General features: G+C 63.0%; 41 protein-coding genes, 1 tRNA gene and 1 riboswitch. Of the genes, 25 read left to right on the top strand and 17 right to left on the bottom strand.

What is annotated here, in order from left to right; translation table 11 throughout:
• The first annotated feature begins 108 nt into the window (after window positions 1-108).
• From FFS18_RS13665 to FFS18_RS13635, 7 genes are all read left to right on the top strand, one after another.
• On the top strand, window positions 109-1500 hold the full coding sequence (locus FFS18_RS13665; protein ID WP_137871254.1) for a sugar transferase: 1392 nt from the start codon (window positions 109-111) through the stop codon (window positions 1498-1500).
• Between the two features lie 158 nt (window positions 1501-1658).
• A complete protein-coding gene (locus tag FFS18_RS13660) occupies window positions 1659-3122 on the top strand; it encodes a protein adenylyltransferase SelO (protein ID WP_137871253.1) in 1464 nt (487 codons plus the stop codon).
• A gap of 91 nt (window positions 3123-3213) precedes the next feature.
• On the top strand, window positions 3214-4398 hold the full coding sequence (locus tag FFS18_RS13655; protein WP_283214415.1) for a nucleotide sugar dehydrogenase: 1185 nt from the start codon (window positions 3214-3216) through the stop codon (window positions 4396-4398).
• Between the two features lie 218 nt (window positions 4399-4616).
• A complete protein-coding gene (locus FFS18_RS13650) occupies window positions 4617-6875 on the top strand; it encodes an autotransporter assembly complex protein TamA (protein WP_249340406.1) in 2259 nt (752 codons plus the stop codon).
• A gap of 35 nt (window positions 6876-6910) precedes the next feature.
• Complete coding sequence (locus FFS18_RS13645; protein WP_249340405.1) at window positions 6911-11104, top strand: translocation/assembly module TamB domain-containing protein; 4194 nt, start codon at window positions 6911-6913, stop codon at window positions 11102-11104.
• The gene (locus FFS18_RS13640; protein ID WP_137871249.1) at window positions 11104-11325 is read left to right on the top strand and encodes a hypothetical protein; all 222 of its coding nucleotides are present in this window, start codon (window positions 11104-11106) and stop codon (window positions 11323-11325) included. Before FFS18_RS13645 ends, FFS18_RS13640 begins: the two co-directional genes overlap by 1 nt.
• Window positions 11304-11483, top strand: a riboswitch (yybP-ykoY riboswitch). Its footprint overlaps the gene before it by 22 nt.
• Window positions 11484-11501: 18 nt before the next feature.
• On the top strand, window positions 11502-12074 hold the full coding sequence (locus FFS18_RS13635; protein WP_137871248.1) for a TMEM165/GDT1 family protein: 573 nt from the start codon (window positions 11502-11504) through the stop codon (window positions 12072-12074).
• On the opposite strand, the gene galE is transcribed toward FFS18_RS13635, so the two are convergent.
• Together galE and FFS18_RS13625 are read right to left on the bottom strand one after the other, a co-directional pair.
• Entirely contained in the window at window positions 12071-13087 is a 1017-nt protein-coding gene (galE, locus tag FFS18_RS13630; protein WP_137871247.1) for a UDP-glucose 4-epimerase GalE, read from the bottom strand. The two genes, FFS18_RS13635 and galE, sit on opposite strands and share 4 nt — an antisense overlap.
• Window positions 13088-13202: 115 nt before the next feature.
• Entirely contained in the window at window positions 13203-14207 is a 1005-nt protein-coding gene (locus FFS18_RS13625) for an NAD-dependent epimerase/dehydratase family protein (RefSeq protein ID WP_137871246.1), read from the bottom strand.
• Window positions 14208-14661: 454 nt separating this feature from the next.
• Here FFS18_RS13625 and FFS18_RS13620 point away from each other — a divergent pair, with 454 nt between their 5' ends.
• A complete protein-coding gene (locus FFS18_RS13620) occupies window positions 14662-15864 on the top strand; it encodes a tyrosine-type recombinase/integrase (protein WP_137871245.1) in 1203 nt (400 codons plus the stop codon).
• A 178-nt stretch (window positions 15865-16042) separates the two neighbouring features.
• Here the strand turns inward: FFS18_RS13620 and FFS18_RS13615 are convergent.
• Both FFS18_RS13615 and folK read right to left on the bottom strand, forming a co-directional pair.
• Window positions 16043-16118 (bottom strand) — tRNA-Lys (locus FFS18_RS13615).
• A 42-nt stretch (window positions 16119-16160) separates the two neighbouring features.
• Window positions 16161-16682, bottom strand: a complete 522-nt coding sequence (gene folK / locus FFS18_RS13610) for a 2-amino-4-hydroxy-6-hydroxymethyldihydropteridine diphosphokinase (RefSeq protein WP_137871244.1) — start codon at window positions 16680-16682, stop codon at window positions 16161-16163.
• 23 nt (window positions 16683-16705) lie between these two features.
• On the opposite strand from folK, the gene FFS18_RS13605 reads away from it, so the two are divergent.
• Window positions 16706-17395 carry a uracil-DNA glycosylase gene (locus FFS18_RS13605; protein WP_137871243.1) on the top strand — a complete coding sequence of 230 codons (690 nt, stop codon included), beginning with the start codon at window positions 16706-16708 and terminating at the stop codon, window positions 17393-17395.
• Here the strand turns inward: FFS18_RS13605 and FFS18_RS13600 are convergent.
• Together FFS18_RS13600 and FFS18_RS13595 are read right to left on the bottom strand one after the other, a co-directional pair.
• Entirely contained in the window at window positions 17356-17832 is a 477-nt protein-coding gene (locus FFS18_RS13600) for an RNA pyrophosphohydrolase (protein ID WP_137871242.1), read from the bottom strand. The two genes, FFS18_RS13605 and FFS18_RS13600, sit on opposite strands and share 40 nt — an antisense overlap.
• Window positions 17829-18776, bottom strand: a complete 948-nt coding sequence (locus FFS18_RS13595) for an alpha/beta hydrolase (protein WP_137871241.1) — start codon at window positions 18774-18776, stop codon at window positions 17829-17831. Before FFS18_RS13595 ends, FFS18_RS13600 begins: the two co-directional genes overlap by 4 nt.
• Before the next feature lie 197 nt (window positions 18777-18973).
• On the opposite strand from FFS18_RS13595, the gene FFS18_RS13590 reads away from it, so the two are divergent.
• The 6 genes from FFS18_RS13590 to FFS18_RS13565 all read left to right on the top strand — a co-directional run bounded on the left by FFS18_RS13590 (window position 18974) and on the right by FFS18_RS13565 (window position 26813).
• On the top strand, window positions 18974-20836 hold the full coding sequence (locus FFS18_RS13590; RefSeq protein ID WP_137871240.1) for a 2-oxoacid:acceptor oxidoreductase subunit alpha: 1863 nt from the start codon (window positions 18974-18976) through the stop codon (window positions 20834-20836).
• Window positions 20833-21870 carry a 2-oxoacid:ferredoxin oxidoreductase subunit beta gene (locus FFS18_RS13585; RefSeq protein ID WP_137871239.1) on the top strand — a complete coding sequence of 346 codons (1038 nt, stop codon included), beginning with the start codon at window positions 20833-20835 and terminating at the stop codon, window positions 21868-21870. The genes FFS18_RS13590 and FFS18_RS13585 overlap by 4 nt, the downstream gene beginning before the upstream one ends.
• Before the next feature lie 89 nt (window positions 21871-21959).
• On the top strand, window positions 21960-22919 hold the full coding sequence (locus tag FFS18_RS13580) for a metal-dependent hydrolase (protein WP_137871238.1): 960 nt from the start codon (window positions 21960-21962) through the stop codon (window positions 22917-22919).
• The gene (locus tag FFS18_RS13575) at window positions 22916-24304 is read left to right on the top strand and encodes a cryptochrome/photolyase family protein (RefSeq protein WP_137871237.1); all 1389 of its coding nucleotides are present in this window, start codon (window positions 22916-22918) and stop codon (window positions 24302-24304) included. The genes FFS18_RS13580 and FFS18_RS13575 overlap by 4 nt, the downstream gene beginning before the upstream one ends.
• Before the next feature lie 35 nt (window positions 24305-24339).
• A complete protein-coding gene (locus FFS18_RS13570) occupies window positions 24340-25620 on the top strand; it encodes an SAM-dependent methyltransferase (RefSeq protein WP_137871236.1) in 1281 nt (426 codons plus the stop codon).
• Between the two features lie 20 nt (window positions 25621-25640).
• On the top strand, window positions 25641-26813 hold the full coding sequence (locus FFS18_RS13565; protein ID WP_137871235.1) for a serine hydrolase domain-containing protein: 1173 nt from the start codon (window positions 25641-25643) through the stop codon (window positions 26811-26813).
• A gap of 38 nt (window positions 26814-26851) precedes the next feature.
• Here FFS18_RS13565 and FFS18_RS13560 read toward each other — a convergent pair whose 3' ends face one another.
• From FFS18_RS13560 to purF, 3 genes are all read right to left on the bottom strand, one after another.
• The gene (locus FFS18_RS13560; protein WP_120216358.1) at window positions 26852-27238 is read right to left on the bottom strand and encodes a hypothetical protein; all 387 of its coding nucleotides are present in this window, start codon (window positions 27236-27238) and stop codon (window positions 26852-26854) included.
• 61 nt (window positions 27239-27299) lie between these two features.
• Window positions 27300-28034, bottom strand: a complete 735-nt coding sequence (locus FFS18_RS13555) for an SDR family NAD(P)-dependent oxidoreductase (RefSeq protein ID WP_120216357.1) — start codon at window positions 28032-28034, stop codon at window positions 27300-27302.
• Window positions 28035-28038: 4 nt separating this feature from the next.
• Window positions 28039-29496 carry an amidophosphoribosyltransferase gene (purF, locus tag FFS18_RS13550; protein WP_120216356.1) on the bottom strand — a complete coding sequence of 486 codons (1458 nt, stop codon included), beginning with the start codon at window positions 29494-29496 and terminating at the stop codon, window positions 28039-28041.
• Between the two features lie 142 nt (window positions 29497-29638).
• Here purF and hisI point away from each other — a divergent pair, with 142 nt between their 5' ends.
• The 5 genes from hisI to FFS18_RS13525 all read left to right on the top strand — a co-directional run bounded on the left by hisI (window position 29639) and on the right by FFS18_RS13525 (window position 34465).
• Complete coding sequence (hisI, locus tag FFS18_RS13545) at window positions 29639-30019, top strand: phosphoribosyl-AMP cyclohydrolase (protein WP_137871234.1); 381 nt, start codon at window positions 29639-29641, stop codon at window positions 30017-30019.
• Entirely contained in the window at window positions 30003-30545 is a 543-nt protein-coding gene (locus FFS18_RS13540; RefSeq protein WP_249340404.1) for a hypothetical protein, read from the top strand. Before hisI ends, FFS18_RS13540 begins: the two co-directional genes overlap by 17 nt.
• 66 nt (window positions 30546-30611) lie before the next feature.
• Window positions 30612-31043, top strand: a complete 432-nt coding sequence (locus FFS18_RS13535; RefSeq protein WP_120216354.1) for a MerR family transcriptional regulator — start codon at window positions 30612-30614, stop codon at window positions 31041-31043.
• 53 nt (window positions 31044-31096) lie between these two features.
• A complete protein-coding gene (locus FFS18_RS13530) occupies window positions 31097-32899 on the top strand; it encodes an acyl-CoA dehydrogenase C-terminal domain-containing protein (protein WP_137871233.1) in 1803 nt (600 codons plus the stop codon).
• Window positions 32900-32944: 45 nt separating this feature from the next.
• A complete protein-coding gene (locus FFS18_RS13525; protein ID WP_137871232.1) occupies window positions 32945-34465 on the top strand; it encodes a phospholipase D-like domain-containing protein in 1521 nt (506 codons plus the stop codon).
• Window positions 34466-34546: 81 nt separating this feature from the next.
• Here FFS18_RS13525 and FFS18_RS13520 read toward each other — a convergent pair whose 3' ends face one another.
• The 8 genes from FFS18_RS13520 to FFS18_RS13485 all read right to left on the bottom strand — a co-directional run bounded on the left by FFS18_RS13520 (window position 34547) and on the right by FFS18_RS13485 (window position 41834).
• Window positions 34547-35398 carry an HpcH/HpaI aldolase/citrate lyase family protein gene (locus FFS18_RS13520; protein ID WP_137871231.1) on the bottom strand — a complete coding sequence of 284 codons (852 nt, stop codon included), beginning with the start codon at window positions 35396-35398 and terminating at the stop codon, window positions 34547-34549.
• A gap of 87 nt (window positions 35399-35485) precedes the next feature.
• The gene (locus FFS18_RS13515; RefSeq protein ID WP_137871230.1) at window positions 35486-35938 is read right to left on the bottom strand and encodes a MaoC family dehydratase; all 453 of its coding nucleotides are present in this window, start codon (window positions 35936-35938) and stop codon (window positions 35486-35488) included.
• A 130-nt stretch (window positions 35939-36068) separates the two neighbouring features.
• The gene (locus FFS18_RS13510; RefSeq protein ID WP_137871229.1) at window positions 36069-37910 is read right to left on the bottom strand and encodes an acetyl/propionyl/methylcrotonyl-CoA carboxylase subunit alpha; all 1842 of its coding nucleotides are present in this window, start codon (window positions 37908-37910) and stop codon (window positions 36069-36071) included.
• On the bottom strand, window positions 37907-38353 hold the full coding sequence (locus tag FFS18_RS13505; protein ID WP_137871228.1) for an endonuclease domain-containing protein: 447 nt from the start codon (window positions 38351-38353) through the stop codon (window positions 37907-37909). The genes FFS18_RS13510 and FFS18_RS13505 overlap by 4 nt, the downstream gene beginning before the upstream one ends.
• Before the next feature lie 79 nt (window positions 38354-38432).
• Window positions 38433-40031 carry a carboxyl transferase domain-containing protein gene (locus FFS18_RS13500; RefSeq protein WP_137871227.1) on the bottom strand — a complete coding sequence of 533 codons (1599 nt, stop codon included), beginning with the start codon at window positions 40029-40031 and terminating at the stop codon, window positions 38433-38435.
• Entirely contained in the window at window positions 40028-40321 is a 294-nt protein-coding gene (locus FFS18_RS13495; RefSeq protein WP_137871226.1) for a hypothetical protein, read from the bottom strand. Before FFS18_RS13495 ends, FFS18_RS13500 begins: the two co-directional genes overlap by 4 nt.
• Window positions 40318-40668 (bottom strand): hypothetical protein, encoded by a 351-nt coding sequence (locus FFS18_RS13490; protein WP_137871225.1) that lies wholly within the window; start codon window positions 40666-40668, stop codon window positions 40318-40320. Before FFS18_RS13490 ends, FFS18_RS13495 begins: the two co-directional genes overlap by 4 nt.
• Window positions 40665-41834, bottom strand: coding sequence for an isovaleryl-CoA dehydrogenase (locus FFS18_RS13485; RefSeq protein WP_137871224.1), 1170 nt, complete (start codon window positions 41832-41834; stop codon window positions 40665-40667). Before FFS18_RS13485 ends, FFS18_RS13490 begins: the two co-directional genes overlap by 4 nt.
• A gap of 98 nt (window positions 41835-41932) precedes the next feature.
• Here FFS18_RS13485 and FFS18_RS13480 point away from each other — a divergent pair, with 98 nt between their 5' ends.
• The 5 genes from FFS18_RS13480 to FFS18_RS13460 all read left to right on the top strand — a co-directional run bounded on the left by FFS18_RS13480 (window position 41933) and on the right by FFS18_RS13460 (window position 47857).
• Window positions 41933-42835: a LysR family transcriptional regulator gene (locus tag FFS18_RS13480; RefSeq protein ID WP_137871223.1), complete on the top strand. Its 903-nt coding sequence runs from the start codon at window positions 41933-41935 to the stop codon at window positions 42833-42835.
• An 81-nt stretch (window positions 42836-42916) separates the two neighbouring features.
• Entirely contained in the window at window positions 42917-43822 is a 906-nt protein-coding gene (gene cysD, locus FFS18_RS13475; RefSeq protein ID WP_137871222.1) for a sulfate adenylyltransferase subunit CysD, read from the top strand.
• Window positions 43822-45723 carry a sulfate adenylyltransferase subunit CysN gene (gene cysN, locus FFS18_RS13470; RefSeq protein ID WP_137871221.1) on the top strand — a complete coding sequence of 634 codons (1902 nt, stop codon included), beginning with the start codon at window positions 43822-43824 and terminating at the stop codon, window positions 45721-45723. Before cysD ends, cysN begins: the two co-directional genes overlap by 1 nt.
• Window positions 45724-45868: 145 nt before the next feature.
• Complete coding sequence (locus FFS18_RS13465; protein ID WP_137871220.1) at window positions 45869-46612, top strand: 3'(2'),5'-bisphosphate nucleotidase CysQ; 744 nt, start codon at window positions 45869-45871, stop codon at window positions 46610-46612.
• Window positions 46613-46717: 105 nt separating this feature from the next.
• Window positions 46718-47857, top strand: coding sequence for a zinc-binding dehydrogenase (locus FFS18_RS13460; protein ID WP_137871219.1), 1140 nt, complete (start codon window positions 46718-46720; stop codon window positions 47855-47857).
• The last annotated feature ends 38 nt before the right edge of the window (window positions 47858-47895 follow it).

The following is a 47895-nucleotide window of genomic DNA, read 5'->3' as shown; positions in this document are numbered from 1 at the left end:
CTAGGCTAACTCTCGAAAAAATGGTCTTTGGCAGTTTCTGTGCTTCAATCAGCGAAATCAGCTTAAGCCCATGCAATTTTTGAATTTCGCAATGCGAAGGTGGCAGTAATGAACAATGTTACGCTGGATTTGGCGGCGACGGATGTCGCGGCCAGCCCTGGCGGCGTGGTGAATCGCCAGGGCTTGCGGATCATGTGCTACCTGTTGTTGATGGCCATGGATCTGACGGCTTTGGCGCTGGCATTTTTGGTCCCGCACCTGCTGTATATCGGGCCGATATGGTCCGGCCATGGCGTCGTCATGACAATCACCGTGATCCCCCTGTTCATTGGTGTTTCGCTCAGTCATCACGCCTATCGTTTCGACGTTTTGATTGACACGCGGACGGGCATTGCTCGGGTGCTCCGTTCATTCCTGTTTGCGGCTGTCGCAACGATATTGATTGCTTATGCGATGAAAGCGGGCGCCAGTTTTTCGCGGTTCGTATTCCTCAGCGGCGTCGGCGGCGCACTGTTCACTCTTCCCATTTTCCGGTGGGCGTCGGCCAAGTTCATTCGCCGTATTCTTGCGGGCATGCCCTATTCGGTCTTGGTCGTCGTCGATGATATGCCCTATACCCCGGAACCGGGAGATTTCCTGTTATTTCCCGAGAAATTCGGGTTCGACCCAGCGAGCTTTGGACCGTATGAGCTGGACGCGTTTGCGGCGCATATGCGATCTGCGGACCGGGCGCTTGTCGCATGCTCACCGGACCGTTACGCGCTGTGGGCGTCGATCCTCAAGGGTTTGGCGATACAGGGCGAAATTGTCACGGACGCGAACAAGGGACTGGGCATTATCGGCCTCCATTGGCACGGGAAGATGCAAACGATTCAGGTCAGCGCGCGACCGATGCAATTGACCGACCGTTTGCTGAAGCGTCTCTTGGACCTTGTTGTCGCGAGTATCGCTATCGTGCTGCTTTCTCCGGTGCTCCTGGCTGCGGCAATTGCGATCCGATTGGAATCGAGAGGCCCGATTTTGTTCATCCAGGCCCGCGTTGGTCGCGACAACAGACTTTTCAAAATGTACAAGTTTCGCAGCATGTACACCGAAAAATGCGATGTCGATGCTGGCCAGCTGACCCTGCGCAACGATGTCCGCGTAACGCGCGTGGGACAGCTTATTCGCCGGGTGAGCATTGACGAACTGCCGCAGCTTTTTAATGTCGTCAAAGGTGACATGAGCATGGTTGGCCCTCGGCCGCATGCTCTGTCCGCGAAGGCGGCCGACAAATTATATTGGGACGTTGATCCACGCTATCGCCATCGCCATTCGATCAAACCCGGGATCACTGGCCTGGCGCAGGTCCGCGGACACCGCGGCAATACCGAGCGGACCGAGGATTTGACCAACCGCCTGCAGGCGGACCTTGAGTATCTCGCCAACTGGTCCATCTGGCGCGATATCGCGATCATCTTCCAGACGCTTGGCGTTCTTCGGCATGACAACGCGTTTTGATGGAGCTTGACCAGGTGGCGCATTCCTCTCGGTCTCAAGGCTCCACGAGCGTCTGACAACCGCTCGATCAACGTCATCGCACCGAGCGACTGCGGCGTTCATCATAAGACGATTATCAGGTGCTTGCTTTATCGCGGCGACCGCTGAAATAGGGGGCGATGGTTTTCGCTTTTGATCACAGCTTTTACGAAAGCATGGAGGGCTTTTATGCCCCCGCCACCACGGCAATGCCGGAAGCGCCCAAGCTTTTGGCGTTCAACGGCCCGCTTGCCGACAGTCTGGGGGTAGCGATCGGCGAGCTTGGTGCGGACGAGCTTGCCGGCATGTTATCGGGTCAGAAACTGCCCGATGGAGCCAATCCGATCGCTTTTGCTTACGCCGGTCACCAGTTTGGCCATTTCTCGCCCCAACTCGGCGACGGTCGGGCGCTGCTTCTTGGCGAAATCCTTGCGCCCGACGGTGCCCGCTTTGACATTCAGCTCAAAGGATCCGGCCCCACCGCCTTTTCGCGCAATGGCGATGGCAAAGCGGCGATCGGGCCGGTTCTGCGCGAGTATCTGGTGTCTGAGGCGATGGCGGCGATGGGCGTGCCGACGACGCGGTCACTGGCGGCGGTCGCAACCGGCGACCGGGTGCAGCGCGAACGGACGCACCCGGGCGCGGTGCTGACGCGCGTTGCGAGCAGTCATATCCGGGTCGGGACGTTTCAGTTCTTCGCTGCGCATTTCGGCGCCGACCACGTCATTCAGCTGTCCGATTACAGTATCCGCCGTCATTTTTCCGAGCTCGTCGAGTCGACCAATCCGCATCTTGCGCTGCTCGATCGGGTCATCGGTCTCCAATGCTCGCTCGTCGCGCGTTGGATGGGCGTTGGTTTCATCCATGGCGTGATGAACACCGACAATGTTGCGATCAGCGGCGAGACGATCGACTATGGCCCGTGCGCCTTTATGGGCCGTTTCGCCGTGAACACCGTGTTCAGTTCGATCGATGCGAACGGGCGCTACGCCTATGGCCGCCAGCCCCAGATCACGCACTGGAACATGGCGCGCTTCGCCGAAGCCCTGCTGCCCGCGATCCATGCGATCGATCCTGCCGACGTGGACAAAGCCAAAGCGTTGGTCGACGCGATCCCAGCCCGATTCCGGGTGATTTGGCTTGCTGAAATGCGAACGAAACTGGGGTTGGGGCAGCCCCATAAGGCCGATGAGCAACTGATCGATGCGCTGTTTGGCGAGCTTGAGCAACATGCGGTCGATTTCACATCCTTCTTTCGCGCGCTGGCGCAGCTGCTGCGCGGCGATGGCGCCATGCTGCAAGCGCTGCTGCCTGATGCGGAGGCAATGGCGCCGTGGATCGCGGATTGGTGGGCGCAATTGGAGCGCGAAGCGATCGCGCCGCTGGAGCGTGCCGACGCGATGGATGCCGTGAACCCCCTTTATATCCCGCGCAATCACCAGGTCGAACACGCGTTGGAGGCGGCCGAAGTCGGCGACTTGGCGCCGTGGCAAGCGCTGTTGGAGGTCGTCCAAAATCCCTATGTCGTGCGCTCCGAATGGGATGCCTATGCCCATCCCGCGCCGGCGGAAGCGGCACCCCACGTTACCTTTTGCGGTACCTGAGCGCGCAAGACCAGAATCGCGGGACCGCTTCGGTTGAACGAACGAACCGCGGCTGATAGAGCGCCCACAGCATCACAGGAGAATAACACCCGTGCCGAACGATCCGGTCAAAATCACAGTCGTCGGCACCGGTTATGTCGGGATTTCGAACGCGGTGTTGCTCGCCCAGCGGAATCAGGTGGTGGCGCTCGATATCGACAACCGTAAAGTGGCAGACATCGGTGCACGGCGGTCGCCAATCGCTGATCCCGAGATCGAAGACTATCTGGCCAATCGGGCGCTGGATCTGACCGCGACGACCGACAAAATAACGGCTTATGATGGCGCCGATTTTGTGATCATCGCAACACCCACAGATTATGATCCCGACACCAATTATTTCAACACAAGCTCGGTCGAATCGGTGATCAACGATGCATTGGAACTGGCGCCGGACGCCTTGATCATCGTCAAATCGACCGTCCCGGTGGGCTTCACCGACCGGATGCGCGCCAAGCATGCCACGGATGCGATCGTGTTTTCGCCCGAATTTCTGCGCGAGGGCCGCGCGCTGTTTGACAATCTTCACCCATCGCGGATCATCGTCGGCAACACGCATCCACGCGCAGCGGAATTTGCCCAGCTCTTGCTTTCCGCCTCGTTGAAACCTGACGCGACGGTTTTGCAGACCGGCAATACCGAAGCCGAAGCGATCAAGCTGTTCGCCAACACCTATCTCGCGATGCGCGTCGCTTTCTTCAACGAGCTCGACACCTATGCCGCGATGCATGGCGCCGATTCACGGCAGATCATCGAGGGCGTTTGCCTCGATCCGCGGATCGGCAGTTTTTATAACAATCCGTCCTTTGGCTATGGCGGCTATTGCCTGCCCAAGGACACCAAGCAAATGCTCGCCAATTATCGCGAGGTGCCGCAGAACCTGATCCAGGCGATCGTGGCGTCGAACACGACGCGCAAGGATTTTGTCGCCTCCGAAATCCTCAAGCGCCGTCCGCGTGTCGTGGGCATCCACCGTTTGGCGATGAAGGCGGGTTCGGACAATTTCCGCGCGAGCAGCATTCTGGGGGTGATGAAGCGGATAAAGGCCAAAGGGGTGGAGGTAATCGTCTATGAACCGTTGCTCGACGACGAGCGGTTGTTCAACTCGCGCGTAGTGCGCGATCTTGCCGCCTTCAAAGCCGAGGCCGACGTGATCATCGCCAACCGCGTCACCGGCGAATTGGCCGATGTCGAAGACAAGGTTTACAGCCGCGACCTGTTCGGCGTCGACAGCTGACGCGCGGAACCCGATCACCATAGACCCGTTCATCGTATGCAGCTGATACGGCGACAGGGAATGCGACGAAATGAGCATGATTCGGGGGTTTGGCCGCATAGCAACGGGTTGCGCCGCCGCTGTGTGCCAGCCAGAGATGCCGTATCGACGGCTGACAGATGCAAAACCCAGAAACTTCCCGTGATTATCACCTGATGCGACTGGTGCGGACGCGATCCTTGTTGATTGCGCCGGCGTCAGCGTTTTGCCTGACCTGGACGACCGCGGCGATCGGCCAGCCGGTCGAACCGCCGCAGGTCGTGCCGACCGTTGAACCAGCTTCCGAAGCGGCAATTGCTGCCCCGACCCCACCGCCGCCCGATTTTGCGTTCCCCGAGGTCGCGCCGATCATCAGCGACGAGGAGTTCGAGAAGGCGATCCCGCAGATATTTGCGGAGGATGATCCCGAGCTCAATCGGCCGCTCGAATCGATTGCCGATTTTGAAAAGCGGCAAGCCGAGGAAGCCGCGAACTTGGGTGGTACCGCTTCGGACACTCCGACGCCCGCGGTCGATGGCGTTCCGATCCCGACGCTGGCCGATGGCGATGCGGTGGAGATCATCGGCGATGCGCCGATTACCGACAGCGAGCTTGCGGCGCCGTTGCCACCGCTCGAAAGTTTCGACGTCGAACCGGTCGAATTCGCCGAGGCCGAAGACGACCGGGAGAATGTCAGCGTGTCCTACACGGTGCAGGTCAATGGGCTCGTCCCGGCCGATGACAGCACCGACGTCGACCTCGCCGACCTGTTTGGCGATTTGTCGGCGCTTTATGACGGCGATGGCAAGGCCGACAATGCTGCGATGATCCGCGCCCGCCTGACCGCCGACGGCGAGTTGATGCAGCGCATTCTGGCGTCCGAAGGCTATTATGACGCGGTGGTGGATACGCGGATCGATCGCGGCGAACGCGAAGAAGGCCAACCGCGCCAGCGCCGCCCGATCACGGCGGTCATCGATGTCAAGCCGGGGCAGCGCTACACCTTGGCGGATATCATTATCAATGCGGCGCCGACGGTCCCGCCGAACTTGATCGCAGACAATTTTGCGCTCGCGGTTGGCGAACCGATTGTCGCGCAGCGCGTGCAGGGCGCAGAGGCCGCGATCGCGCTGAAATTGCCCGAAGAGGGATATCCCTTTGCCGAGGTTGGGCAGCGCGACATTTTGCTCGATGGGGCGACCGGGGACGGCGTTTACACGCTACCCGTCGATATCGGCAAACGATCGCGGTTTGGCGGCATCGAGACGACCGGCGATCTGGCATTCGATGCCGAACATGTCGCGGTGCTGGCGCGCTTTAAGCGGGGCGAGCTTTACGACAGCCGCAAGGTCGACGACCTTCGGCAAGCGCTGGTCGCTACTGGTCTGTTCGCCACCGTTGCGGCCGAGCCACAGCCGACGGGCGAAAGCGCCGGGGACGATACCGAATATGTGACGATGCTGGTCACCCAGCAGGCGGGGCCGCCGCGGACGTTGGCCGCGAGCGCCGGCTATGGCACCGGTGAGGGGATCCGGCTGGAAGGCAGCTGGACGCACCGCAACCTGCTGCCGCCCGAAGGCGCGCTGATCTTTCGTGGTGTAGTGGGAACCCAGGAACAAGGACTCGGCGCGACGCTGCGCCGGTCGAACGCCGGACGCCGCGATCGCACCTTTGAGCTGGTCGCCGAAGCGACACGCAGCAATTACAACGCATTCGAGGCGATCACCGGTCGTGTCGCGGCGCGGGTCAGCTATGATTCGACCCCGATCTGGCAAAAAAAATTCACTTATGCCTTGGGCGCCGAACTGATCGCGACGAGCGAGGATGACTATGATTTCACGCGCGGCGCGCGCGAGCGGGATTTCTATACCATTTTTGGGGTGACGGGGCAGGTCGGGATGGATCGGACCGACAGCCTGCTCGATCCGACCAAGGGGCTTCGGGTTACCGCGCTGATCCAGCCCGAAGGGTCGCTGGCGGGGCAATTTTCACCCTACGCCCGAACGCGCCTGGACGTCAGCGGCTATTATCCGGTCACCGACAACATCGTCTTGGCGGGCCGTGTGCGGGTCGGGTCGATCCTGGGCGCCGCCCGCGAACGACTGGCGCCATCGCGGCGCTTCTATGCCGGTGGTGGCGGGTCGGTGCGCGGTTTTGGCTATCAGGAACTCGGTCCGAAAGACCCCAATCTGGACCCAATCGGCGGCCGCAGCGTTGCCGAGGCGGCGTTCGAGGGTCGCTATCGCTTCGGCAATTTCGGCGTCGTCGGTTTTGTCGATGCGGGGCAGGTGTATCGTGGCTCGACCCCGACCTTCTCCGACCTGCGTTTTGGCGCGGGCATTGGTGCGCGCTATTACACCAACTTCGGTCCGATGCGGCTCGACGTCGCCACCCCGATCGGACGCAAGCCGGGTGAGGCGCTGGTCAGCGTCTATGTGTCGATCGGGCAGGCCTTCTGATGGCTGATGACGCGCCTGTGGCCGCCGATGCTGTGATGAGCGTTCAGCCGCGCATCTGGCCGATGACGATCCTGCGCTGGATCGGTCTGTCGCTGCTGGGGCTGGTCCTGTTGTTCGCGCTGTTCCTCATCGGGCTCAACAGCGATGCCGGGCGGCGCTTCGTCGTCACCCAGGTCGAGAAATATGAATTCGAAAACGGGATGAAGATCGGCATCGGTCGGCTCGACGGGTCGCTCTATGGCCGGATGGTCATCCGCAACTTCACCCTGTCCGATCCCACCGGTGTTTTCCTGGAGTCGCCCGAGGTTCGAGTCGATTGGCGCCCCATCCGCTATTTCGCCAACCATGTAGATGTGCGTTCGGCAACCGCCGCGACGATGACGATGCGCAAGATGCCGGCGTTCAAGGTCGTGCCTGACACCGGCGAGCCGCTGCTGCCCGATCTCGATATCGATGTCGGCGCGCTGCGCGTTGATCGTTTCATCTTTGACCCCGCCGTCGCTGGTGAGCGGCAGGAAGCGCGGTTGGCTGGAAAGATCGCGATTGCCGATCGGCGCGCCCAGATCACCGCCAATGCTACAACGATCGGCGCCAATGCCAAGGGCGACACGCTGGCGCTGCTGCTCGATGCCGTTCCGGAAGCGAATCGGTTTGACGTGACCATGAACGTGACAGCGCCGCAGGGCGGGGTGCTCGCGGCGATGGGCGGGTTCGACGAGACGCTGACCGCCAAGCTGGCGGGACGCGGTGACTGGAAAGTCTGGAATGGCAATCTCATAGCCGATCTTGGTGCCGCGCCTCTCGCACGATTGGCGCTGACCGGCCGTAACGGTACCTTTGCAGTCAAGGGGAGCGCGCAGGCTTCGCGGCTGTTCACGGGTGCAACGGCAGCGCTGCTGGGGCCAGAAACGGCGGTCGACCTGACGGCGCGGCTTGAAGAGCGCAAGGCCGATCTCGATGGTCGCTTTTCGTCCGATGCCTTCCGCTTGGGGGTGAGCGGCGGGCTCGATCTGGGCAACAGCCGGTACGAAGCCTTGCAACTGGCGTTCGTTCTGCTTCGCCCGAGCGCCATTGCGCCGTCGGTTCGCGCCGATGGTGTGCGGGCGATGGCGACGTTGGACGGGGCGTTCGACCTACCGACCGTCGCCTATCAGGCGAATGCGAAGGCGCTCGCGCTCAACGACATTATTATCGACACATTGACCCTGTCGGGCAACGCGCGCGTCGATGCCGATCAGATCATCATTCCGGTCTCGGGGCGCGCGGCGCGGATCCGCGGACTCGATACGGTGGCGGGTGGCACGCTCGTCGAGGTTCGCCTCGACGGCGATCTCGCTTACAGCAACGGACGGATCCTTAGCGACAATTTGCGCCTGCGGTCGCCGCGCATCGATGCGAAGGCGATCGTCATCGCCGACCTCAATCGCGGCTTTTATACCGGGGCGATCGATGGGCGGATCAACGACTATCGCGTCGAGAGTGTTGGCATCTTCGATATCGACACCGATGCCGACGTGAAGACCGCGCCGCGCGGCGGCCTTGAGATCGTCGGGCGGGTGCGCGCGCGTTCGACCCGGTTGTTCAACTCGGGCGTGCGCGATTTCCTGGGCGGCAATGCGACGGCGTCGAGCGACGTGCGCTACGGCACCGACGGCGTGGTGCGCTTTACCAATCTGCGGCTGGCGGCGCCGCGGCTGCGCGTCACCGGCGGGCAGGGGAGCTATGCGCCGAACGGCCAGATCCAGATCAGCGCGCGGGCCAATTCGACCGATTATGGTCCCGTCGGGGTCCAGCTGGCGGGGACGATCAGCGACCCGCGCGCCGTCGTGACCGCGGAACGACCGGGATTGGGCATCGGGCTCGCCAATCTTGTCGCGCGGATCAACGGTGCGCCGAACGGTTATCGCCTCGCGGCAACCGGCGACACCGATTATGGGCCGCTGTCCGCCGATGTGGTGCTGCTGACGGCAACTGGTCCGCTGACGATCGACGTCGAGCGCGGAGACCTTTCGGGGATCGGGTTCAACGGGCGGTTGGTGCGGAGCGACGCCGGGCCGTTCGTGGGCCAGCTCAATGCATCGGGGCAGGGGCTGGGCGGCCTCGTTCGGCTGAGCGCTGCTGGCCAGTATCAGGCGGCGGCGATCAACGTCCGCGCCAATGACGTCGTGCTGCCCGGACCCGCCAAACTGGCGGTCGGATCGGCGATCGTCGATGCCGATGTCACGCTCTATGATACCCCGCATGTCGTTGCTGACATACAGATCGCGCAGACGCGCATTCGCGAATATGACATCGCGGTCGGGCGGGTGAAGATCGATTATCGTGATGGGCGCGGCAAAGCGCAGGCGCTGGTCGAAGGCACCAGCGGCGTGCCGTTCCGCATCGCCGCCAACGCTGATCTGACGCCCGAGCTGTGGCGCGCGTCGGTGCAGGGCCGCGCGACGGGGATCAACTTCCGCACCACCTCACCCGCGCGGATCATCCCCGGTCCCGATGGCTATGAACTGCTGCCGACAACGGTCAATCTGGGCCGCGGTAGCAGCGCGCGCGTTGCCGGGCGGTTTGGGGACGGGATCATGATCCAGAGCCGGCTTGAGCGCGTCAACATGGCGATCCTCAACGCCGTCTATCCCGACATGGGGCTCGGCGGACGCGCAACCGGCAGCCTCGATTTCGAACAGGCGAGTTCGGAAAGCTTCCCGCGCGCCGATGCGCGGCTAACGATCACGGGCTTTACCCGCACCACCGCGGCGTCTGTCAGTCAGCCGGTAGACGTCAATTTCGCCGGCAAGCTGCTCAGCGACGGCGGCGAAGCGCGCGCGGTGATGCGCAAGCGCGGCAGCGTGATCGGGCGGATGCAGGCGTCGCTCCGCCCGCTCGGTCCGGGAGCGGGCGACTGGACAACGCGTCTGCGCGCGGCGCCATTGGGCGGCGGCATCCGCTACAACGGCCCGTCGGACACGCTCTATTCTTTCTTCGGTCCCGCCGACCAAGGGGTGTCGGGTCCGATCGCCGTTGCCGCTGACTTCAGTTGCAGCGTCGCCGACCCCTGCCTGTCGGGCGTCGTCCGCGGCAAGGACATGGTTTACGAAAACCAGACCTATGGCACGCGTCTGACCAACATGGTCGTCAACGGTCGCTTCACCGGCAACCGGCTGGAAATCGATCAGCTGACCGCGACCGCAGGCGACGGCAAGGTCGAAGCGAAGGGCTATATCAGCCTGGCGCAAGCCGATGGTTATCCGATGAACATCGCGATGACGCTCGACAATGCGCGGCTGGCGCGCAGCGAGAATATTGCGGCGCGGGCAACGGGCAACCTGGTGCTCGAAAAGGTCGCCGGGCAAGCGGCGCTGCTGTCGGGCAGCCTGCGCCTTCCCGAAACGCGTTATCGTATCGTGCGCGAAGGCGCGGCGCAGGTGCCGGTGCTGACCGGCATCAGGCGCAAACCCGCGGCGGGGCGGCCACGGATCAGCGGCGACGGGCTGGCGGCGGTCGGCGGCAGCCTGTTCGACCTTATCCGCTTGGACATTGCGCTCAAGGCGCCGGACGAAATCTATGTCACGGGGATGGGGCTCGAATCCGAGTGGATGGCCAATATCGTCCTGCGCGGAACCACGCTGGCACCGCGCGTGACGGGCGAAATCGAGCTGGTACGCGGGACATTGGGCTTTGCGGGACGTTCGTTTGAATTGCAGGAAGGGCGGGTGACCTTCCCCACTGGCGACGCTTACGACCCCGCGATCCGCCTGCTCGCGAGCGATACGATCGAGACGGTGACCGTGAATGTCGCGGTGTCGGGCCGCGCCAGCAACCCGCAAATCGCCTTCTCGAGCGTCCCCGGGCTGCCGCAGGACGAGATCGTGTCGCGCATCCTGTTCGGGGATTCGATCACGACGCTTTCGCCGCTCCAGGCGGTGCAGCTGGCTTCATCGCTCAATACGCTGAGCAGTGGGGGTGGGGGATTGAGTCCGCTCGGCGCGCTGCAGTCGGCAACCGGCATCGACCGCCTGCGCGTGCTTGGCCCCGACGACACCGTCGGGCGCGGTACCGCGCTCGCTGCCGGGCAATATATCACCAAGGACATCTATCTGGAGGTCATCACCGACGCGCGCGGTTACACCGCGACGCAGCTCGAGATCAGCCTGACCCGCGCTCTGTCGCTGCTGAGTCAGGCGGGCGGTTCGGGTCAGTCGAACCTCAGTATTCGCTACCGCAAGGATTATTGATGCGCGGCATGATGATCCTGTTGCCGCTGCTGCTGCTCGCGGGTTGCAAGGACGAGCCCGATTTCGAGGCGCGTTATGACAAGGCGGCTGAAGAAATCGAGGCGCGCGCCAAAGCCATGGACGCCGATATCGCCGAATCGGAAGAAGCCGTCGCAGCCGCATCGAGGGACTTGCCTCGCGCCGACAACCCGACTAACCCGCCCCCGTCATCTGGGGAGTAGCCAGCCGTCCGAAGGGACGGGCCACCGTGTCAACATACTCGGCCGAGAGGTCGTGGTGCGGTGGAAGCGGGAGACCGCTTGGGCGAGACCAATGGCATCGCATTCTTCGTCCGGGCCGGGCGGCGGGTGTCGATGTCGATTGGAATCGCAACGCTGCCCGGCCCCGGAGTTTATTCATGGAAGCCATGCTCACCTCGACCGCGGTCGTCGCGCTCGCCGAAATCGGCGACAAAACGCAGCTGCTCGCGATCCTGCTCGCAACGCGGTTCAACCGGCCGTTGCCGATCATCCTCGGCATTTTGGTCGCGACGCTGGCCAATCATGCGCTCGCGGCGCTGCTCGGTGCGTCGGCGGCCAGTTTTCTCGATAGCGCGATCTTCCGCTATGCGATCGGCCTGTCGTTTATCGCGATGGCGGCGTGGACGCTGATCCCGGACAAGTTCGAAGACGAGGATGCCCCCAAGCCGCGCTTCGGCGCCTTCCTGACGACGCTGGTCGCCTTCTTTCTCGTCGAAATGGGCGACAAGACGCAAATCGCGACGATTGCGCTCGGCGCGCAATATCATGATGTGGTCGCGGTCACTGCGGGAACGACGCTCGGCATGATGATCGCCAACGTGCCGGCGATCTTCCTGGGGCATGAACTGCTCAAGCGCGTCGATCTCGCGAAGGTGCGGATGATCGCGGCGGGGCTCTTCCTATTGATCGGCCTGTGGGTGCTCGCCCAGACCGCGGGCTGGTTCGGCTAGCCCGAATTGCGCATTGCGAGCGTGCGCTCGAAGCTCCAGCTCGACGCACACATGGCGTCGAGATCGCGCTGCGCGGTCCAGCCAAGCTCTTGCGCGGCGCGTTCGGGGCTCGCGTAGCAACTCGCCACATCGCCGTCGCGGCGCGGTGCGAGCCGATACGGGATGCTGACGCCGTTCACTCGTTCGAACGCATGAACCATTTCGAGGACCGAATAGCCTTGTCCGGTGCCGAGGTTCCAGGTCGATAGGCCGGGCTCAGAGTTAGCTATCGTGTCGAGCGCTGCGACGTGGCCGTCGGCGAGGTCGACAACATGGATATAGTCGCGCACCCCGGTGCCGTCTGGGGTGTCATAGTCGTTGCCGAACACCGACAACTCAGCGAGCCGACCGGCAGCAACGCGGCTGATGAAGGGCATCAAATTATTGGGAATACCGTTCGGATTCTCGCCGATCAGCCCGCTATCATGCGCTCCAACCGGATTGAAATAGCGCAGCGTCGCGATGCGCCATTGGGGATCGGACGCCGCGATATCGGCCAGCATCTCTTCGATCATCAGCTTGGTACGGCCATAGGGATTGGTGGCCGACGTCGGATGATTTTCGTCGAGCGGCAGATAACGCGGCTGGCCATAGACCGTCGCGCTCGACGAAAAGACCATCGTTTTGACGCCGCAATCGGCCATCGCTTCGACTAGCGACAGTGTCCCACGGACATTGTTGTCGTAATATTTGATCGGCTCGGCGACCGATTCGCCGACGGCTTTCAGGCCTGCGAAATGGATGACGGCTTCGATGCCATGCTCGGTCAGGGCACGGCGCAAAGCATCGCCGTCCCGGATGTCGCCAACGACCAAGGGGATAGCCGTGCCGGTGATCGCTTCGAGCCGGTCGATCACTGCCGCATCGCTGTTGGCGAGGTTGTCGAAACAGACGACCTGATGGCCGGACGCTATCAACGCCGCTGCAACGTGGCTGCCGATATAGCCGGTGCCGCCGGTCAATAGGATCTTCATCGGGTTTTTGCCTCTATGCGGATGCTTATCGTTTGATGGTTGCCCTATTCTATCCGGGGCTTGCAACCAAGCCAACGCGCATGTTCGGTTGCGGCAAAAAGCGCGTCACGCGACGTTACGGGCGCTTCAACCAGTCTTCCCGATACCAATCGACGAACGCTGGAATTCCGACCGCCATCGGGGTGGTCGGAGCAAAACCGAGGTCGCGACTGATATCGTGGATATCGGCGAAGGTTTGATACACGTCTCCATCCTGCATCGGCAGCAGATTGATCTCGGCTTTGCGATCGCACGCGGCCTCGATTGCGCGAATCAAGTCGGTCAACTGCTCGGGTAGGTTGTTGCCGATGTTGTACAACCGGTGCGGCGTGGTGAAGCCGCCCGGTTTCTCGCGCTTGTCATCTTCTGGCGGATGATCGAGCGCCAGAACCACGCCGTTGACGATATCATCGATAAAGGTGAAGTCGCGCAGCATGTCGCCCTGATTGTAAACGTCGATTGGACGGCCTTGCAGCACCGCTTCGGTGAATTTCCAGACCGCCATATCGGGGCGACCCCAAGGGCCATAGACGGTGAAAAAGCGCAGCCCGGTCTGTGGGATGCGGAAGAGATGGGCATAGGTTTCGCTCATCAACTCGTCGGCGCGCTTCGTCGCGGCGTAGAGCGAGATGGGCGTATCGGCGCGATCGGCGACCCGAAACGGCGTATCGGCCCGCATGCCATAGACCGACGACGAAGACGCATATACGAGGTGCGAAATCGTCCGATGACGCGCCAATTCGAGAATATTCACATGTCCGGAGATGTTCGAGTGGATGTAGGCTGCCGGGTTTTCGAGCGAATAGCGTACCCCCGGCTGCGCCCCGAGATGCACGATCCGATCGATCGTGACATCGGCCAGGACCTGAGCGAGCGCATTCGCGTCACCGAAATCGACATCCTTGAACGCAAACTGGTCACCATAACGTGCAGCAAGATTCGCGATGCGGGCGCGTTTGAGATCGAGCGAATAATAGGGCGTGAAGTTGTCGATCCCAACAACGTGGTCACCGCGTTTGAGCAATTCATCCGCGACGTGCATTCCGATAAAGCCCGCCGCACCGGTGATGAGAGTCTTCAATTTTCGTCCTTACGGTTCAATATTGCCGCTAGCAGTGTCTAATCATGCCTGCCGCCGGAACGGCCAGATGGGTCTTAAATTCCGTCTGTAGCAAGCGAATCGTAAATTTGCAGGCAACACGTGAAAGTTTATGGTGAGCGTGTATCGTCATTCATGCTCGGCTGACGTGAAACAGCGGTACGATTTGATGAAACATCGCAACAGCCATCTCAAATCTCTCTCATGCACATCCGTTTCATTTGGTGATCGGCGGCGCTCGGTATTCGTAATCAGTTAATCGATTCAGTATCGGGGAAAGTAGGGCGTACAGTTCTCCTTAATGAAAGCAAAACTCGTAAAATATGGGATTTTCTAGGTCGACTTCGATCGGCAACGCGCCCACGTGGTCACCTATATCGAAAACATGCCACGATTTTTAGATTATTAGCCATGCTTATTATATAAGGGAGATATAATGTTACTTACCGAATCAAATATATCTAACATTAAGGTGCCGGTAGTAGGCCAGATTGAAATTGGTGATCACAAGGTGCCCGGCCTTCGCGTTCGGATTGGTGCGAATGGAAACAAGTCGTTTGTTGTCCGCAAGCGGGTGGGCGAAAAAATCAAGGTGGTTACTCTCGGCAGATACGGACCCCGATTGGGGTTGGGCGAAGCGCGCAAGCTCGCTCGTAGCGTCTTGAACGACATTGAATCTGGAAGCGATGTAACCTCAGTTCAGCATGGCGTGCTCACAGTGCGAAAGCTTTGGCCCGCATATGAAAGAACGAAAATCGACCATAAGTCATTGCCTGAAATTCGGCGCATTTTCAAAAAGTACATTCTGCCAAATTTAGGCGATAGATTTGCCGACGCGGTAACCCGTGGAGAGATTACGCGGTTCATTGACGCCATTCCCGCTCCCGTAATGGCTAGAGCTATTCATGCGCAGCTGAGCGCGTTCTATTCGTGGGCTTTGCCACGGCTCGACCGGTTGCAAGCAAACCCGTGTAAGGGTGCGGGCCGTCCGGCTAAGCCGAGGCCGCGCGAGCGTGTCCTGTCTGATGCCGAGCTGGCGGCGTTGTGGCGCGCGGCGGAATTGGAGAGGGATCCTTGGAGTTCGGCCATCAAGCTCCTAATCCTCACTGGCCAGCGGAGGTCCGAGATCTTCGGCGCGATGCGTTCGGAATTCGATTTAGAAACAGGGTACTGGATCATTCCCGCAGGGCGGACAAAGAACATCGCGCAAAACCGAATCCCTTTGTCTCCACGAGCCTCGTCGGTGTTCACGAATGTTGCGGCTGTTCACGGTAGCCCACGGCTTTTTCCGGCAGTCGGTAATACTGCAAATAGTGCCAGCGGAATATCGAAAGTCGTTTACCGCCTGCGGGAAGCAGTATCCAAGGATCTCGAAGTCGACGTGCCCCATTGGTCACTTCACGATATTCGTAGGACGGTGGCGACAGGACTTCAAAGGCTTGGTGTCCGATTTGAAGTTACGGAAGCCATCCTGAACCACGTCAGCGGGAGCAAGGGCGGCGTCGCCGGGATTTATCAACGGTACAACTGGGGTCCAGAAAAGGAACAAGCATTAAATGCCTGGGCGGAGTATGTTGCTGGATGTGTGGACCGCCACGCGAAGTTAGGTAGCAACCTGCCGGAGGTGGCATCCTCCTAAAGTCGCCGCTTATATAAAGGCTAGGAGAGCGGTGATCGATTTAACCGACGCCGGCGAAATGTCAGCGTGACTCGGATGCTGGATCAATCAGATGACCGCTATACTTCCCGCCAGATGTTACCTCGGGTGTTACCTACGAGATCGACGTTAAAATTGCAGCGACCAAGTCATTGAAAAGTGGTGAGCCCTGCTGGGTTCGAACCAGCGACCTACTGATTAAAAGTCAGTTGCTCTACCGACTGAGCTAAGGGCCCATCGCGGCGCCGCAAAGGCGGTGCGCGAAGTGAGCCGTCGCCCTAGTGCGCTGCTGCGCCCCGGTCAACCGGCTTTGGACGTCCGAGGCGCGCGGCGAGCTGGCGGACGCTGTGGCGGTGGAGCGGATGCTGCCAATTGGGAACGATCGCGCGGAGCGGGCCGAGGACGAAGGCGCGCTGGTCGATCGCGGGATGCGGAATAGTGAGCGCGCCGTCCGACCAGACCCCGCCTGACCAGAGGAGAATATCGAGGTCCAGCGTCCGCGCGCTCCAGCGCTGCCCGACGCGGCGGCCAAAGGCGGCTTCGATCGCGTGAAGTCTCGCGAGCATCTGCGGCGGGGTCAGCGTCGATGCCACCAGCGCGACTGCATTCGCATAGCGGCGGCGCGACGGGCCGATCGGATCGCTCGCGATGATCGGGCTGGCATCGACCGCTTCGATATCGTCGCTTTCGAGCGCGGCGAGCGCCGCCATCAGCACCGCCCGCGGATCGCCGAAGCGCCCATGGCGGCGATTTGAACCGAGACCGATCGCATAGAGGGGAAGCGGCGTTGCGTTGCTCATGCTCTCGCGCCTATCGCAGTTGCGTGGAGATTGACAGCCCATTGCCCGGTACCGAACCGCCGCACGATTGCCCGCGCTGTCCGCGATTGGCCACCTTGCGGCGCGAATGTCAGGCCGAATATCCGGACTGGTGGAACGCGCCCGTCCATGCATTCGGCGACCCCGACGCCTGGCTGGCACTTGTGGGGCTGGCGCCGGGCAAGCATGGTGCGAACCGGACCGGACGGCCGTTCACGGGCGATTATGCGGGCGACCTGCTGTTCGCGACGCTGGCCAAATTTGGACTGAGTAGAGGTCGCTATGACGGGCGGATCGACGACGGATTGACCCTCGAAGGCGCGATCATCGTCAACAGCGTCAAATGCCTGCCGCCACAGAACAAGCCGACGCCCGCCGAGATTGCGAATTGTCGCCCGTATTTCGAACAGCAACTGGCGGCCTTGCCCCGCGTCCGCGTGATCGTCGCGCTGGGACGGATCGCGCATGACGCGGTGCTAAGAGCAGCGGGCGCGCGGCTGGCGGCGCATCCGTTCGGTCATGGCGCGGTTCACCGGCTGGCAGAGGGGCGGTACCTTGTCGATAGCTATCATTGCTCGCGTTACAACACGAACACCGGGCGCCTGACCCCTGAAATGTTCGCCAATGTCTTTCGCGTAGCGCTGGCGCTGCGCGATCAGACGAGCGGGCCGAATTCCTCGATCAATCCGCGGTAAAGCACACGCTTGAACGGCACGATGAGCTTTTCGATCTCGTGTAGCTCGGCCCACCTCCAGGCGCGAAATTCCGGGTGTTTGGTGGCGATGTTGATGTCGCTATCCTCGCCCATGAAGCGCATCAGGAACCAGTGCTGGCGCTGGCCGCGATATTTGCCGCCCCACATCTTGCCGATCAGATGGTCGGGCAGGTCGTAGAAATATTCCTCGCGGCTGCGCGCAATGATTTCGACCAGCCCGCCATGGACGCCAGTTTCCTCGCCAAGCTCGCGGATTGCCGCCTCCTCGGCGTCTTCGCCATCGTCGATCCCGCCCTGCGGCATCTGCCAGGCTTCACTCGAGGTATCGAGTCGCTGGCCGACGAACACCTTGCCGTCGCGATTGGCGAGCATGACGCCGGCACAGGGCCGATAGGGAAGGGCGTTGTGATCGATCATGCCGCTCCGCTAGCTTCGGCGACGATCGCTTTCAAGACCATCAAGGCGCCGCGGATGTCCTCCTTGGCGCTCGGGATGCCTTGCGCCAGATTGATATAGCCATGAATGCTGCCCGTCGCTTCGCGGTACGTCGTCGGGACACCTGCCTCGATCAGCTTGGCGGCATAGGCACGGCCCTGATCGCGCAGCGGGTCGAGGCCAGCGGTGGTAAGCAGCGTCGGCGGCAGGCCGGCTGCCGGAAAATCAAGCGGCGCCGCGCGATAGTCGGCGGGATCTGGCGCATAATGGTTGCCGAAATACGTCATGCTGCCGGTGGTCAGCAGATGGCCTTCGCCAAAATCGCGATAGCTTTGCCAGTCATCGTGCGTCGTAACGGCAGGATAGATGGGGTGCATTGCAATCACCGGCTTTGACGCGGGCTTGTCGCGAAGGGTGAGTGCTGTCGCAATGGTCAGGTTGCCGCCCGCGCTTTCCCCCGACAGGACCAGCCCAGTGCACGCGAAATTGTCGGCAACCCAGCGCGCCGCCGCCTCGCAATCCTCAGGCGCGGCGGGGAAGGGGTGTTCGGGCGCGAGGCGATAGTCGATTGCAATCACCGGAATATCGAGCAGGCGTGCGGCTTCGGCGCAATAGCCGTCGTGAGTATCGAGGTCGCCAATGACCCAGCCGCCGCCATGGAAGAAAACCATCACCGGGCCGGGTTCGCGACCCGGACGATTGTCATAGATTCGGACGGGAATCTCGCCAGCAGGGCCGGGGATGGTCCGGTCCTCGACCTGCGCAATCTCGCCGCGGGGCGCGTCGGCCATCTGGGCCATAACGCGGAACATCTCGCGCGCGCCCTCGGGCGGCATCTCTTCCATCTTCGGACCTTCCTGGGCGTTCAGAAACGCCAGGAAAGTCGCCACGTCAGGGCGCGTGAAATGCGTGGTGCCGTCGGTCATCCTCTAATCCCCTCGTTCCGCTTGTGCGGCCTGTTGTTTGCGCAGCTATTCGGCATCACCGCGGATAATTCAATCGCAATTCGCAACCCATTCGGACGTTTGAAGTTTGCAGCGCACAATTTTTTCTGAATTGCGGCATCGCGCCCACAGGCCTAGGCCAGCGTCACAGGTTCGCAAGATTCAAGGCAGAAGAAAAAATGGCGACAGCGGTAGTGGACGAAGCCGACAAGCGGCAGTCCCCCCTTTCGGATGCGGTGGTAGTCAGATTTGCAGGCGATAGCGGCGACGGGATGCAGCTGACCGGTGGTCAGTTCACTTTGTCGTCGGCGCTCGCGGGCAACGACTTTGCGACCTTCCCCGATTTCCCCGCCGAGATCCGCGCCCCGCAGGGGACGCTTTTCGGCGTGTCGGCCTTCCAGATCAACTTCGGTTCGTCGGCGATCGACACCGCGGGCGATGCGCCCGACGTGCTCGTCGCGATGAACCCCGCGGCGCTCAAGACCAATGTGCCGTCGCTCAAACCCGGCGGACTGATCATTGCCGACGAGGGCGAGTTCAACGATCGCAACCTTGCCAAGGCGAAATATGACGCCAACCCGCTCGATGACGGCAGCCTGGCCAAGTGGCAGCTGCTGAAGCTCAACATCAGCCAACTCACCATGGACGCGGTCAAACCATTCGGGCTTGGCAACAAGGAGGCGCTGCGCTGCAAGAATATGTGGACGCTGGGGCTGGCGCTCTGGATGTTCGATCGTGATCGCCAGCCGCTGATCGACTGGCTGAACGGCAAGTTTGCGAAGGCGCCCGATCTTGCCGCGGCCAACATCGCGGCGCTCAACGCGGGCCATGCTTATGGTGAGACCGCCGAGCTCGCCGGGCCGCTGAAGCAGCATCATGTCGACCCGGCGCCCGTTGCACCGGGCCTCTATCGTACGCTGACCGGCGCCGAGGGTATCGCGCTCGGGCTCGTTGCGGGCGCGCAGCTCGCCAAGCTGCCGATGTTCTTCGGCGGCTATCCGATCACCCCCGCCTCGGCGATCTTGCATCACCTGTCGCGGCTCAAGGAATATGACGTCACGACCTTTCAGGCCGAGGACGAAATCGCCGCCATTTGCTCGGCAATCGGTGCGAGCTATGGCGGTGCGCTCGGTGTGACGTCATCGTCGGGACCCGGTATCGCGCTGAAGGGCGAGGCGATGGGCCTGGCGATCATGACCGAGCTGCCGCTCGTCATCGTCAATTCGCAGCGCGGCGGTCCCTCGACCGGCCTGCCGACGAAAACCGAACAGTCCGACCTTTACCAGGCGGTTTATGGCCGCAACGGCGACGCCCCGATGCCCGTCATTTCGGCGCGCTCGCCCGGTGACGCGTTCGATTGCGCGATCGAGGCGGTGCGCATCGCGGTGCAATATATGACCCCGGTGATGCTGCTCACCGACGGCTATATCGCCAACGCCGCCGAGCCCTGGGCGGTGCCCGATCTGACGACGTACGAGGCTTTTCCGGTCGAGTTTCTGACCGAAGTGCCCGAGGGCGGCTTCAAGCCTTATGGCCGTGACGACAAGCTCGCGCGTCCGTGGGTCAAGCCCGGTACGCCGGGTCTGCTCCACCGCATCGGCGGGATCGAGAAGGAAGTCGATACCGGCCACATCAATTATGCGCCGGGCAATCATCAGGCGATGACCGACATTCGCAAGGACAAGATCGACGGCATCAAGGTGCCCGACCAGATCGTCGAGCTGGGCGCCGAGGGCGGCAAGCTTGCGGTTGTCGGCTGGGGCTCGACCTTCGGCCCGATCCACCAGGCGGTGCGTCGCAAGCGTGCCGAGGGTCTTGACGTCAGCCATGTTCACATCCGTCATATCTGGCCGCTGCCCGCCAACCTTGGCGAATTGCTCAAGAGTTTTGACAGGGTGATCGTGCCCGAGATGAACACGGGGCAGCTCAAGACCGTGCTGCGCGACCAATATCTGGTCGATGCGAAGCCGGTGAACAAGGTGTCGGGTCAGCCCTTCACCATCGCCGAAATCGAAGCCGCCATTGAGGAGGCATTGAAGTGAACCAGGTTACTCCGATCACCCGCGCCACCACGCTGAAAGATTGGGAAACCGATCAGGAAGTTCGCTGGTGCCCCGGCTGCGGCGACTATGCGATCCTGAAAGCGGTGCAGCGCACGATGCCCGAAATCGGCACCGCGCCCGAAAATACGGTGTTCATCAGCGGCATCGGCTGCTCGTCGCGCTTTCCCTACTATATGGAAACCTATGGCTTCCACACGATCCACGGCCGCGCGCCCGCGTTTGCGACGGGGTTGAAGCTTGCCAACCCGAACCTCGATATCTGGATCGTCACCGGCGACGGCGACGGACTGTCGATCGGCGGCAACCACACGATGCACCTCATTCGCCGCAATCTCGATTGCCAGATCATGCTGTTCAACAACGAGATTTACGGGCTGACCAAGGGGCAATATTCGCCGACCAGCCGGGTCGGCACGACGAGCCCGTCGACGCCCTATGGCTCGGTCGATCGTCCGGCGCAGCCCGCCGCCTTCGCGCTCGGCGCGGGCGCGCGCTTTGTCGCGCGCGGTTTCGACGTGTCGAAGGAACTGCCGAACGTGCTGAAGGCAGCGCATGCTCACAAGGGTGCAGCCTTTATCGAGATTTTCCAGAACTGTATCGTCTATAATAAAGACGTGTTCGAGGATTTCGCGGCGCCGAAGGGCGCCGAGGATCGCCAACTGTGGCTCAAGCATGGTGAGCCGATGCTCTATGCCAAGGGCACCAAAGGCATCGCGCTCGATGCCGACGAACTGCACCTCAAGACCGTCGATGTCGTCGATGGCGACTGGGAAGCCGCGGGCGTGATCGTCCATGACGTCACCAACCGCAGCGTCGCGCACATGCTCGTCGAGATGCGCTTCGGCGAATTTCCGATGGCACTCGGCGTGCTTTACGACGATCCGCGCCCGACGTTCGAAGCCGATGTCTGGCGGCAGAATGCCGCTGCGCGCGAAGGCAAGACCGCCGATCTCCAAGGTCTGCTGAAAAAGGGCCAGACGTGGACGGTGACCGAGGGCGGGCCGGAGCTGTAATCGCGGCGTAGGTGGTTCGCATCAGCGGGCGGGTGAACCGGTCCGCATAACGCATTGCAATGCTGCCCGATCCGCGCCACCAAGCGGCGATGGATAATCTGACGCACAGCCTTGTCGGCGCGCTTCTCGGCCAGATGGGGCTCAAGAAAAGGACGGGGCTGGCGATCCCGACACTGATCCTGGCGGCGAACCTGCCCGACGTCGATGCCGCGTGTCTGGCGTGGCTCGACGGGGTTCAGCATCTGGGGTTTCGGCGCGGGATTACGCATGGCCCGATCGCGCTGCTCATTCTGCCGATATTGCTGTGGGCGGCGATGCTGGCATTCGATCGCTGGCAGACGAAGCGCGGCAAACGCCCGGCGGCACGGTTGCCGGTCGACAAGGGCTGGTTGCTGGCGCTCGCCTATATCGGCTGCTTGAGCCACCCTGCGCTCGACTGGCTCAACAATTACGGCATCCGCTTGCTCGAACCCTTTTCGTCGCAATGGTTTTACGGCGATACGATCTTCATCATCGATCTGTGGATATGGATTGCGCTGGGTCTGTCGATCTGGCTGTCGCTGCGCCGCGAACGGGGCGGGGCGCCGAATTGGCAGCGGCCCGCGTGGGTCGGCTTCACCGCGGTCTGCACCTACATCTTTGCCAACGGCCTGATCACCGGCGCCGCCGAACGGACAACGGCGAGCGCGCTGGCCGCGGGCGGACACCCCGACGCGCTGGTCGTAGCGAGTCCGCCGCCGCTCGCCTTCTGGCAACGCGACATCTTTTGGCGCACCGCGGACCGATATGGGAGCGGGAGCTTTACCCCCGGGGTGGGCGGCAATCTGGACATCGCCGGTCAGCCGACCGGAATGGATGATCCCCGGCTGAAAACCTGGCTGATGGGCGATCCCGGTGCCCGCGCTTTCCTGTTCTGGGCGCGGATGCCGGTTGCGCAGGCGGACGGCGACGCGATTCTGCTGCGTGACCAGCGGTTTATGCATCCTCTGGCGCAGGATCGTTTTCAGGTCCGGCTGACCGCACCCGACACGGCTACGCGCGACGAATGACCGCACCGATCATAATCTGGTTTCGCCGCGATCTGCGCCTTTCCGATCAGGCGGCGGTCATCGCGGCCGCAGCGGCTGGGCCGGTGATCCCGGTGTATATCCTCGACGATGAAACGCCCAAGCATCGCCGCATGGGCGCGGCCTCGCGCTGGTGGTTGAACCATAGCCTTGCCAGCCTCGACGCCAGCTTGGGCGAAAAGGGATCGCGATTGGTGTTGCGGCGCGGGCGCTGTGACGAGCAACTCGTGATGATTGCCGAAGAAACCGGCGCAAGGTCGGTCCATTGCCTGCGCCACTATGAGCCCTGGTGGCGCAACGCCGAAAAAGCCGTCGCGAAGCGGCTCGACCTCGTCTGCCACGATGGCAATTACCTGCTTCCGCCCGGATCGCTGACGACCGGGGGTGGGACGCCATACAAGATCTACACGCCATATTGGCGCGCCCTCAAAGACCATATGCCGCCGCCGGAGCCGTCGAACCACCCGCGCGAAATCGCGGCGCCGGGCGCGTGGCCCGCATCGGATACGCTGGCGGACTGGGGTCTGCTGCCGACCAAGCCCGACTGGGCTACCGGTTTTGCGGCCGAATGGGAGCCGGGCGAAGCGGGCGCACGCAAGCGGCTCGCGGCGTTCATCGATGAGGCCGCCGATTACGACCGCCAACGCAACCTGCCGTCGTGCGAGGGCAGTTCGCGCCTGTCGCCGCACCTGCATTTCGGCGAAGTGTCGCCCGCGACGATCTGGCACCGGACCGCCGATGCTGGCGGCTCGGTCGATGTCTTTCTCGGCGAAATCGGCTGGCGCGACTATGCACAGAACATCATCCTGCAATTTCCGGACTATGGCAGCCGCAGTGCGCGCGCGGCGTTTGACGATCATTTGCCGTGGCGCAGCGGCAGCGAGGCCGATGCCGACCTGGCCGCCTGGCAGCAGGGTCGCACCGGCTATCCAATTGTCGATGCCGGGATGCGCCAGCTGTGGACGACGGGATGGATGCACAACCGCGTCCGGATGATCGCCGCAAGCTTCCTGATCAAGCATCTGCTGATCGATTGGCGACAGGGTGAACAATGGTTCTGGGATACGCTGGTCGATGCCGATTATGCGTCGAACGCCGTCAACTGGCAGTGGGTGGCGGGCAGCGGGGTCGACAGCAATATGTTCCCGCGCATCATGGCGCCGCTCACCCAATCGGAAAAATTCGACGCCGTTGGGTATATCCGCCAGTGGGTGCCTGAACTGGCCGACCTCACCGAGCCTGCGATCCACGACCCCGAAAGCTTCGGGCAGCGCCCGCAGTCCTATCCCGCCAAGATCATCGGCCACCGCGAAGCACGCGAACGCGCGCTGGCTGCATATGACGTCATGAAGGCGCGCGGCAACTGATTGTCAGGCGCCCGACTTTGGGGCAGGAAGACGTTATGAACACGCATGTCAGCCCGCGCCGCGGCAAGCAATTGCTTCGCGCCGACCGCGCCTACCGCAGCGGCGGCGCGCTGGCGCGGCTGCTGGCACTGGCGCCCGCGGGCCTGTTTCATCGGCTGCTCGACCGGATCGACACGGGGCTCGTGATGGGCACGATCGAAGCGCATACGCCCGATGGCAGCGTCCGTTTGCTAGGCGGCCGCGGAAAGGGGCCGGCAGCCGTCGTACATCTGCACAGCTGGGCCGCGTTGGCACGCCTCGCAATGTCGGGATCGGTGGGCTGGTACCGCGCCTGGGACGCGGGGGAGTGGACATCGCCCGATCCGGTGCCGCTGTTCGACCTGTTCATGCGCAACGGCGAATCGCTGGGCGACGTGGCGCGCGCGCGTGGGCCGCTGCGCTGGCTCAACAAGATCGCCCATATCCTTAACCGCAACAATCGCCGCGGTGCGAAGCGCAATATCCATGCCCATTATGATTTGGGCAATGATTTCTATCGCTTGTGGCTTGACCATGCGATGAATTATTCCAGTGCGCTGTTTGCGGATCCCGCGCATTCGCTGGAAGAGGCTCAGACCAGCAAGGTCGACGCGATCCTTGACCGGCTCGACTTGCGGTCGGGCAGCCGCTTGCTCGAAATCGGCTGCGGCTGGGGTGCGCTGGCGGAGCGGGCGGTCGAACGGCACGACGTCATCTACACAGGCATCACGCTGTCGCCGGCGCAGGCCGAGATTGCCGACGCGCGCCTTGCCGCGGTGGACCTGTCGGGGCGGTCGCGGATCGAGCTTTGCGACTATCGCGACGCGCAGGGTCCCTATGACGCGATCGCCAGTGTCGAAATGGTCGAAGCGGTAGGGCAGGCCTATTGGCCCGCCTATCTCGACGCGGTCGCGCGATTGCTGCGGCCCGGCGGTAAGGCCGCGATCCAATATATCCTGATCAATGACGCGCTGTTCGAACGCTATGCGGCGAGCAGCGATTTCATCCAGGCCTATATCTTTCCGGGCGGGTGCCTGATCTCCGAAAGCCGGTTCCGCGCGTTGGCTGAGGCCCGCGGTCTGGCGTGGCGCGACGTTCACCATTTTGGCGAGGATTATGCCGAAACGCTCCGCCAGTGGCGCGAGCGTTTCGACGCGGCGGTCGCTGCCAATCAGCTGCCGTCCGGTTTCGACGACCGTTTCGTGCGGCTCTGGCGTTATTATCTGCAATATTGCGAGGGCGGATTTCGCGGCGGCGGGATCGACGTTGCGCAAGTGACGCTGGAAAAAACAGCCTGAAAACAGGGGATAGGCAAGCTATGCGACGATATCTGGCAGCGGCGTTGTTGTGCGCGGCGGCGACCGCCTGCACGGCACCCGCGTCCACCCAAACCACCGACACGCTGCCAAAGGATATGAATGTGCTGTTCTGGACCCAGGATCAACGCGACCTTGCTTTCCGGACGATGGAGACCGTCCCGAAAGTGGTGGTCAATACTGTCGAAGCGGGTGATGTCGTCTATCCGTTGCCGCAGGGTCGACCGATCGATCTGGGTACCGACGTCGATGCCTATATGGCCAAGCAGCGCCATGCCGGGCTGATCATCGTCCATGATGGCAAGATCCGGCTCGAGAAATATGCGCTCGGCTACGGCGCCGCGGGGCGCTGGACCAGCTTTTCGGTCGCAAAGAGCTTCACCTCGACCCTCGTCGGGGCGGCGGTGAAGGACGGCTATATCAAAAGCCTCGACGACAAGGTCACCGTCTATATCCCCGGGCTCAAGGGATCGGCATATGACGACGTGTCGGTGCGCCAATTGCTGACCATGACATCCGGCGTCAAATGGAACGAGGATTATACCGATCCGAAATCCGACGTCGCGCTGTTCAACATGCAAAAGCCCGTTGCGGGCGAAGACGTAACCGTCAGCTATATGAAGACTTTGCCACGCGATGTTCCGGCAGGGTCGAAATGGTTGTACAGCACGGGCGAGACAAATTTGATCGGCGTGCTGGTGTCGAGTGCCACGGGCAAAAGCTTGTCGGCCTATCTTTCCGAAAAGATCTGGAAACCGTTCGGGATGGAGCAGGATGCGGTCTGGATGCTTGGGGCAACCGGGCATGAGATCAGCGGTTGCTGCATCTCCGCAAGCCTGAAGGATTATGCGCGGCTTGGCCAGTTTGTGCTCAATGACGGCGTTGTGGACGGGGTCAGGATCGTGCCGGATGACTGGTTCGGCAACGCGACGACGAAACAGGCCGATATCGGCCTGCCGGGCCGCGGTTATGGCTATCAGTGGTGGACCAATGACGATGGCAGCTTCGCCGCGCAGGGGATCTTTGGTCAGGGCATCTTCATCGATCCGAAGCGCAAGCTGGTGATCGCGTCGAACGGCAACTGGCCGACCGCGACCGATCCCGAAGGTGTCGGCGCGGCGCGCGAGGCGTTCTACAAGAGCGTGCAGGCGGCGGTGGATCGGGAAGCGAAATAGGGTTCGCAGCCCCCCCGAAGGCGGGGGCCGACGGTCATTTAGTCGGCAATCATCGCCGTCGCGCGCTGCGCCAGCCATACTGCCGTGAGCGGCACTGCGACACCCAGCGCCATGATCCACCATGTGTCAGCAAGCGTTACCGCACGATAGAGCGCTGCGCCGATCACCGACCCGGCGACGATCCAGCCCGCGCCGGTTCCCGCCGATATCCGCATCGCAAGCCATCCCCCGGCGAAGCTGCCGATGAACCAACCGACGATAAGCGCGATGGTCGAGCCGAGCGGAATCAGAATTTCGCCACTCTCGACATCATATTCGGACGGCGAAATTTCGCTGCCGGCATATTGCGCCAGCCAGATGAGCCCGAAGGCAACGACAATCCCGATTACCGCCGCGATCGCCGATCGCAAAATATCCTTGGTCATAGCTGCGCCCTTGCAAACCCGTCTTGTCGGGCTGCCTTAGTGCCGGAAAACAAAGATGGCGTTAAGCCTTTTCCATGACCTTGGGCAGCGCGTGGAATGCGGTGCTGTCAAAGCCCTTGACCATCAGATCGGCAACGAAGGTCCCGACCGCTGCGGGCTCCTTGATGCTGTTCGCATCTTCGCCCGGATAAGCGCGCGCGCGCATCTGGGTGCGCGTCCCGCCGGGGTCGAGGATCGCGGTCCGCACCGTCGAAATATTGCGCATCTCGGCACCATAGCTGGTCACGAGCGTCTCAAGCGCAGCCTTCGATGCGGCATAAGCGCCCCAATAGGCACGGGGTTCGCGCGCGACGCCACTCGACAGCGCGAGCAGGCGGCCGTTCGCGGCGCGGCGCAGCAGCGGGTCGAAATTGGCGATCAGCGCCTGCTGCGCGATCAGGTTGAGCGTCAGCAGCTTGTTGAATTCCTTGCCGTCGATCGCCGCCACCGGGGTAAGCGTGCCGAGCATGGCGGCGTTGAGCACCAGCATGTCGAGCTGTTGCCAGCGTTCGGCCATGGCGCTGGCGAGCCGCGCGATGCTGTCGCCGTCGGTCAGGTCGAGCGGCGCGATCGTCGCGGCGCCGCCTGCCTCGTGAATACGGTCTTCGAGCGCTTCGAGTCCGCCCGCGGTGCGCGCCGTGATCACGACATGCGCGCCGCGCGCCGCCAGCGCTTCGGCGATCGCTTCGCCGATGCCACGGCTCGCCCCGGTGACGAGCGCGACCTGGCCCGCCAATTCTTCAGTCCTTATAGTCATGGTGTCAGACAACCCGTTCGGCAAGCAGCGAAAATTGATCTTCCAGCCCATGCTCGTCGAAATCGGTCAGCGTGGTCGGATAATCGCCGGTAAAGCAGGCATCGCAATATTGCGGCGCATCGTCGGTGCGCTTGGCTTCGCCCAGCGCGCGATAAAGCCCGTCGATGGTGACGAACGACAGGCTGTCGGCGTTGATGAAGTTCGCCATTTGCCCGACCGTCATCTGCGCCGCGAGTAGCTTGGCCCGTTCGGGGGTGTCGACGCCGTAGAAGCAGCTGTGCTGGGTCGGCGGGCTGGCGATCCGCATATGGACCTCAGCGGCACCCGCATCGCGCATCATCTGCACGATTTTCAGGCTGGTCGTGCCGCGCACGATCGAATCGTCGATCAGCACGATGCGTTTGCCGGCGATCAGCGCGCGATTGGCATTATGCTTCAGCTTTACGCCGAGATGACGGACCTTGTCGCCCGGCTGGATGAAGGTGCGACCGACATAGTGCGAGCGGATGATCCCGAGTTCGAACGGGATGCCCGATTCCTGCGCATAGCCGATTGCCGCTGGCGTCCCCGAGTCGGGGACGGGAATGATCAGGTCGGCATCGACGGGGTTTTCGCGCGCTAGCTCGGCGCCGATCGCCTTGCGCACCGAATAGACGCTGGTGCCGTCGACGATCGAATCGGGGCGCGAGAAATAGACATATTCGAAGATGCACGGGCGCGCCGACTGCGTCGCGAAAGGCCGGTGCGAGGTCAGTTGGCCATCGCGGATGATCACCAGTTCGCCCGGTTCAACCGAGCGGACAAATTCGGCGCCGACGACGTCGAGCGCGACGGTTTCCGATGCCAGGATATGCGCGTCGCCCAATTTGCCGATGACAAGCGGACGGATGCCGAGCGGATCGCGGCAGCCGATCATCCCCTCGGCGGTGAGGCAAATCAGCGAATAGGCGCCCTCGACCTGTTTCAGCGCGTCGATGAACCGGTCGAGCAGCGAGCGATAGTTTGACGTCGCGACGAGGTGAATGATCACCTCGGTATCGCTGGTCGACTGAAAGATCGAACCGCGGCGAACGAGCAGCTTGCGCAGCGCGGCGGCATTGGAAATATTGCCATTGTGCGCCACGGCGAAGCCGCCCGTCGCGAGGTCGGCGAACAGCGGCTGGACATTGCGCAGCGCGGTTTCGCCGGTCGTCGAATAGCGGACATGGCCGACCGACGATCCGCCCTGCAACTGGCGCATGATGTCGTCGCGGTCGAAATTGCCCGCGACATGGCCCATCGCGCGGTGGGTGTGGAATTCCTTGCCGTCGAACGCGGTGATGCCCGCGGCCTCCTGGCCGCGATGCTGCAGCGCGTGCAGGCCGAGCGCAACGACCGCGGCGGCGCTGTCGGCGCCATGAATACCAAAGACGCCGCACTCCTCGCGGAGCTTGTCGTCATCGAAAGGGTTGGTGGTGAGCATGATGGTCCAGCAACGAGGGCAGTGACTGGCGCGCATATAGGGACGGTTATCGCAAATGTCGCCCCCCTATTCACGATATTGTCACGGCATGTTCAAACGACGGGATGACAGGGGTCGGGCTTGTGCTCTAAAGCCCGAAAATATGGACCAAGAGCGCGACACCGCCGACCGATTTCTCCCGCGTTTTGACGCTGCCGGATTGGTGACCGCCATCGTTACCGATGCCGACACCGGGGTGCTGTTGATGGTCGCGCACATGAACGCCGAAGCGATCGAGCGGACACAGGCGACGGGCCAGGCGTATTTCTGGTCGCGGTCGCGCGCGGCGCTGTGGCGCAAGGGCGAGACGTCGGGCAACGGACTGACGATGGTCGAAATGCGCGTCGATTGCGATCAGGACGCGCTGCTGCTGCGCGTGAAGCCCGTCGGCCCGGCTTGCCACACCGGACGTCGGTCGTGCTTTTATCGCCGTGTCGAGGCCGACGGGATACTGACGTTCCTGGACGATGATGCGCAAGGCTAAGCTCGCGCTGGCATTCGGCATATTGCTCGTCGCTGCGTGCGAGCGGCATGCGCCGGATCGCAGCGAGCAGGGGATCGACGCCGACAACCCGCTGGAGATCGCCGCGCGCGAACGCGGCGTCGTCGGTCCCGACGCGACGACGCCGGTTGGTGTGTTCGAGCGTTCGCACGATCTCGGCCGCGACGCGATGTGCGTCGTTCCCGACGGAGCGGGTCAGTGGCGGTTTGCGGTGACCGCAGCGTTCGGGACGACTTTGTCCTGTTCGGCGACCGGCACGATCGTCCGCGACGGGGACGGCTGGCGCATGCGTTTTGCTGGAGCGGACGGTTGCGAGGCGCTCGTGCGCGAAGAGGAGGACGAGCTGCGCCTCCCCGGAAGCTTGCCGCCGCAATGCGCCGCGCTCTGTCCAGCCCGCGCGTCGCTGTCGGGTTTGCGGTTGCCGCGCGCGAGCTGGTCCGCCGACGATGCGCGGGGCTTGCAGATCCGCGACGGGCAGGGCAATATGCTGCAACCGTGCGGGGGTTGAACGGTCCCGATATGCGCCAATTTGCCGGTCTTGACGTTCACGTCAACGGAAACTAGTTTCCTCGGCATGACCGAAGCCTACGGCCACTCCCATATCGATACCCCCGACCATCTGGGGCGCGAACAATTCAGCATCACCGACTTGTCGACCGAGTTCGGCGTGACCGCGCGTGCGCTGCGCTTTTACGAAGATGAAGGGCTGATCAGCCCGTCGCGCAAGGGATTGTCGCGCATCTATTCGAAACGCGACCGGGCGCGGCTGGCGTGGATCCTGCGTGCAAAGCGTACGGGGTTCAGCCTCGCCGACATTCGCGAGATGATCGACCTCTACGACGTCGGCGATGGTCGCAAGTTGCAACGGCAGGTAACGATCGAAAAATGCGAACAGCGCATCGGCCTGTTGCAGCGCCAGCGCGACGACATCGACAGCGCTGTCGAGGAATTGTCGCGGTTCATCGATATGGTGAAAAAAGTCGACGCGAGCCAAAAGGCCGGTTGAGCCTCTCCCCAGGCAAGCTACCATTGCCAACCTGATTTTCAGAAGGATTTCCCATGCCCGTGTATCGCGCGCCTGTGCAGGACAGCCTGTTCCTCCTCAACGATGTGCTGGGGGTTGAGCGCTACGCCAACCTGCCCGGTTTCGCCAACGCATCCCCCGACATGATCGAGGCGGTGCTGACCGAAGCCGGCAAATTCTGTGAGGAAGTGCTATTCCCGATCAACCAGTCGGGCGATCTGGAAGGCTGCACGCGCCACGACGACGGATCGGTGACCACGCCGAAGGGGTTCAAGGAAGCCTATAAGGCCTATTGCGACGCCGGATGGACCTTGCTGACCCAGCCCGAGGAATTCGGCGGGCAGGCGCTGCCGCATGTCGTCGGCTTTCCGGTCGAGGAATATCGTATGGCGGCGAACCAGGCCTTTGCCATGTATCCGGGGCTGACCCAAGCCGCGGTCGCGGCGATCCTGGTCAAGGGATCGGACGAGCAGAAGGCGACCTATTGCCCCAAGATGATTTCGGGCGAGTGGGGCGGGACGATGAACCTGACCGAGCCGCATTGCGGCACCGACCTGGGGCTGATCCGTACCCGCGCGGTACCCAACGGCGACGGCAGCTATGCGATCACCGGGACCAAGATCTTCATTTCGTCGGGCGAGCATGACCTGACCGAGAATATCGTCCACCTTGTCCTCGCCAAGACCCCCGACGCGCCCGACAGCGTCAAAGGCATCTCGCTGTTCATCGTGCCGAAGTTCCTGGTCAATGACGACGGCTCGCTCGGCGACCGCAACGCGCTGCAATGCGGATCGATCGAGCACAAGATGGGCATCCACGCCAATTCGACCTGCGTGATGAACTATGACGGCGCCAAGGGCTGGATGGTCGGCGAGGAGAATAAAGGCCTCGCCGCAATGTTCGTGATGATGAACGCTGCGCGCCTTGGCGTCGGTATCCAGGGGCTGGGGCAAGCCGACATCGCGTTCCAGAATGCGGTTGCCTATGCGCAGGACCGCCGTCAGGGCCGCGCGCTGACCGGGCCGCAAGACCCGCAGGAAAAGGCCGATCCGCTGTTCGTCCACCCCGACGTGCGCCGCATGTTGATGGACGCCAAGGCGACCGTCGAGGGACTTCGCGCGCTGTGCCTGTGGGGCGCGTTGCAGGTCGATCTGGCGCATGTCGCCGATACTGAGGAGGAACGCCAGCGCGCCGACGACCTCGTTAGCCTGCTGACCCCGGTGATCAAGGGCTATGGCACCGACAAGGGCTATGACGTCGCGACCAACGCGCAACAGGTGTTCGGCGGCCACGGCTACATCGAGGAATGGGGCATGAGCCAATATGTCCGCGATGCCCGCATCACGATGATTTACGAAGGCGCCAATGGCGTGCAGGCGATGGATCTGGTCGGACGCAAGCTCGCGCAGAATGGCGGGCGCGCGATCCAGGCCTTCTTCGCGGTCATCGACGGCGAATGCGCGCGCGCCAAGGACAACGAGGCACTGGCCGACTTTGCCGGGCGGCTTGAAAAGGCGAACGGCGAACTCAAGGCCGCGACGATGTGGTTCATGCAGAATGGCATGGCGAACCCCAACAATATCGGCGCCGGCGCGCATCATTATATGCATATCATGGGCATCGTCGCGCTGGGATCGATGTGGCTGATGATGGCAGAAGCGGCAGGGAAGGCGCTCGCGGAAGGTCGCGGCAACAAGGCGTTTCTTGAGGCCAAGCTGGTCACGGCGCGCCATTTCGCCGAACGCTTCCTGCCCGATGCGGGATCGCTGCGCCGCAAGATCGAGGCGGGCAGCGACGCGATGATGGCACTGACCCCGGAACAATTTTACGCCGCCTAATCGCGCCCCATGGAACGATCGCCGACGCCATGCGTGGCGTCGGCGATGAGCGATACCGAACGCCCGCGCACTTTGGCTCCGATCGTCGCCACCGGACGGAACTGCTGGCGTATCGAACGGGCGAACAAGGCGCGGATGATTGTCGATGCAGCCGACTATTATGCGCTGCTCGAACGGTTGATGGCGGGCGCGAAAGAGCGCATCCTGCTGATCGGGTGGGATTTCGATCCGCGTATTCCGCTCATCCCGGATGAGCGGGGCAAAGGCGAATCGCTCGGCCACTATCTCCTCCGCCTCGCCAAGGATCAGCCGAAGCGAGACATCGACATTTTGCGCTGGAACTTCGGCGGGCTGAAGCATCTGTTCGTGCCGTCGATCGTCGCGATGGTGCTGCGCTGGAAAATGACCCGCTCGATCAGCTTCCGGCTCGACAGCGCGCATCCGGTCGGGTGCAGCCACCATCAAAAGGTTGCCGTCTTCGACGATCATCTGGCGGTGTGCGGCGGCATCGACGTCAGCTCGGCGCGCTGGGACACGCGCGATCATGTCGACGACGACCCGCGGCGTACCGGCCCCAACGGCAAACCCTACATGCCGTGGCACGATTCGACGATGATCCTGTCGGGACCGATCGGCGAGGCGCTCGCCGATCTCGGCAACGAGCGTTGGCAGCGCGCGACGAAGAAGCCGCTGCGCGACCTGAGCGGCGCTGGCGAGAATTGGCCTGACGATCTTGAACCCGATTTCACGGACGTCGATGTCGCGATCTCGCGCACCAGCGCCGAATATGATGGCCGCGCCGAGGTGCGCGAGAATGAGCAGCTCTATCTCGACATGATCGCGGCGGCGCGGCGCTTCATCTATTTCGAGAATCAATATTTCACCAGCGGCGCGATTGCCGCGGCGATTGCGGCGCGGCTCGACGAGGACGACCCGCCCGAATTTGTGATGGTGATGCCCAAGACCGCCGACGGATGGCTGGAGCAGATGGCGATGGATGCGGCGCGCGTGCAACTGGTCCGCTCGATCGCCAGGTCGCGCCATGGCGACCGGCTGAAGGTCTATGTCCCGCACACCAAGGGCGGCGAGCCGATCTATGTCCATGCCAAGACCGCGATCGTCGACGACCGGTTGATCCGGATCGGATCGTCGAACCTCAACAATCGGTCGATGGGGCTCGACAGCGAGTGCGACGTCACGATCGATGCGGCATTGGCGGCGAACAAGGGCGTCGAGCCGGTGATAGCGCGGCTTCGCGAGTCACTGATGGCCGAGCATCTTGACGTCGCCGTGAAGGATGTGGCGGCGACGTTCGAGCGCAGCGGGTCGTTGATCGAGACCATTGAGGAGCTGCGCGGGGAGGGGCGGTCGCTCGAACTGCTGGACCTGGTTCGGCCTGGCCCGCTGGACGAGTTTATCGCGGACAATGAAGTGCTCGATCCGACCAGCCCCGATGCGATGTTCGAAAGCATCGCCGAGCGCGGGCTGAAAAAGAGCTGGCACCGCGGACGCAGCTGGATGAAGCGGCATCGGCCGTTTGGGCGGTCGAAGGCGTCGGCCTCTTAGCCGTAGCCCTGAGCTTGTCGAAGGGCGCTTCACCGAGAAGCGCCCTTCGACAAGCTCAGGGCTACGGTGATTTCGGAAGCCTCAATCCGCGAGCGACAGAATATGCTTCGCCTGTTTGAGGTGCGGGGCATCGACCATCTTGCCGTCGACCTGGAGCACACCGACGCCCGGCTGCGCCGCAAAGGCGTCGACGATCGCCTGCGCGCGGGCGACCTCGTCGGCGCTGGGGGTGAAGGCGGCGTTGATCCCGGCGACCTGTGACGGATGGATCGCCATCATCCCGGTAAAACCGTCGCGGCGCGCGCGGGCCGCATAGGCAGCGAGGCCCGCCTCGTCCTTGATTGCCGGGAACACCGTATCGATTGCTGCGGCGCCCGCGGCATGCGCGGCGAACAGGGTGAGCGCGCGCGCGACGTCATAGGGCGCGGTGTAGCTGCCGTCGGCCTCGCGGCTGGTCGTGGCGCCAATAGCGGCGGGCAGGTCTTCGGCGCCCCAGGTCAGCCCGAGCAGGCGGTCCTGCGCCTCGCGGTAACTGCCCAGCGTGAAGATCGCCGCAGCGGTTTCGGTGGCGATCGGCAGGATCGGCGGCAGCGAAGCGTCGGACGCCGATTCGCTGCGCAGTATCGTGTCGAGCTGCGCGATGCTCGGCGCGCCTTCGGCCTTGGGCAGCATGATCGCGTCGGGACGCGCGGCGATGATCGCGGCGACGTCGGCGGCGGTCAGGTGGCCGTCGAGCGGATTGACGCGCACCAGCGTGATGACTTCGCGTTCGGCGACAAGATAGTCGGCAATGGCGTGCCGCGCCGCGTCCTTGTTGGCGAGCGAAACCGAATCCTCGAGGTCGAGGATGATGGCATCGGCGCCCGATGCCGCCGCCTTGGCAAAGCGTTCGGGGCGGTCGCCGGGGACGAAGAGGAGGGAGCGTAGTCGCATGGAGTTTGTCCGTAGTCCTGAGCTTGTCGAAGGACGCTTATCGGCCGTGAGCCGCCCTTCGACAAGCTCAGGGCTGCGGTATCTGCGTCAGTCGGTGCGTTTCTTGACTAGCGTTGAACGCTCGCACTGACACACAAGTTCATCGCGCTGGTTGAGGCAGCGGTGGAGGAAGGTAACGATCCCGGCGTTGGGCCGCGATTTCGATTCCTTGAGCCCGATGACCTCGCTTTCCGCGCGCAGCGTATCGCCGATGAACACCGGCTTGGGCATCACCAGCTTGTCGTAACCGAGGTTCGCGACGAGCGTGCCGAGCGTCGTGTCGCCAACCGACAGCCCGACCATCAGGCTGAACGTGAAGGTGCCATTGACGAGGATCTGGCCGAATTCCGACGCCTTCGCCGCCTCGATGTCGAGGTGCAGCGGCTGCGGATTGTGCGTCATCACCGTAAACAGCAGATTGTCCGTCTCGGTGACGGTGCGGCGGATGTCGTGGGTCAGCGTGTCGCCGATGGCCCATTCGTCGAAAAATTTGCCGGGCATCACTTCTCTCCATTACTCGTCATGCTGAACTTGTTTCAGCATCCATGGCCCGTACTCTCGTCTGGCGCAGTGTCTATTCTGACGTCCGGCCATGGACCCTGAAACAAGTTCAGGGTGACGAACAACAGGGCTATTCCCTCGCCGCTTCGATCCGCACCAGCAGCGCCTCGACCTGCACCTGCGCCCCTGCGGTTGCATTAAGTTCCGCTACAACCCCATCGAACGGAGCGGTCAGGCTGTGTTCCATCTTCATCGCTTCGAGCGTGAGCAGCTTCTGCCCCTTCCTCACCGTGTCGCCCGCCGCGACATCGACTGCAATGACCTTGCCGGGCATGGGGGAGAGGATCGCGCCGTCGCCCGCTGCGCCCCCGGCGCCACCCGCCGCACGCCAAGGGGTGAGCTGCCACACCGAACCGCCCTCGGCGACGAGCATCGCGGGTGAGGGCTCGTCGACGCCCGGGCCGTGCAGGTCGACCTCGACGCGCTTGCCGTCGAGCAGGAAAGGCGCGCTGCGCACGTCAGGCGCGTTCAGGCGGAAGCCCGATTGCAGCGAGCGCGGCGTCATCGCCATTGCAGCGTTGGTGAGCGCTTGCGCCGAGGGTTCAGGCTCCGCCGTCATCGCGTCGCCGTCGCGGCCGATCAGGCCGGTGTCGACCGTGCCTGCGACGAAATCAGGATGGTCGAGGGCGTTGATCAGGAACGCCGAATTGGTCTTCACTGGCCAGATAGCGCTGTCCTCGAGCATCTCGGACAGCAATTCGCGCGCTTCGTCGCGGTCCTCGCCCCACGCGATGACCTTGGCGATCATCGGGTCATAGAAGGGCGAGACCTCGGCGCCTTCATAGACGCCGGTGTCGACGCGGCCCATATGTTCGGGAAGCTGGAACAGTTCGAGCGTGCCGATCGAGGGCAGGAAGCCCTTGGCGGGGTCTTCCGCATAAAGCCGCGCTTCCATCGCCCAGCCGTTGATTGCCAGTTCGTCCTGCGTCAGCGGGATCGGCTCGCCCGACGCGACGCGCAATTGCCATTCGACAAGATCGACGCCCGTGATCTCTTCGGTCACCGGATGCTCGACCTGCAGGCGCGTGTTCATTTCCATGAACCAGATGCGGTCGGCGCGCAGGCCTTCGGACGCGTCGGCGATGAATTCGATCGTGCCAGCACCAACATAGTCGACCGCCTTCGCCGCGCGCACCGCGGCGGCGCAGAGCTCGGCGCGCGTCGCTTCGTCCATGCCGGGGGCGGGGGCCTCCTCGATCACCTTCTGGTGGCGCCGCTGCAGCGAGCAGTCGCGCTCGAACAGGTGGACGACATTGCCGTGCGTGTCGCCGAACACCTGCACCTCGATATGGCGGGGGGTCAGGATATATTTCTCGATCAGCACATGGTCGTTGCCGAACGACGCCGCGGCCTCGCGCTGGCACGAGGCGAGCGCATCGGCGAAATCGGCTGCTGCGTCGACCTTGCGCATCCCCTTGCCACCGCCGCCCGCAACCGCCTTGATCAGCACGGGGTAGCCGATCTGCGCGGCCTGTTCGGAGAGATGGGCGGGGTCTTGGTTCTCGCCCATATAACCCGGCGTCACCGGCACCCCGGCCTCGGCCATCAGCTTCTTCGCGGCGTCCTTGAGGCCCATCGCGGTGATCGATGAGGGCATCGGCCCGACCCAGACGAGCCCGGCATCGGCGACCGCCTGTGCGAACTCGGCATTTTCGGAGAGGAAGCCATAACCCGGATGGATCGCTTCGGCCCCGGTCGCCTTCGCCGCGGCAATGATCTTCTCGCCGATCAGGTAGGATTCGCGCGCCGGCGACGGCCCGATATGCACCGCCTCGTCGGCCTCGCGCACATGCAGCGCCTTGGCATCGGCGTCCGAATAGACTGCCACGGTCCGTATGCCCATCTCGCGCGCAGTGCGGATGATACGGCAGGCGATCTCGCCGCGATTGGCGATGAGGAGGGAATTGATCATGCACGATCCTCCCCGGCACGGGGAGGGGGACCATCCGCAGGATGGTGGAGGGGCACAGGCGGTTTGCCTTGCCGTTGACTGATCTTCATTGCCCGTTCCTTGCACACTTCGATTATTCGCGTCACAGCATTTTTCAAATTTGTCATGATGGCGGTCGCCGGTATGCGCAGCGTCGCGATGTGTTGCGATCTGAGGAAATCCGATCGCGCCGCATCCTGCTGCGCTGCTCGTTCGCTATCATGTGCTTGTCCGTCGATTTCCACTGCCAGCCGGACCCCCGCACAATAGAAATCGAGAATATAAATGCCCGCCGGATGTTGGCGCCGAAACTTGAAACCTTCCGGTCGTTCCCGAAGCAGGCGCCAGAGCATCCGTTCGGGAAGGCTCATCTCGCTGCGCAGCTTACGGGCGCGTTTGAGCGTGTCGCGCGGGCCGGTGATCACCGAGGGCGCCCCTCCACCATCCTTCGGATGGTCCCCCTCCCCGTTCCGGGGAGGATCGCTTTCCTCCGGCAGAGCATCATCACATCCTGAACACCCCAAAGCCGCGGTCCCCGACCGGGGCGTTCAGCGTTGCGGAAAAGGCCAGCCCAAGCACGTCGCGGGTCTGCGCAGGGTCGATGATGCCGTCATCCCACAGCCGCGCGGTCGCGTGATACGGGTTGCCCTCATCCTCATATTTCTGGCGGATCGGTGCCTTGAAGGCTGCGGCCTCTTCGGGGGTCCATTTTTCGGCGTCGCGGTGGACGGTTGCTAGCACCGACGCGGCCTGCTCGCCGCCCATCACGCTGATCCGCGCATTAGGCCAGGTGAACAGGAAGCGCGGCGAATAGGCGCGGCCGCACATGCCGTAATTGCCTGCCCCGAAGCTCCCGCCGATCAGCACAGTGATCTTCGGCACCGTCGCCGTCGCCACCGCGGTCACCAGCTTGGCGCCATGCTTGGCGATCCCTTCGGCTTCATATTTGCCGCCGACCATGAAGCCGCTGATATTCTGGAGGAAGAGCAGGGGAATGTGGCGTTGCTGCGCCAGCTCGATGAAATGCGCGCCCTTGACCGCAGATTCGCTGAACAGCACGCCATTGTTCGCGAGGATCGCGACCGGGATGCCCCAGATGTGGGCGAAGCCACAAACCAGGGTGGCGCCATAATTCGCCTTGAACTCGTGGAACTCGCTGCCGTCGACGATGCGCGCAATGACTTCGTGCACGTCATATGGTGCGCGGACATCGTCAGGGACGACACCGTAGAGCTGCTCGGGATCATATTTGGGCGGGCGCGGGTCTTTCAGCGCGACGTCGAACCCGGTGTCGGCGCCTAGATGGCTGACAATGTCGCGCACGATGGTCAGCGCATGCTCGTCATTTTCGGCGAGATGATCGACGACGCCCGATTTCTTCGCATGCAGGTCGCCGCCGCCAAGATCCTCGGCGCTGATTTCCTCGCCCGTCGCGGCCTTCACCAGCGGCGGGCCGGCGAGGAAGATCGTGCCCTGGTTGCGCACGATGACGGTTTCGTCGGACATTGCGGGGACATAGGCGCCGCCCGCGGTGCAGCTGCCCATGACGCAGGCGATCTGCGGGATGCGCTTCGCCGACATATTCGCCTGATTGAAAAAGATGCGCCCGAAATGGTCGCGGTCGGGAAACACCTGATCCTGATGCGGCAGGTTCGCGCCGCCGCTGTCGACCAGATAGATGCACGGCAGGCGGTTCTCGAGCGCGATTTCCTGCGCCCGCAGATGTTTCTTCACGGTCAGCGGATAATAAGTACCGCCCTTCACCGTCGCGTCGTTGCACACGATCATGCATTGACGCCCCGACACGCGACCGATCCCGCAGATCAGCCCGGCGCCCGGCACTTCACCGTCATAAAGGTCATTGGCGGCAAGCTGCCCGATTTCCAGAAACGGCGAACCCGGATCGAGCAGCCGCTCGACGCGCTCGCGCGGGAGTAGCTTGCCGCGGCTCGTGTGCCGCTCGCGCGACTTTTCATTGCCGCCCAGCGCGGCTTCGGCAACGCGTGCGCACAGCTCGTCCTTCAGCGCGCGGTTGTGCGCGGCGCGGGTGCGAAATTCGTCGCTGTCGGGATCGACATTGGTGCCAAGAACCGGTGCGCTCACTGTTCAGTCTCTCCCCGCTTTTCGTCCGGATCACCCGGTGTATCTTTCAGGATCAGGTAACGATAGACGCCGATCGCGTTGATGATGAGCAGCGCGATATTCTGCCAGCCGATGCCCTCGCTATCGGGTTGCAGAAAACCCCATACAATCAGCGCGATGCTGCTGGTCACAAAGATCACGAACGCCCAGCCGGTGCGGCGCCGTCCGAGGTTTAGCGACACGATCAACGCCGCCAGCGTCGACGCGCCAGCGCCATAATATTGCAGGGCGGTGAGCAGCGTATCGTTCACGCTGCCGCGCCCAAGATCGCGAACACGCCCGACGCGGTCAGGATCGGCCAGCCGATGTGCCGCCCGCGGGTATAGAAGGCATCGGCCAGACCGACCGCGACCCATGCCGCGCCGACCAACAGGATCAGCGCGCGTGGCGTCCCCGGCCACACCACCGTGGCCGCCGAGACCAGCATCAGCAGCGACATCGCGTGCCAGGCAAAGCGAAATACGCGGCGCGCGAGGTCGACCGCCATGATGCCTTGATCGAGTGCGAGCAGCGGCTGGATCAACCGCTTTTCGCCGAGCGCGCCATGCACGAGTGCCGTCGTCGCCATGAAGGCTGCCGACAGCCAGAGCCAGATCATGCCCCGGCGCCGATCAGTTCGCGGCCGATCAGCATGCGGCGGATCTCGTTGGTGCCCGCGCCGATGTCGAGCAGCTTGGCGTCGCGCCAGTAGCGCTCGACCGGCCAGTCCTTGGTATAGCCCGCACCACCCAATGCCTGAATTGCTTCGCCAGCGACCTTCACCGCATTCTCGCTCGCGAGCAGGATCGCGCCCGCGGCGTCGAAGCGCGTCGTCTGCCCGGCATCGCACGCTTTGGCGACGTTATACACATAGGATCGCGCCGACTGGAGCATGACATACATGTCGGCGACCTTTGCCTGCATCAGCTGGAACGAACCGATCGGCTTGCCGAACTGCTTGCGCTCGCGGACATAGGGAATGACGGTGTCGAGGCACGCCTGTATGATGCCAAGCTGGAGCCCGGCGAGCACGACGCGCTCATAGTCGAGCCCCGACATCAGCACGCCGACGCCGCCATTCTCGGGCCCCATCACCTGTTCTTCGGACACTTCGCAATCGGTGAAGACGAGCTCGGCGGTAGGCGAACCGCGCATGCCGACCTTGTCGATCTTTTGCCCGATACTGAACCCCGGCATGTCCTTTTCGATCAGGAAGGCGGTGATGCCGCGCGATCCCGCGTCAGGCGACGTCTTGGCATAGACGACCAGCGTGTCGGCATGGCTTGCGTTGGTGATCCAGAATTTGGTGCCGTTGAGGACATAGCCGCCCTGAACTTTGTCGGCCTTCAGCTTCATCGAAACGACATCGCTGCCCGCGCCCGCCTCGGACATCGCGAGGCTGCCGACATGTTCGCCCGAAATCAGCTTGGGCAGATATTTCGCCTTTTGCTCGGCATTGCCCCAGCGGCGGATTTGATTGACGCACAGGTTCGAGTGCGCGCCGTAGGACAGGCCGATCGCGGCGCTGGCGCGGCTGACTTCTTCGACTGCGATGACATGTTCGAGATAGCCGAGGCCGAGGCCGCCAAATTCTTCCTCGACGGTGATACCGTGGAGCCCGAGCTCGCCCATCTGCGTCCACAGTTCGTCGCGCGGGAACCAGTCGTCGGCGTCGGCCTTGGCGGCGAGCGGTGCGATCTGTTCGTCGGCAAAGCGGGCGGTGGTATCGCGGATCATGTCGGCGGTTTCGCCGAGCGCGAAATCGAAATCGGGGGTGGCGCGCATGGGGGACCTATCGGTTGAGGAAGGACGGGCGCGATACTGCCCGATTTGTCCAGCATATGGAAATTGAAAGGTCGATAGATTTCGCATAAGTAAAATCTATGATAAAGCGTGCGCATATCCGTCAGTTCCTGGCCGTCGTCGATGCCGGCAGCTTCACCCAAGCCGCTCTGCGAATCCGCGTGACGCAACCGGCGCTGTCCGCCGGGGTCGCCGAACTGGAAAAGCTGACCGGAGCGCCGCTGTTCATCCGCAACCGGCGCCAGATCCGCCTGACCGAGGCGGGCGGGCGCTTCCTGCCGATCGCACGCGACCTGGAGCGCGGTTTCAAGGCGGCCGATGATTTCGGCCGCGATAGCGACCGGTCGGTGACCGAGCTGAAATTCGGCGTGATCCGCTCGGCGCCCGCCGAGTTGTTGCAAGCGATCATCGCCGCCTTGCGACCCGGCTTTGCCATCGAGATCATTGAAAACAGCGATTCCGAGTTGCGCGCCGCACTCGGCAGCGGGCGGATCAACATGGCGCTGGTGCCGCTGCGAACGGGTGAGCAAGGCGCACATGTGGTCCCGCTCTATGACGAGCCGCTCGCCATGTTCATCGCGGCGGATCATCCGCTGGCGGGGCGTATCGCGGTCGGTCCCGAGGAATTGGCCGCCGAAACGATGATCGCGCGCCGCTCGTGCGAATTTCTAGGCGCGACGAGCCGCTTCTTCACGCGCCACGGCGTACGCCCGCGCTTTGCCCTGCGCAGCGAGAGCGACGAGCGTTGCCTGCGCATGGTGGCCGCGGGGATCGGCATCACCACCGCGCCGGTGTCGCTGGCGATCGAAGGCATCGTCCCACTGAAAGTCACCGGTTATGATTTCCGGCGCGAGCTGGGGTTGATCGTCGATCCGGCATGGGCTTCGCTGCCCGATGTCGATCCGCGGCTGGCGCATGCCCGCGACACCGTGCGGGCCATTGCCGCCGATTGGCGACGGACCCGCGTCGATACCGCGGCGTGACGCCGACCTCACAAGTCTGGCTTGCACGGGTAAAAGGCCATACAGCTTGATCGTCCTGAGATGGAGAGGCAAGGGCGGGGCATGATCGATACGCTGACCCATCTCGACCGGCTCGAGGCCGAGAGCATTCATATCATGCGCGAAGTGATGGCCGACGCGGCCAAGCCCGTGATGCTCTACAGCGTGGGCAAGGACAGCGCGGTGATGCTGCATTTGGCGCGCAAGGCCTTTTATCCTTCGCCGCCGCCGTTCCCGTTGCTGCACGTCGATACGACGTGGAAGTTCAAGGCGATGTACGAATTGCGCGACCGGATGGCCGCGGAATCGGGCATGGAGCTGATCGTCTATCAGAACCCCGAGGCGAAGGAGCGCGGGATCAATCCGTTCGATCATGGCCCGCTGCACACCGACATGTGGAAGACCGAGGGGCTCAAGCAGGCGCTTGATCTCTATGGTTTCGACGTCGCTTTCGGCGGCGCGCGCCGCGACGAGGAAAAGAGCCGGGCGAAGGAGCGGATTTTCTCGTTCCGCACCGCGAGCTATGGCTGGGATCCCAAGAAGCAGCGGCCCGAGCTGTGGAACCTCTACAACGCCCGCAAGGCGAAGGGGGAGAGCATCCGCGTCTTCCCGATCTCGAACTGGACCGAGCTCGACATCTGGCAATATATCGCGCGCGAAAATATCCCGATCGTGCCGCTCTATTTTGCCGCGCCGCGCCCGACGGTGGAGCGCGACGGACTGTTGCTGATGGTCGATGATGAGCGCTTTCCGTTGAAGGATGGCGAGGTGCCGGTCGAGCGCTCGGTGCGCTTCCGCACCCTTGGCTGCTACCCGCTCACCGGCGCGGTCGAGAGCGAGGCCAGCACGCTGAGCGAGGTCATTCAGGAGATGCTGCTGACGACGACGAGCGAACGGCAGGGTCGCATCATCGACAAGGACGGCGGTGACGCCAGCATGGAGAAGAAGAAGCAGGAGGGGTATTTCTGATGACCGATCCTGTTTACGTCACCGACGCGCTGATCGCCGAGGATATCGACGCCTATCTCGCGGGGCATGAGAAGAAATCGCTGCTGCGCTTCATAACCTGCGGTTCGGTCGACGACGGCAAATCGACGCTGATCGGGCGGCTGCTCTATGACTCGAAGATGATCTTTGAGGACCAGCTCGCCGCGCTCGAAGCCGACAGCAAGCGCGTCGGCACGCAGGGGCAGGAGATTGACTTCGCCTTGCTCGTCGATGGCCTCGCCGCCGAGCGCGAGCAGGGGATCACGATCGACGTCGCGTATCGCTTTTTCACGACCGAGAAGCGCAAGTTCATCGTCGCCGACACGCCGGGGCATGAGCAATATACGCGCAACATGGTCACCGGCGCCTCGACCGCCGACCTCGCCGTGATCCTGATCGACGCGCGCAAGGGCGTGCTGACTCAGACGCGACGCCACAGCTTCCTCGCGCATCTGATCGGCATCAAGCATATCGTGCTGGCGGTGAACAAGATGGACCTTGTCGGTTATGACAAGACCGTGTTTGAGCGCATTTTGCTGAGCTATCGGGCGTTTGCGAGCGAGATTGGCATCACCAACTTCACCGCGATCCCGATCTCGGGCTTCAAGGGCGACAATATCACCGCGCTGTCGGACAATATGCCTTGGTTCAATGGGCCCGCACTGATCGAGCATCTCGAAAATGTCGAGATCGGCGCCGCCGCCGACGAAGCGAAGCCGTTCCGCCTGCCGGTGCAATGGGTTAACCGCCCGAACCTCGATTTCCGCGGCTTCTCGGGCCAGCTTGCGAGCGGCAAGGTTCGCCCCGGCGATGCCGTACGCATCCTGCCGAGCGGCAAAACGACGACGGTCGATCGGATCGTTACCCTCGACGGCGACTTGGGCGAGGCCGTCGCGGGCCAGTCGGTCACGTTGACGCTGGCCGACGAGGTTGATTGCTCGCGTGGCGATGTCATCGCGGCGGCGGACAATCCTCCTGAAGCCGCCGACCAGTTCGAGGCAACGCTCGTCTGGATGGCGGACGAGGCGATGATCCCGGGGCGCGCCTATTGGCTGAAGCTCGCGACACAGAGCGTCTCGGCGACGGTGCAGGCGCCGAAGTACGAGATCAACGTCAATACGCTCGACCATCTGGCGGCGAAGACGCTCGACCTTAACGGCATCGGCGTTGTCGAAATCTCGACCGACAAGCCGATTGTGTTCGAGGCCTATGGCGACAACCGGACGCTTGGCGGCTTTATCCTGATCGACAAACTTACGAACGCAACGGTCGCCGCGGGGATGCTGCACTTCAGCCTCCGGCGGGCGCAGAATGTCCACTGGCAGGCGACCGACATCAGCCGCGAGATGCGGTCGGACCTCAAGAACCAGAAGCCCGCGCTGCTCTGGTTCACCGGCCTGTCGGGATCGGGCAAGTCTACGATCGCCAACCTCGTCGAAAAGAAGCTGCACCGGATGAACCGGCACAGCTTCCTGCTCGACGGCGACAATGTCCGGCACGGGCTGAACCGTGACCTGGGCTTTACCGAGGCGGACCGGATCGAAAACATACGCCGCGTCGGCGAGGTCGCGAAGCTGATGACCGATGCGGGGCTGATCGTCATCACCGCGTTCATTTCGCCGTTCCGCGCCGAGCGCGAGATGGTGCGGTCGATGCTACCCGAGGGCGAGTTCATCGAAATCTTCATCGATACGCCGCTCGCGGAGGCCGAACGCCGCGACGTTAAAGGCCTATACAAAAAGGCGCGCGCCGGGCAGCTCAAGAATTTCACCGGCATCGACAGCCCCTATGAGGCGCCCGAGAATCCCGAAATTCGTATCGACACAACTGCGATGACGCCCGAGCAAGCAGCCGACGTCATCATCGATCGCTTGCTGGGATGAAGGTAGCCGACTTTTTCCGTTCCCCTGCGAAGGCAGGGGTCCATCTCCGACCCGTGCGTCTCGCCAGCGAGCTTGGTTGGGCAACGATGGTGCCGGTGATGGGCCCCTGTCTTCGCAGGGGAACAAAGCAAGGTTCGTTATCGACATGACCGAAACCGACGACCAACTGGCCGAACGGCTCGCTACGGCGGCGGGCGCGATCCTGCTGGCGCTGCGGGCCGAAGGTTTGGATGGCAAGGCGCTGGGGCAGGCGGGCGATGCTGCGGCCAACGCGATGCTGTGCCGCGAACTGCGCGCGGCACGCCCCGACGATGCGATCCTGTCCGAAGAGGAAAAGGACAGCGCCGCGCGGTTGGCGCATCGCCGGGTGTGGATCATCGACCCGCTCGACGGTACGCGCGAATATGGCGAGGGACGCGACGATTGGGCGGTGCATGTCGCGCTCGCTGTCGATGGCGTGGCGACGGTCGGCGCGGTCGCGCTGCCCGGGCTCGGAATCACGCTGACGTCGGGCGCGCCGGTTCCGCTCCGCCCCGCGAATAGTCCGCTACGGATGCTGGTCAGCCGCACGCGGCCCGCAGCCGAAGCGGTGTTCGTCGCCGAAAGGATCGGCGCCGAACTGGTCGGCATGGGGTCGGCAGGGGCAAAAGCGATGGCCGTCGTGCGCGGTGAGGCCGACATCTACCTGCACACCGGCGGCCAGTATGAATGGGACAATTGCGCGCCGGTCGCGGTTGCGCAGGCGGCAGGGCTGCACGTCAGCCGCGTCGATGGGGCGCCGATCCGCTACAATAATGCGGATACCTACCTGCCCGACCTGCTGATCTGCCGCGCCGGGCTCGCGGACGAGGTACTGCGGCTCGCCGCGGAATATCGCCCAGCCTCATGATTGTCATCCCGGCCTTTGCCGGGATGACTGGTTATGGAGAGGTTGCCAGTCTCGGCGCAACACCGTAATCCGTTTCATCAAGAAACCGAACCCGGGAGACCTGCGATGACCGACCTGCCTGAAACCAACCTCACCATGCTGACGCTCGTGAAGCCCGAGGGCCAGCTCGAGGTGTCGCTGGCGCGGCGGCCGATGCCGACGCCCAAGCCGCATGAGGTGCTGGTGAAGGTGCTCGCCGCGCCGATCAACCCGTCGGACCTTGGCCTGCTGTTCGGCGGCGCCGACATGTCGACCGCGCGCGCATCAACGCGCGACGGGCTGCCCGTGCTCACCGCCGATGTGCCGCCCGCGGGCATGCGCGCGATGGCGGGACGCGTCGGCGAAGCAATGGCGATCGGCAACGAAGGATGCGGCACCGTCGTCGCGGCGGGCGCATCGCCCGAGGCGCAGGCGCTGGTCGGCAAGACCGTCGCGCTGCTCGGCGGCGAGATGTACGCCGAATATCGCTGCCTGCCGGTGCAGATGGTCATGCCGCTGCCCGACGGGACCGACCCCGCCGACGGCGCGTCATGCTTCGTCAACCCGCTGACCAGCCTCGCCTTTACCGAGACGATGCGCATGGAAGGCCATAGCGCGATCGTCCACACCGCAGCGGCGTCGAACCTTGGCCAGATGCTCGTGAAGATTTGCGCGAAGGACGGCATCCCGCTGGTCAACATCGTGCGCAGCGACGCGCAGGTCGACATATTGAGGGGCATCGGGGCGCAATATGTCGTCAACAGCAGCGCTGACGACTTCATGGAACGGCTAGTCGACGCGATTGTCGAGACGGGCGCGACGATCGGCTTCGACGCAACGGGCGGCGGCAAACTGGCGGGACAGATCCTGACCGCGATGGAAGCCGCCGCGGTCAAGAAGATGACGACATACAGCCGCTATGGTTCCGATGCGTTCAAGCAGGTCTATATCTACGGTGCGCTCGACCTGTCGCCGACGACCTTCTCGGCGCGCAGCTTCGGCCTGACCTGGGCGCTCGGCGGGTTCCTGCTGACCCCCTTCATGGCGAAGGCGGGGCCGGAGGTCGTGGGCCGGATGCGGAAGCGCGTGGTCGACGAGCTGACGACGACGTTCAAGAGCCACTACAGCCACGAAGTTTCGCTGACCGGCGCGCTCGATGTCGATACGGCGCAGGCCTATAATGCGAAGCGCACGGGCGAGAAATATCTGATCAAGCCGCACGGATAGGCGCGGGGCCGGTTTCGTCCGAATACTGTCGTCGCCCC

The organism is Sphingopyxis sp. 2PD (assembly GCF_005503695.1).
In the GTDB taxonomy this organism is placed as follows: Bacteria; Pseudomonadota; Alphaproteobacteria; order Sphingomonadales; family Sphingomonadaceae; genus Sphingopyxis.
The sequence above is the reverse complement of the archived record's forward strand: the minus strand, read 5'-3'. Positions and strand labels throughout refer to the sequence as shown.

Excerpts from the sequence above, each read along its gene's own strand:
- FFS18_RS13460 (WP_137871219.1), top strand. The coding sequence starts at position 46,718 with ATGACCGACCTGCCTGAAACCAACCTCACCATGCTGACGCTCGTGAAG.
- FFS18_RS13640 (WP_137871249.1), top strand. The coding sequence starts at position 11,104 with ATGCGCGGCATGATGATCCTGTTGCCGCTGCTGCTGCTCGCGGGTTGC.
- FFS18_RS13645 (WP_249340405.1), top strand. The coding sequence starts at position 6,911 with ATGAGCGTTCAGCCGCGCATCTGGCCGATGACGATCCTGCGCTGGATC.
- FFS18_RS13660 (WP_137871253.1), top strand. The coding sequence starts at position 1,659 with ATGGTTTTCGCTTTTGATCACAGCTTTTACGAAAGCATGGAGGGCTTT.
- FFS18_RS13490 (WP_137871225.1), bottom strand. The coding sequence starts at position 40,668 with ATGATCTGGCTCTGGCTGTCGGCAGCCTTCATGGCGACGACGGCACTC.
- FFS18_RS13510 (WP_137871229.1), bottom strand. The coding sequence starts at position 37,910 with ATGATCAATTCCCTCCTCATCGCCAATCGCGGCGAGATCGCCTGCCGT.
- galE (WP_137871247.1), bottom strand. The coding sequence starts at position 13,087 with ATGAAGATCCTATTGACCGGCGGCACCGGCTATATCGGCAGCCACGTT.
- FFS18_RS13600 (WP_137871242.1), bottom strand. The coding sequence starts at position 17,832 with ATGATCGATCACAACGCCCTTCCCTATCGGCCCTGTGCCGGCGTCATG.
- cysD (WP_137871222.1), top strand. The coding sequence starts at position 42,917 with ATGATCGATACGCTGACCCATCTCGACCGGCTCGAGGCCGAGAGCATT.
- purF (WP_120216356.1), bottom strand. The coding sequence starts at position 29,496 with ATGCTCACCACCAACCCTTTCGATGACGACAAGCTCCGCGAGGAGTGC.
- FFS18_RS13620 (WP_137871245.1), top strand. The coding sequence starts at position 14,662 with ATGTTACTTACCGAATCAAATATATCTAACATTAAGGTGCCGGTAGTA.
- cysN (WP_137871221.1), top strand. The coding sequence starts at position 43,822 with ATGACCGATCCTGTTTACGTCACCGACGCGCTGATCGCCGAGGATATC.
- FFS18_RS13665 (WP_137871254.1), top strand. The coding sequence starts at position 109 with ATGAACAATGTTACGCTGGATTTGGCGGCGACGGATGTCGCGGCCAGC.
- FFS18_RS13485 (WP_137871224.1), bottom strand. The coding sequence starts at position 41,834 with ATGCGCGCCACCCCCGATTTCGATTTCGCGCTCGGCGAAACCGCCGAC.
- FFS18_RS13590 (WP_137871240.1), top strand. The coding sequence starts at position 18,974 with ATGGCGACAGCGGTAGTGGACGAAGCCGACAAGCGGCAGTCCCCCCTT.
- FFS18_RS13575 (WP_137871237.1), top strand. The coding sequence starts at position 22,916 with ATGACCGCACCGATCATAATCTGGTTTCGCCGCGATCTGCGCCTTTCC.
- FFS18_RS13525 (WP_137871232.1), top strand. The coding sequence starts at position 32,945 with ATGAGCGATACCGAACGCCCGCGCACTTTGGCTCCGATCGTCGCCACC.
- FFS18_RS13540 (WP_249340404.1), top strand. The coding sequence starts at position 30,003 with ATGATGCGCAAGGCTAAGCTCGCGCTGGCATTCGGCATATTGCTCGTC.
- FFS18_RS13535 (WP_120216354.1), top strand. The coding sequence starts at position 30,612 with ATGACCGAAGCCTACGGCCACTCCCATATCGATACCCCCGACCATCTG.
- FFS18_RS13635 (WP_137871248.1), top strand. The coding sequence starts at position 11,502 with ATGGAAGCCATGCTCACCTCGACCGCGGTCGTCGCGCTCGCCGAAATC.
- FFS18_RS13480 (WP_137871223.1), top strand. The coding sequence starts at position 41,933 with ATGATAAAGCGTGCGCATATCCGTCAGTTCCTGGCCGTCGTCGATGCC.
- FFS18_RS13595 (WP_137871241.1), bottom strand. The coding sequence starts at position 18,776 with ATGACCGACGGCACCACGCATTTCACGCGCCCTGACGTGGCGACTTTC.
- FFS18_RS13515 (WP_137871230.1), bottom strand. The coding sequence starts at position 35,938 with ATGCCCGGCAAATTTTTCGACGAATGGGCCATCGGCGACACGCTGACC.
- FFS18_RS13530 (WP_137871233.1), top strand. The coding sequence starts at position 31,097 with ATGCCCGTGTATCGCGCGCCTGTGCAGGACAGCCTGTTCCTCCTCAAC.
- FFS18_RS13560 (WP_120216358.1), bottom strand. The coding sequence starts at position 27,238 with ATGACCAAGGATATTTTGCGATCGGCGATCGCGGCGGTAATCGGGATT.
- FFS18_RS13465 (WP_137871220.1), top strand. The coding sequence starts at position 45,869 with ATGACCGAAACCGACGACCAACTGGCCGAACGGCTCGCTACGGCGGCG.
- folK (WP_137871244.1), bottom strand. The coding sequence starts at position 16,682 with ATGAGCAACGCAACGCCGCTTCCCCTCTATGCGATCGGTCTCGGTTCA.
- FFS18_RS13570 (WP_137871236.1), top strand. The coding sequence starts at position 24,340 with ATGAACACGCATGTCAGCCCGCGCCGCGGCAAGCAATTGCTTCGCGCC.
- FFS18_RS13565 (WP_137871235.1), top strand. The coding sequence starts at position 25,641 with ATGCGACGATATCTGGCAGCGGCGTTGTTGTGCGCGGCGGCGACCGCC.
- FFS18_RS13520 (WP_137871231.1), bottom strand. The coding sequence starts at position 35,398 with ATGCGACTACGCTCCCTCCTCTTCGTCCCCGGCGACCGCCCCGAACGC.
- FFS18_RS13580 (WP_137871238.1), top strand. The coding sequence starts at position 21,960 with ATGGATAATCTGACGCACAGCCTTGTCGGCGCGCTTCTCGGCCAGATG.
- FFS18_RS13555 (WP_120216357.1), bottom strand. The coding sequence starts at position 28,034 with ATGACTATAAGGACTGAAGAATTGGCGGGCCAGGTCGCGCTCGTCACC.
- hisI (WP_137871234.1), top strand. The coding sequence starts at position 29,639 with ATGGACCAAGAGCGCGACACCGCCGACCGATTTCTCCCGCGTTTTGAC.